The organism is Salipiger pallidus (assembly GCF_014643635.1).
Taxonomy (GTDB): domain Bacteria; phylum Pseudomonadota; class Alphaproteobacteria; order Rhodobacterales; family Rhodobacteraceae; genus Salipiger; species Salipiger pallidus.
Genome location: NZ_BMJV01000002.1, coordinates 333,495 through 388,465, shown reverse-complemented (window position 1 = coordinate 388,465; position 54,971 = coordinate 333,495). Strand labels below are relative to the sequence as shown.

Here is a 54,971-nt window from a genome sequence, read left to right as displayed (position 1 = left end):
GCGCGGGGAACGCGAGCTGCCCCAGGCTGCGCGGCTGGCTATCATTCAGGTATTCAAGATCGACCCTCTTGCCAGCGACCAACTGGCCGCCGCGATTGGGCTGGACGGCGCTGCGCTGTTTCCAGGCGCAACGGCAGTGACTGCGGCTGAGGAAAGTTTCTGGGTGAAGCTTAGGCGAGAGGGTCTGGAATCCAGGGAGCGGAACTACTCTCCCCTTGGCCAGCATCTTCTGAAGGCCCGCGACTACGCCTTTCTCAGCGCAACGCTGTACTTCGCCGCGAAGCATGTCGCGCTGGGGCTGGGGCTCCCCTTTGGCTTCGGGGTCAACGGCACGGACTGGGCATTCATCGGAGCCTTCTGTGTGATCGTGCTCTTCCTGTTTTCAGTCGTTGCCGAGCTGCCCGTACTCAAGGCCGCCAGACATATTCTAACGGGCAATAGGGGGAGAAGGGCCCTCTAAGGCGCGTCGGCGGTCAATAGGGCGGAAAGCGCTCCTTCTCTGCACGCGCGAACACACTCATGCGAGGACATGAAAGCGGACTTTCCGCCAGGATCCACCTTGGGAACCGGCGTAAGCTACACAAGGATGAAGAAACAGTCATTCGCAGCCCCGTAGGGCGGGAGCAGGGGTTTGCGCCGGAGGCCGATGAGGAGCAAGACGTATCACGCTCCCTGCCGGTTGAACGAGCTCATGCTATGGCGCTACGCTGCTATCGCAGCGCAGCAAGGGCCATAGGATCTGTTCCAGAGCGCCTTCGCCGAACGGTCACGTAAGGCTATGGGTGAGGTCTTGCACAAATCTGGGTTGCGCTCCCCCTAAATCCTGCCCAAAAAGGTCGTAAAACCAACCAATTGAGATATGTGATGAGCGGCTACGAAAGATGTGTTGTTACCTTTTTAGACATTCTCGGATTCCGCTCCCTTCTGGGGCGCAAGAGCGCAGAGGAGATTGCCTCTGATTTGGTAAAGTTCCGTAAATTTACGGAAGGCGATGAGCCTCACCAACCACGGAGAATGAAGGATTACCGGTTGCAGAGTGAGGTGCGCGCCGAAATCATTTCGGATGCCATCGTTCGCGTTAGAACTACCGAGACACAGTATCAGGATGGCCCGTTCGTTTGGGAGTTGCTGGACCTGCTTCACATCCAAATCGACTGTATCGCAAACGGAATACTCATTAGAGGAGCGATGCAAATAGGGGATATGCACCTCGGCATGAGCCTAGAGGGGCCTGTGTTTGGCCAAGCCCTTGTTGATGCCTATCTCATGGAAGAAAACGACGTTGTGTTTCCGATGATCGCCGTAGACCAAGAGGTTGTTAGACAACACCTAAAAGATGAACGACTTTGGCTAGAAGGGCACAGCGCACGGGACGAGCAGGATTATGCGGACAGGCTCCTTGCTCAAGATGAACGAGGCATTTGGTTTATCGACTACCTGCGCGCGTCGCTAAATGAGATGGATGCCTACTACCATGGTTGGATAGAATTTTTGCGTATGCACCGCGATCTAATCTCACGTGAACTGAATGCAGGGCACCCGGAAAGGGTGAGGGAAAAGTTCGACTGGCTTCGAGACTACCATAATCGAACCGTTAACAAGGCTCGGCGCAGTTTCGATGTGGATGAAGGCATCGAAGAATTTGGTGATCGACTAGAGAACATTTTTGCTGACCTCATCGTGCCGGAATAGCCCAAACCAGATCATAGGCTTCTCGCGTCAACCGCTCTAGCAGACCGTGACGTGCTACCCAAGGCGCGAGCGATCATACCCAAAGTGGGCCGGTTGCCCGGTATCGACGGCAAGGCCAAGATGTCGAAATCCGGTGGCAATGCCATTGCCCTGCCCGCCTCGCCCGAAGAGGTCCGAAGTGCCGTCAAGGCGATGTTCACCGATCCGAACCACCTGCGTGCCGAAGACTCGGGTTGTGTCGAGGGCAACGTTGTCTTCACGTATCTCGACGCCTTCGATCCCGTTCACGATGAGCTTGCCGAGCTTAAGGCACAATACCAGCGTGGCGGGCTTGGTGACGGCAGGATCAAGGCGCTCCTGGAAGCGATTTTCCTAGAGCTTATCGCCCCAATTCGAATGCGCAGAGCTCAACTCTCCGAAGAAATGGGATACGTTCCTGAGGTCATCAGAGGGGGCACAGAACGCACCGAGGCGACTACGCGCGACGTGGTGAACGCCTCGGGTCCGTTCCAGTTGTGGGGAAGCAGAGGCGGGCAAAACTTATGAATGTACGTTTCGTACGCACAGCAGATCTACGCCGGCTGGCAGATGCCGCGTGGGCGTGGCCACGGCGGCTTCCGGGAAGCTGCACTGCGGCGTCGGTTAGGCATGTGAAGGTCCGCAATGGGCCGGAAGCGCCATGGGCCTGGCAAGGGACCGGACGTCCGGTTTGGGCCGTCAAATCTTTCGGATGAACTCTTCCCATCCCCCGACCAAGGCTTCGTCAACCGCTGCAGTAATTTCTTCTCTCCCGTTTTTACGCAATGAGTTCCTCGAAAATCCGTCATACCCAATGCGCTCGTTGGCACGATCCGCAAGCAGTTCGCACCAAGCTCTCATGGACGAGATACACTTCTCTAATTCAGTTCGAGTCAAAGAATGTCCTGTTTGTTGGCCGTGCAGTATCTTCTTCCTGTATTGATAGGCAGTATCCGTGTCCCGTTTAAGCGCTTTGTACTCGTCCTGCATCAAATCTTTCACCGAGCGATTTGAAAGGCGGTAGATCGCTCCTATGAATTTGTCGTGATTGGCCGTAGTCTTTCGCAGGATAGCTGCTCGCACGGCCGTCTTGTGTTCTCTCTCTCCATCTTCGAAAGCCGAGTGCTGAAAGATCAAGTTCGAGGTCAGTCTTCTGAGCTGTTTCTCCAGCTTCACCCATGAAAGCGTGAACGCATCCACCGCTCGTGTTTCCGCATCCGACTTGAGCAACAGATCTACCGTAGAAAATTCAGCTGAGGTTGCGTTCTTCATGTTCGAGACCAATTTTCGATGAGTTTCACGCTCCCAGTTTACAACTGCTTCCCAAGGTGTCGACATCCGAGTGTCTGTTTTAAGGGAGCCGCGCTGCGGCAACCAACGACAAATACAAAGTCGGCTTTGGGTCGATATGTTACCGCTCGCTATTTACGCGCACACATCTTCGCGCCAGTATATCCTGCTTAGGTCGTGCGGCATCGCCAAGAGCGCCACGTCAGCATTTCTAAGTCTCATAGACAATGCGCCCTGAGGGCGCTGAGCTGCGTCGGCAAGCTCGCCTAAAGATATGAAGATTTCGCGGAACTGCATCAGACTACCAGCGGTAACTACGGTCGCACCTCGACGGTAGAGTTCCGCCGCATCTACTCCGTGCAGCAACCCGTTCTCTACCAGATACCTCACGGTCTTTGCGGTGACTCGTAGCTCCTGTGCGACGGCGCTAATGGAGAGTAGGGGCTCGCATGCTTCTTCAGCAGCGTCGGCACCATGTGCCTCGACGACCACTCTTGCCCCAGAGCCCTTGCGCGCTGAGAAAAACCTCCTCTCGCGCTCGTATGCCACAAGCATTCTCTGTGTCACGAAGCCCATCGGGACAATGCTGCCATCAGCCTGACGCCTTACGAGGCCGCGGCGCACCAAATCCTCTGCATTACGCTTGGCGAAGCCCTTGAGCGGAAATGGCTTCTGCACGTTCAACCCAGCCTTTCCCTCCGACGGCACCCCAAGGACCAGCACTCCCCTTCTGACGGAGAAATGGTCGAAGACGTGCCGCCGTACGACGTCGCGCAGGGGCTCGAATTCATCACCGAGGCTCCGGCTTTTCAGCCATGTGGTCCAGGGACCGAAAAGCCGGCCGAAGAAACGCCGATCCACGCCCTTCTCACGCGCCATCGCAGTGAGGCAGTCTGAGAGGGCCGCAGGGCCGTCTTTCAGCACGTCGTAGCCAGAGGCGCCGAAACTCATCCAGTCGGCCTCCCTGTGCCCCGTCAGCGAGGCGTCTGGTCCCTTGGTGATCCGCAGCCCAAGCACCTCGCATGCGCGCGACACCACATTTAGCTCGAGACAGTCGATCCATCGATCGCCCCGCCCTTTCAGGGTGCGGTCGGTGAGGGACTGCTCGAAGGGCTGTGGCCTGCGGGGATCATCGGCTGATCCACAACCCAGCCGTAGTGCTTCCGAAGCTGCGCCGAGAAATCCCTGGCATCTTTGCTAAATCTCTCTGGTGGAAGGTTCACCAGCATGCAGCCGTGCTCGGGGCAGCTTCTGATCGACGAGAATTTCCACTGCAGGCGGCGCGGTACACGCCACGATTCAGCTGCAGACGGCGACTCCGCCCTTACACACTCGGGACAGACACGGACCCGCAAGCGTTGAAAGCTCTGGCGGGAGGCAAACTCGTCTCGCAGTCGGAGATGCGCTTTTCCAAGGTGGCGGACGGACACCCATGCCAACGCAGCCGCATCGCACCCGGCCAACTGCACCAATTGCCTATCGCGAACTTCTCACCGCGGAACAAGGGATCGATCGGAAAGGCGATGTCGCCGAAGAAGCGCTGCATGCAGCTTGCGCCTCCCCTCGCCGCGGGTCGGGGCAACAAGGACGATGCCGGCTCGAACGCCGCATGCCGCACAGTCAGCGGCAACTGAGGAAAGGTATTTCAGGGGTGGCAGGGAGGCTTTTGCCCAAACGAGACCTCCAAGATCAGACAATGGCAGGATTGTCCTGACCCTACGATGGCGAGCTCAACGGGCAACGCCACTCCGTGTTCTGGACGTTCCGTCTGCGGGGTCAGGCATCTGACATGAAAGTCGGTCTTTCCAGGAACCCCACATCGCGAAATGAAAAGGCCCCGACGCTTTCGCGTCGAGGCCTTTTGAATTTATGGCGGACCGAGGAGGATTCGAACCCCCGACCCCTTGATTCGTAGTCAAGTACTCTATCCAGCTGAGCTATCGGTCCGTTGAGGCGGGGTTTAGAGTTAGTGGCCGGGAGGCGCAAGCGACTTTTTCAAGAAACTGACAAAAAACACCTAACATACTGGAAAATAATAATTATTTATAAAATTGAAACACTTGGAGATGCCCTGACAGCCAATTGCCACGCCGCGCCCTGCCCCCGTTCAGGCCATATCCAGATTCGAAACACCCGGCATGGCCGCAAGACAGACCTCAAGGAACCGCTTCAGGCGAATTGCCCCATGGGCAGACGAATCTCGAAGCAGCTGCCGTCTTCGCCGGTGCGGGCAAGACGCAGCACACCGCCATGATTGCGTACCAGTTCCTGCACAATGGCAAGGCCAAGGCCCGTGCCTCCCTTGCGTGCGCCCCCCTGGAACGGCTGGAAAAGGTGTTCGCGGGCGCGCTTGGGCAGGCCGGGGCCTGTGTCGATCACTTCGATCACCCAGGCATCGTCTTCCTCGCGGGCGGCAACGTTGATTTCACCGGGCTGACCGGTGCCGATGATCGCCTGCCGCGCATTGCGCACGAGGTTGCCGATCATGCGGTAAATCTGCTCCACGTCGCCCCGGACCTGCATGGAGCCGGGGATGTCCTCCGACAGGCTCAGGTCATGGTCGCCGATGGCAAGACGCTCGGCCTCGAGCACCTCGGAGACAAGCTCGGCAAGGTTGAACTGGCTGAGCACCGGCGCAGGCTCTTCGGCGCGACCAAAGGCAAGGGTGTTCTCACACAAGGATACCGCGCGGGCGATGGAGCCGACCAGCTTGGGCGCCATGCGCTTGACCGACGGGTCCTCGGACATCTCGATCCGGTCGGTGAACAGCTGCGCCGAGGTGAGGATGTTGCGAAGATCGTGACTTACCCGCGCCACCGCGCCGCCCAGCTGGGCCAGACGCTCTTTCTGGCGCAGGGCCGCCGACAGCTGGGTCTGCATGGATTGCAGCGCCTCTTCAGCCTCTCGCAGTTCACGCACCCCGGCGGAGGGGCGGATGATGCGACGTACGTCCTCGGGGGCCTCGGCGTAGCTTTGCATGTGGGCCACCACGCCCTTGATGGGCTTCACCAGCAGGCGGCGCACCGCAAGGAACAGCAGCAAGGCGGTGATGATCGAGATCACCGCCGACAGGGTCAGGATCCGCAGCCCGTATTCCACCATCGCGTGGCGCATGGGGCCACTGTCCATGGTGACCTCGATCAGCTGGCCCGCGTCGCGGGACGGATAGCCCAGAACCCGGATCACCGTCGGTTCGCTGTCGATCAGCCGTTCCATGGCATCGCGCATGAGCGTCACCGGCCCCGCCTCGCGCAGGTCAAAGGATTCCGACACCGGGCCCGGCACCTCGGAAGACAGAACCAGTTCGCGCGTTGCATTGCGCTGGAGGGCCACGTTGTAGACCTCGGCGTTGGCAAGCAGCTCCTCTTCGAGATCCATGTCCACGATCCCGTCCGCCAGGAGCGCCAGCGACGCGATCTGCGCGCGCTGCAGTCGGTCCGTGAGGTAATCCTCGCGGAACCGCGCCACGGAGGGCAGGAAGATCAGGATTTCGGCCAGCATCACGAAGATGATCGTGAGGATCAGGAAGCGGCCGGAGAGAGAGTTGAACATGTGCTAGGGTCTTGCCTCGTCAGGGCAGCCAGCGCTGAACAGCCCTTGTAACTTTTTTCACGGTTTCGTTTTCAAACAGACGAGGAGAGAAATAGGTTCCCGCAAGTCGTTTGTTAAGCTCCCCGATGGTGGGGTACGGCACAACCATCCCTGCAATATCGCTCATCTTCAGCCGTGCCGAAAGGGCCAGCGCCCAGAGCCCGATGAGCTCGCCCGCCTGCTGCCCCACGATTGACGCGCCCACCGGGCGGCCCTTGACCACCATGACCTTGAGCAGCCCGGCGCTCTGCCTCTGGGCAATAGCGCGGTCGTTGTGCTGGTAGGGCAACCGCACGATCTCGACCTTATCGCCATACTGGTGGCGCGCTTCGGCCTCGGTCAGTCCGACCTGCGCGATCTCGGGCGAGGTATAGGTGGCGCGCGGCAGGATCTGTGGCTTGACCTTCACCGGCAGCCCGAAAAGCGCGTTCCGCACCACGAGGCCCGCGTGATAGCCGGCCACATGGGTGAACTGAGGCCCGCCCGCCACGTCTCCGATGGCATAGACCCGGCGGTTCGACGTGCGCAGCCCCTCGTCCACGGTGATCCCGGCGGCGGTAGTGTCCACCTTGCCCTTCCCGAGGCCCAGCGCGTCCAGCACCGGTGCCCGCCCTACGGCCACCAGCAGGTGTGAGCCGGAGTGGCGCAAGCCCCCGGCGGTCACCTCGATACTGTCGGCGGTCTGGGTCACCTTCTCGACGGCGTGTTCCTCATGCAGGGCGACACCTTCTGTCCGTAGCTCTTCGAGCACCACTGCCGCCATCTCGGGGTCCTCGCGGGACAGGGCACGCCCGGCCTCGATTACCGTCACGTCACAGCCCAGCCGCCGATGCGCCTGCGCCATCTCGAGCCCGATGGGCCCTCCCCCGATCACCAGCAGGTGGCGCGGCCGCTCGCGCAGCTGCCAGAGCGTCTCGTTGGTAAGATAGGGCACATCCGAAAGCCCTGGAATCGGCGGAATGCGCGGGCGTGAGCCGGTGGCGATGACGATGCGCCGCGCGGTTATGACATGGGCGCCCGCCTGCACCTCGGTCGGTGACAGGAAGCGCCCGGCCTCACGGATGACCTCGACCCCGAACCCCTCGAACCGCTCTTGGCTGTCCATGGGGGCGATCCGGGCGATGGATTCGGCCACGTGGTCCTGCACGGCGGCATAATCCACCTGAGGCTCGACTGACGCGACCCCAAAGGCCGACGCGTGCGACATGCGGAACGCCCTCTGCGCCGACGCGATGAGCGCCTTTGATGGCACGCAGCCGTGGTTGAGGCAATCGCCTCCCATCTCTCCGGGTTCCAGTAGGATCACTCGGACGCCCATCTGTGCCGCCCCCGCCGCGACAGAAAGGCCGCCAGATCCCGCGCCGATGACCAGCAGGTCCGTCTTGCGCCTTTGCATATATATGCCTCCTGGGGCTTCGAGGGTCAGATCTCGCGGCGTCCGCGCAACGTGCGGATCGCCATGGGGAGGGCTGCGAGCGCCGCAAGCCCCAACAGTGGCCCCAGCACCTGCGGTGACCAGATGATGCCGAGGTCCGGGGTCTCGCCGCGGTCGAACACCTCGCCGAGGCCGACACCGATCGAGGTAAAGACCAGCGCTCCTGGAATGATACCCAACGCCGTGGTCCAGAGGAAGTTGACAAACCGTACCCCGACCATGGCAGGCAGCAGGTTTGCCACGAAGAATGGAACCGCGGGAAGCAGGCGAAGCAGCAGCAGAACGCTGACCTCGTTTTCTCGCAGGCGGGTCCGCAGCCGGCCCAGCGTCCCCTCGGACGCATCAAGCCGCGCAGCAAGCGCCTGCCCCAGCCCTGCCCGCGCCGCGAGGAAGATCAGCAGTGCCCCCAGCGTCGCCGCGAGGACATTGAAGGCCGTGCCCGGCCCGAGACCGAACAGGAAGCCCCCGGTGACCGACGCCACCGCCGCCCCCGGCAGCGACAGGGCCACGATGGCGACATAGGCGAGCAAGAACAGCGCAGCGAGCGCGGCGTAATGTGATTCCCTGAAGGCCATCAGCGCGGCGCGATTCTCGGACAGGGTCTCGAAACTGATATGCTCGCGCAGGGTGACGGCCCCGACGACGGCAGCGATCACCACCAGCGCCAGCGGCAGGTGACGCCAGGGGCTGTGGGAAGGGGCGGGCTTGGAAGCGGGTTCGGTCATGTAGAGAACAATGGGCCAAGCAGGCATGGCGCAACAGCCCCATCACGGCTCCTTGATGCGCAGTGACGATCCTTCGCAGTATTTGTGGGAGCGGGCTTTCCAAGATATGTCCTGTTGTAACACCACCCCCATGCTGGGAGGCGAAATGTTGCAGCTTTCGCGTGATACATGTTTGACATGCGGTCGGCCCCTCCCTATAGCACGGGCTTCGAAATGACCCGCCCGGCGAATCCGTCCCGGGTAGCCCGAGTAACGGAGTAGAGCGCGATGAAACGCACCTTCCAGCCTTCGAACCTTGTTCGCAAGCGCCGTCACGGCTTCCGCGCCCGCATGGCGACCAAAGCAGGCCGTGCCATCCTGAACGCGCGCCGCGCACGCGGCCGCAAAAACCTCAGCGCCTGAGCAGAGGTGCTCTGCCCATGGCGGAGCAGGACAGGAAAGCCACAGAAAATGCCGCTTCGGACCTTTCCGAAGCGGCATTTCCTCATGTTGGATCGTCTGGCAGGCCCGGTGAAATCGGTAAGATCGGCGTGACTGACCAGGTCGCCGAAACCGGCGCAAGAATTGCGTCGCAGCCCTTTGGCGCCATGCGCAAGCGGTCCGATTTCCTTGCCGCAGCCCGGGCATCCCGCCAACCGGTGGGCTCGATGCTCGTGCAGGCACGGTTCCGCGATGACGGCGATCCGTCAGTGCGCATCGGTTTTACCTGTTCGAAAAAGGTCGGCAATGCCGTCGCCCGCAACCGTGCCAAACGCCGGATGCGCGAAATCGCACGTCTGACATTACCCGAGATTGCGCGGCCCGGCTGGGATTACGTGCTGATCGGCCGTCGTGACGCCACTGCCGAACGCCCGTTCGGCGCGCTCTGCGACGATCTGCGCTATGCCCTGCGCAAAATCCATGCTCCTAGGGACAAGAAACCGAAGGTCCCGCGATCGTGAACATTGCGGCGCGCATCTTCGCCCTGCCCGTCAAGGCCTACCGACTGCTCTGGTCGCCATGGGTCGGCCATAGCTGTCGCTTCCAGCCCACTTGTTCTGTCTACGCTCTGGAAGCGCTGGAAAAACACGGAGCGCTCAGGGGTGGCTGGCTCGCCACCCGTCGCATTCTGCGCTGTCACCCGTGGGGTGGTAGCGGGATAGACAATGTGCCGGACCCCAAGGGCCCGGCACGACGGTCTTAGGTCTTAGGACGCGACTTCGACCACGCCGCAAGCGACGCGCGAGCCGGCACCGGCCTCTTCACCATAGCTGTCAGGGCCTTCATGGATGATGAAGGCCGAGCCGTCTTCGTCCATTATCGGAGCCATGTCGCCATTGATTGTCAGCGCGGTGCTGGTCACGTCCGCCTCGATGTTGCCATCCGCATCGGCGTAGATGTTCGGCAGATCGCCGGCATGCGCTGGCCCATCCGAGAGAAGGCCATGGGAATTGCCGTCGGGGGCATAGTGATCGCCGGCGGAGCTGAAGTCGTCGGCCGAACAATCACCGATTTCGTGCAGGTGGAAACCGTGCCAGCCTTCCTCGATGTTCTCGGCAGTGACCCGGGCAAGGATGCCCTCCGCCGTTTCGAACAGCTGCACTTCGCCGACGGTCTCGCCATCGGTGTTCGACAGGGTGGCCGTGGCATCCGGCATGTCCATCTCGGACTGCGCGAGGGCCGGGCCTGCGATGGACGCGGCACAAAGAGCGGCGACGAGTGCGGTGGTCTGTTTCATGAAAGGCTCCTTTCGTTGCTGAAAGGTGAACGCCTGCCGGCGCCGTGTGTTCCTGACACCTCTTGCCGATGACGTGATCCGCGCGTATGGCCTGCCCATGCTCGATGACAGTGACGATATCCACCCGCTCTTCCACGGTGCCCCCAAAAGCACCGAGTTCAAGAAGCTGCGCAAACGCATTGTCCAGTACACGCGTGAGGCGGTCGAGCAATACGGCATGATCGAACCCCGCAAAGACGGCTCCACGCCAAAATGGCTGGTGTGCCTGTCGGGCGGCAAGGACAGCTACACCCTGCTTGCCGTGCTGCACGAGTTGAAATGGCGCGGCCTTCTGCCGGTGGACCTGCTGGCCTGCAACCTCGACCAGGGACAACCGGGCTTTCCCGCGACCGTCTTGCCCGAGTTTCTCGAAAAGATGGGCGTTCCGCACCGCATCGAATATCAGGACACCTATTCCATCGTCATGGACAAGGTGCCCCAGGGCCGTACCTTCTGCGCCCTTTGCTCGCGGCTGCGGCGCGGCAACCTCTACCGCATCGCGCGCGAAGAGGGCTGCTCGGCCGTGGTGCTTGGCCATCACCGGGACGATATCCTCGAGACCTTCTTCATGAACCTCTTCCACGGCGGGCGCCTGGCCACCATGCCGCCGAAGCTGGTCAACGAAGAAGGTGATCTTTTCGTCTACCGCCCCCTCGCCCACGTGGCCGAGGTGGATTGCGAGAAGTTCGCCCGTGCGCTCAATTACCCGATCATCCCATGCGATCTGTGCGGCAGCCAGGATGGGCTGCAGCGCCAGCAGGTGAAGCAGATTCTTGACGGCTGGGAAAAGAACTCCCCCGGTCGGCGCCAGGTGATGTTCCGGTCCCTGATGAACATCCGCCCTTCGCACATGCTCGACCCCAAGCTGTTCGATTTCGCCGGGCTGATGTTGGATCCTGAACGAAAAAGTTCGGATATCCCCTCCCTACGTTAAACATCCGGTTACCTCGCCGTTCTACTCCTGTTCGCAAGGATGCGCATCAGAAGGAGGACGGCCCGTGATACCGGAACTCAAAGCGGATCTCCTCAGGCGACGCGTTGCCGTGGCGCGCGTTGTACATGGGCCGCATATGCTTGCGTTCCTGCCCGCGCTGACCCTTGCGGGGTACTGGCTGGGCGGGGAAATCGCACTTCTCGTCGTGGCTCTCGGCTTGCCGGCGCTCTATGCCATATCGGCGGACAGCGATGTCGAACCACTCGACCCCACGCGCCCGTTGCCGGATCTCATCGACATCACCATGGCGAACGATCTTGCCGAACAGATACTCGCTCGGGCCACGGGCTTTGATCTGTCCACGGCCTGTTTCGTGATCGAAGCCGAGGGGCTCGAGGATATCCGCCGCCGTTCCGGTGACGATCCGATCCACAGCCTGCACGGCTCGATCCTGCGCCGTCTCCGCCGAGAAGTGCGTCGCGGTGACCGTGTGGTCCGCATTGGCGATACGCGGTTCCTCGTGCTGCTGGCGCCATCCTTGCGGCTCGATCTGGAGGCGCTGCTCACCATGGCAGATCGCATCCAGCGAAGCTTGGAAGAACCTTGCGACACCGAGACGGGCACCCACTACCTGTCCTTCGCGGTGGGCTTTTGCGGATCGCACCGGCTGGGCGACGACGTCACAGGACCACAGTTGGTCGAAGCGGCGCAGACGGCACTGGCAGAAGCGGTCAGCAATGGTCCCTCCGCCATCCGGGCCTGGTCTGACAGCATGTCTGCTGAGCGCAAGGCCCGGAAGACCCTGCTTCATGAGATCGAACGAGCTCTTGCGCTCGGGCAGATACAGCCCTGGTTCCAGCCGCAGATCTGCACTTCGACCGGAAGCATAAGTGGGGTCGAGGCCCTGGCCCGCTGGCTGCATCCCACGCGCGGGATCGTGTCACCGAAGGAATTTCTTACAGTCCTCGCAGAGGCAGGGCAGCTTGATCGTCTCAGCGAAGTCATCCTCGAACAGAGCCTCACGGCCATGCGTGCTTGGGATGCCGAGGGAATCATCATCCCCCAGGTCAGCGTGAATTTTACCGATGTAGAGCTGCGCAACCCGCATCTGGTCGAACGCATCAAGTGGGAGCTTGATCGTCACGGCATGGCCCCCTCCCGGCTCGGCATCGAGGTGCTCGAGACGGTGATCGCGGAGTCCCCCGAAGGGATCGTGGCGCGCAACATCGTTGGCCTTTCCAAGCTTGGCTGCCAAGTCGACCTCGACGATTTCGGGACCGGCCACGCCTCCATCACCGCACTGCGCCGCTTCACCGTGCATCGCCTCAAGATTGATCGCAGCTTCGTCACTCGCGTTGATCGGGACGAGGAACAGCGTCGCATGCTTGCCGCAGTGCTCGGGCTTGCAGACCGACTGGGGCTCAAGACGGTGGCAGAGGGTGTCGAAAGCGTGTCGGAACATGCATTGCTGTCCCAGCTCGGCTGCGATCACGTACAGGGCTTCGGCATCGCCCGGCCCATGCCGGCCGACCAGATGGCTGACTGGGCCAAGCGTCACGGCGCCAAGATCGCAAAAGCCCGGAACCTCGGCCGAAGCACCGGTTGAAATGGGTCGAATCCCATGCCCGACAAGCTCACAAAAGCTCCGTGCTCCCCGGAATCGGCTTGACCTTTGCAGGCCACGCCTGTTGAACCCGGCGGTGACTTTCCAAGGACAGGGCGGCAGTCTCGCATGGACGATCAGAACAAGAACCTGCTCATCGCAACCGGGCTGAGCTTCGTGGTGATCCTCATTTGGTTCCTGCTTTTCCCGCCACCGGAAGAGCAGCTCGAAGATCAGGCGGCGCCCAATGCCGTGCAGGCCGTGGATGATACCGCCTCGACACCGTCCGTTGCGCCCGGCACCACCAGCGACGCTACGCCCGCGCCGCAGACCGAGGCCGCTGACGCCCCGCGCCTGAAGATCGACACCCCGCGCCTCGCGGGCTCGATCTCGCTGAGCGGCGGTCGCATCGACGAACTCATCCTCAAGGACTACACCGTCACTCTCGACGAGGACTCCGCCAATGTGCAGATCCTCGAGCCAGTGGGCGACGGTCATGCCTATTACGCGCTTTACGGCTGGGCGCCCGGCGCTGGCCTCTCGGGCAGCGATGTTCCCGGCCCGAACACCGAATGGTCCATCGAATCCGGCGAGACCCTTACCGCTGACTCCCCTGTTACCCTGCGCTGGGACAGCCCCGCGGGCCTCGTGTTCCGTCGCACGCTGGCGGTGGACGAGAACTTCATGTTCTCCGTCACCCAGTCGGTCGAGAACATCGGTGAAGGTGAAGTGTCTGCAGCGCCCTACGGCGTCATCGCCCGCCACGGCGAGCCCGCGGACCGCAAGAAGTTCTTCGTCCTGCACGAAGGCGTTGTCTCCATGGCCGACGGCGAGCTGTCCGAGATCGACTACTCGGACATGCCCGATCTCGACATGAACCAGAACGAAGGCGCCCGCGCCGAGGTATCCCAGGTCACCGAAAGCGGCTGGATCGGCTTCACCGACCACTACTGGATGTCGACCCTGATCCCCGAGCAGGGCACCGCCTTCAAGCAGGTGTCGAAATACGACGAACGCCGCGACATCTTCCAGACCGAAGCCGTGCTGCCCACCATGGCGCTGGCCGCCGGGGCCACTCAGCAGGTGACGACGCAGCTTTACGTCGGTGCCAAGGAATACGAGACCATCCGCGACTATCAGGCCGCCGGTGTCGACCGCTTCATCGACAGCATCGACTGGGGCTGGTTCTTCTTCCTGACCAAGCCGATTTTCTGGCTGCTGCACCAGCTGCACATGCTGATCGGCAACATGGGCTGGTCGATCATCGCGCTGACCCTCATCATCAAAGCGATCCTGTTCCCGCTGGCGTACAAGTCCTACGTCTCCATGGCGAAGATGAAGGAACTCCAGCCCGAAATGGAGAAGCTCAAGGAGCGTGCAGGCGACGACCGTCAGAAGCTCCAGCAGGAGATGATGGCGCTCTACAAGAAGGAAAAGGTGAACCCCGCGTCGGGCTGCCTGCCGATCCTTCTGCAGATCCCGATCTTCTTCTCGCTCTACAAGGTGATCTTCGTGGCGTTCGAGTTGCGCCAGGCACCGTGGTTCGGTCCGTTCCAGGATCTCTCCACGCCTGATCCCACCTCGATCATGAACCTCTTCGGCTTGCTGCCCTGGGCCGCGCCTGAGCCGGCCTCGACCCTCGCGCTGGTGTTCATCGGTATCCTGCCGATCCTGCTGGGCGTGTCGATGTTCCTGCAGCAAAAGCTGAACCCCGCGCCTGCTGATCCCACCCAGAAGATGATCTTCGCCTGGATGCCATGGGTGTTCATGTTCATGCTGGGCGGCTTTGCAAGCGGGCTGGTGCTGTACTGGATCACCAACAACACAATCACCTTCACGCAGCAGTACCTCATCATGCGCAGCCAGGGCTACAAGCCCGACGTGTTCGGCAACATCAAGTCCGGGTTCAAGAAGACGCCCAAGGACAAGGACGCCGACAGCGGCAAGAAAGCCACGGACAAGGCGGGCAAATGACGGCAACGCTTGCCGCCATAGCGCGCTACCCGGTCAAGGGGGTCGGTATCGAACCTCTTGACCGGGTCCAGCTTCAAGCGGAAGCGCCCATGCCCGGGGACCGGGCATGGGCGCTTCTGCACGAGGGGGCAGCGCAAACCGACGACTGGCAACCCCGTCGCAACTTCCTCGTGGTCGCGAACGGCCCGCGGCTGGCGCAGGTGCGCGCGCAGACGTTGGAGGGCGGGCGGCTCCGCCTCACGCACCCAAGTCTCGACCCGCTCGAGTTTGCGCCTGCCACCGATGGCGACGCGCTGGCACGCTGGGTCCGCCCGATCTGGCCAGAGACCTCCCCTGCCCCCACGCGCCTCGTACAGGCACCGCCGCAGGGCATGGCCGACAATGGCCGCGCCGAGCTGTCCGTGCTGAACCTTGCCAGCCTGCAGGCGCTGTCGGACGCGCTAGGTCAGCCGTTGCAGATCGAACGCTTTCGCGGCAACCTTGTGCTCGAAGGGCTCTCCCCTTGGGAAGAGTTCGACTGGATTGGCAAGAGCCTGACACTTGGCGAGGTCACGCTAGAGGTGTCGCAGCGCATCGAACGATGTCGCGCCACCGAGGCCAGCCCGCTCACCGGTGACCGCGACGCCCTGACCGTTGCGGCCCTATACAAGACATGGAAGCACCGGGATTTCGGCGTCTACGCCCGCGTCACCTCGCCCGGCACGCTCACCCCAGGCGACAAGGTTCAAACCCCATGACCACCCTACCCTTCCCCCTTGCCGAAGAACCGGACGACGCCTCCCGCGAGGCCGCGCGCAAGCTCTTCACCAGCGAGATCGACTTCCTCAAGGGCGTCGTCGCCATGGACGGCCTGCCGCCCGATGACCGCCCCGAGGTCTGCTTTGCCGGTCGATCCAATGTCGGCAAGTCGAGTCTCATCAACGCGCTTACCGGGCGCAAGGGGCTGGCGCGGGCGTCCAACACGCCGGGCCGCACGCAGGAGATCAACTTCTTCACCCTCACCGACGGGCGCTACCTCGTCGATCTTCCGGGCTATGGTTTTGCCAACGCGCCGGTCGCGGTGGTGCAGAAATGGCAGAACCTGCTGAAACAGTACCTGTCAGGACGCGCCTCGCTGCGCCGCGCCTTCGTGCTGATCGACGCTCGCCACGGGGTGAAGTCGGTGGACGAGGAAATCATGAGCCTGCTCGACCGCTCGGCGGTGACCTTTCAGGCGGTGCTGACCAAGGCTGACAAGATGAAGGCCAAGGACCTCGAGCGCATTCAGGCACAGGTCCGCGAGAAGCTGTCCAAGCACCCCGCCGCCTACCCCGAGATCGTCATGACCAGTTCGGAAAAGGGCGATGGCATCGCCACCCTGCGTGCGATCATCGCAGGGCTCGACTAGGCGAAGCCTCGCCTCTTCGCAGGGACGCCAGCCCCCACGCCCAAGATTTTTACTCGAAAAATCTTGCGTCCCGGCGTCTCTTCCAAGACATAAAAGGGCAAGCCCGACTGCACCCTGAAGGATGCCCACAGAGATGAAGCAGCAGAAAATGAACCAGGACTGGATCGCCACCGCCCGTACCCTCAGTGAAGCCCTGCCCTATCTCCAGCGATATACCGGGTCGGTCGTCGTGGTGAAGTTCGGCGGCAATGCCATGGGCGACGACGAGGCGATGGCCGAGTTCGCCCGCGACATCGTGCTCATGCGTCAGGTGGGTGTGAACCCGGTCGTTGTGCATGGCGGTGGCCCGATGATCAACGACCTGCTGGGGCGCCTCAACATCGAGAGCCGCTTCGTGCGCGGAAAGCGCGTCACCGACAAGGCCACCATCGAGGTGGTCGAGATGGTGCTGACCGGCCTCGTCAACAAGCGTATCGTGCAGGCCATCATGGATGAGGGCGGCCGCGCCGTGGGGCTGTCGGGCAAGGACGACGATCTCATGGTCTGCGAGCCCGACGATCCGGAACTCGGCTTCGTCGGTCGGCCCATCGAGATGAACGTGCAGGTCCTGCGCGATCTCTTCTCGGCCGGGATCATCCCAGTGGTCGCCCCCGTCGCCACCGGCACCGAGGTGACCGAAACCTACAACGTCAACGGCGACACCGCCGCCGGCGCCATCGCAGGCGCGCTTCAGGCCGACCGGCTGCTGCTGCTCACCGACGTGTCCGGGGTCAAGAACAAGGACGGTGAGGTGGTGACCGCGCTCACCCCCGAGGAAGTGCGCGAGATGATCGCAGACGGCTCCATCGCGGGCGGCATGATCCCCAAGACCGAAACCGCCCTCAAGGCCATCGACGAAGGCGTGCGCGCCGTGGTGATCCTTGACGGACGCGTGCCCAATGCCTGCCTGCTCGAGCTGTTCACCGAGCATGGTGCAGGCTCGCTCATCCGTTCGGCGGCACTGCCGCCTGTGCGCGAGCGGGACTGACCCCGCCCAAGGCCATGGCGCGGGGCCACGAGGCCCCCGCCACGTCATCGAAGACCCGTGAGGAGGCCCGAATGACCATGTCCACGATTGCGCCCGCAGGGTTCACCCCATGAAGCGCCTCATCCTCATGCGTCACGCGAAATCCGACTGGTCGCTTGGCCAGCCCGATCACGAGCGTACCCTCAACAAGCGTGGTCGGCAGAGCGCCAAGGCCCTCGGCCGCTGGCTTGCCGCGGAGGGGCTGACCCCGGACCAGGTGCTCTGCTCCACCGCCACCCGCACCCGCGAGACGCTCAAGCGCCTTGCGCTCGATCCCGAGCCTCAGACGGTCTTTGAGGATCGGCTGTATCACGCGGGGCCGGAATCCATGTTCCGCCAGCTGAGCGCCGCCACCGGCACCACCGTGCTGATGGTGGGCCACAATCCAGGCATCGCCGCCTTCGCGGACGAGATCAGCGCGACCGCACCGCCTCACCCGCGCTTCCACGACTATCCCACCGGCGCGACGCTGGTGGTGGAGTTCGATATCGACGTCTGGGCGGACCTTGCCTGGCAAAGCGGCGTCCCGCGCGGTTTTGTCATCCCGCGCGAGTTGCTTGACAGCGGCGAAGCCTAGCGTTCCTCCGGCAGTTCCGGATCACGGGGGGTGCCGGGCATGGGCGGATCGTCATAGACCGCCCAGCCGTAGTCGCGGCCCGTGTCCGGCAGTTCGTCCTTGTGGATCTTGTCCTGCATGTAGGTCTTGGCGATGAAGTTGGCGGTGATCGGCGCGGTCATGAACAGGAACAGCGTGATCAGCAGCTCGTGGAACGACAGCGCCTCACGGATCAGCAGCGAATAGAGCATCGAGCCGATCAGCACGCCCCCGACCCCCAGTGTCGTCGACTTGGTAGGCGCATGCAGCCTCTGCATGAGCGTGCGCAGGCGCATCATCCCGATCGAGCTCACGAGGCTGAACACCCCGCCGATCACGAGGAAGGCCGCGACAAGGATTTCCGAAATCAGGGTAAGGTCCTGGTCCATGTCGTTTCCCTTATTCGATGATGTCGCCGCGCAGGATGAAGCGGCAGAAGGCAACGGTGGACACGAAGCCCACCATGGCGATCAGCATCGCCGCCTCGAAGTAGATCTGCGTCCCCTGCCAGATGCCGTACAGCACCATCAGCGCGATGAAGTTGATGACCATGGTATCCAGTGCAAGGATGCGGTCTGCCTGGCTTGGCCCGGTGACCAGCCTCCAGAGGGTCACGAGCAGCCCGAGGCCGAAGCAGGCCGATGCGAAGGTGAGCGCGTAGAGGATCATCCGAAAATCTCCTTGAGACGGCGCTCGTAGCGCTTCTTGATGTGCGCGCAGACCTCATCCGGCGCATCGGTGTCGAGGACATGCACCAGCAGGCTACCTCCATCCGCAGCCAGCGATGCGGCCACGGTGCCCGGCGTCATGGTGATGGTGGCAGCCAGCACGGTGATCGCCTCTGGCGAGCGCAGGTCCAGCGGCACCACGAGCCACTGCGAGCGGATGTTCTTGCTCCGGCGGAACAGGACAAGATAGGCCACCTCGATGTTCGCCGCGACGATGTCGACCAGCACGATGAGGAAATACTCGATGGCCAACAGCGGTCGCCCCAGCTTGGGGCGGTTCGGCCAGTAGGGCGCGGTCATCACGGGGATCACGATGCCCAGCACAACCCCGAGGAAGATGTTCCCCGACGTGATCTTGTTCACCAGCATCAGCCAGACTATGGCCAGCGTCAGGGTCAGGATCGGGTGCGGAAAGAGACGTCTCAGCATGGCTTAGTGATCCCCCTCGGTCGCGGCGCCGTCTTCGGTGCCGTCATCTTCACCATGCTCGCCATAATCGTCGCCATGGCTCGACAGGTCCTTGGTGTCGTCCTGGTTCAGCAGTACGGCCTCGATGTAATCCACCGGGTCGAACAGCTGGGCCGATGTCGCCTGCATGTAGCGCGACAGCGGACCGGCAAACACCGTCACCGCCACCAGCGCCGCCATGAGCATCATGCTGGGCGCGATGGCGAGCGCACTTGCGCTGCGATCCGGCAGGGGCTCGGCGGGGCCGTTCGCCTCGGCCTCGGCGCGGGCGCGGGCCTCTGCGGCAACCACATCGGCGTCGTTGGCCTTCCAGAACACCGTGGACCCGGCGCGGCCAAGGCCGACGATGGTGATCAGAGAGCTGACCAGCACCACGGTCCACACCAGCCACGAATAGCCCGTGTCCCGCAGCGCATCGAGGACGTAGAGCTTGCCGAGGAAGCCGCTCAGCGGCGGCATCCCCGCGATGGCGATGGCCGCGCCGAAGAACAGCGCCGCCAGCAAGCCGTTCTGTGCCATGACCGGCGACGCGGCCAGCGCCCCGCCGTTGCGGCGCTGCGACAGAACGAGGTCCGCCACGAGGAACATCAGCGCCGCCGAGAAGGTCGAGTGCACGAGGTAATACAGCGCCGCCTCGATGGCATAGGGCGTGAAGGCCGAGATCGCGAGCATCAGCGTCGCCGTCGACATCAGCACCGCGAAGGACACCATCTGCATGAGGTTGCGCGCGCCCATGACGCCAATCCCTCCGATGGCGATGGTGATGAGTGCGGCGGGCATCAGCCAGTCTTGCGACAGCGATCCGATTGCGTCGGTGTCGGGGCCGAAGACGATGGTGTGCATGCGCAAAATGGCATAGGCGCCGACCTTGGTCATGATGGCGAACAGCGCCGCCACCGGTGCGGGGGCGTTGGCGTAGGTGCCCGGCAGCCAGAATTGCACCGGGAATAGCGCTGCCTTCACCGCGAAGACGATCATCAGCAGCATCGCGGCAACGCGTACCAGCGCGGCCTCGCCTACCGGGATCTCACGCACCTTCACCGCGAGGTCGGCGATGTTGAGCGTGCCCGTGGTGGCGTAAAGCGTGCCGAGCGCGATCAGAAACAGCGACGAGCCGACGAGGTTCATGATCACGTACTGAAGGCCGCCCTTCAGCCGCTCGCGCCCACCGGCGTGGATCGTCAGGCCGTAGGAGGCGATCAGCAGGATCTCGAACAGCACGAAGAGGTTGAAGGCGTCACCAGTGAGGAACGCCCCCGAGATGCCCATCACCTGGAACAGCATGAGCGCGTGGAAATGCCGCCCCCTGCGATCCCAGCCGGTGGCCGATGCGTGCAGCAGCACCACCGCGCCCAGCAGCGTGGTCAGCAGGATCAGCAGCGCGGCCAGCCGGTCCAGCACCAGCACGATGCCGAAGGGTGCCGGCCAGTCGCCCAGCCGGTAGACGTGCACCGTCCCGTCGGCGGTGGCGACCATCAGCCCGATGGCGATGGCGATCATCACCACCGACGCGGCCATGGAGGCGGCGCGCTGCATGACGATGTCGAAGCGCATGACATAGGCGACCATCGGCGCGACAAGCGCCGGAACGACGACCGGGGCGATCAGCCAGTGAGCCATCATGCCGCGCCCTCCGTCTTCTCGTCCTGTTCGGCCTTGGCCATCATGTCGTCATCGTCCGTGGTGTATTCGACCTTGTCGCTGCCCGCCTCGAGATAGGCCCCGAGCGAGATCAGCACCAATACGGCGGTCATCCCGAACGAGATCACGATGGCGGTCAGCACCAGCGCCTGCGGCAGCGGGTCGGAATAGCCTGCCGCCTCGTCGTTCAGTACCGGCGGCAGGCCGACGGCCAGCCGCCCCGTCGCGAAGACGAAAAGGTTGGTGGCATAGGTGAACAGGGTCAGCCCGAGGATGACCGGGAAGGCGCGCAGCCGCAGGATCAGGTAGATCCCGGCCGCGGTCAGCACGCCGATGGTGATTGCGACGATAAGTTCCATCTCAGCGCTCGTCCTTCCGGGCCTCGATCGCGGCGTCTATGCGCTGCGAGGGGTCGTAATCCATGGGCTCCTCGTTGACGGTTTCGCCGGCGTAGCGCGCCAGCCGCGACAGGGAGTAGAGCATCAGCATCACCGCCCCCAGCACCGTCAGGAAGACCCCGAAGTCGAAGAGCGCCGCTGTGGCCAGCTCGAATTCCTCGAAGGGCGGCACTTGGAAGTAGCCGAAGGCCGATGTCATGAACGGCTCACCCGCAAGCCAGGCGCCCATGCCCGTGAGGGCCGCCACGACGACGCCCATGCCGATCATCGAATGATACTCGATCCGCTTGCGTTCTTGCGCCCAGCCAAAGCCCGAGGCCATGTACTGCATCAGCACCGCGATCGAGATCACCAGCCCCGCGACAAAGCCGCCGCCCGGCAGGTTATGGCCGCGCAGGAAGATGTAGATCCCCACAAGGCAGGCGATGGGCATCATCACCCGCGTCGCGATCACCATCATCAGCGGGTGACGGTCGCGCGACCGGTCCTCGGGCAGTGCCATGTTGCGGATGCGTTTCGACACAGGCCCGCCCAGCAGCGCCTCCATCAGCGCGAACAGCACGAGGCCCGCGATGCCCAGCACCATGATCTCGCCGAAGGTATCGTAGCCACGGAAGTCCACGAGGATCACGTTCACGACGTTGTCGCCGCCACCGCCCTTGTAGGAGTTGGCAAGGTGGTAGTCCGAGATCGTGTCCACGTCGCGCATCAGGAAGGCGAAGGCCAGCGCCCCGGTGCCGATCCCCGCCACGATGCCGATCAGAGCATCACGGGTGCGGCGCGCGGTCGTGCTGTCGCGCGGGGTGTCCTTGGGCAGGAAGTGCAGCGCCACAAGCAGCAGCAGCACCGTGACCGTGTCCACGGTGATCTGCGTCATGGCCAGATCAGGCGCTGACAGGTAGATGAATCCCGCCGCGACCATCAGGCCCACGACGCTGGTGATGATGAGCCCGCGGAAGCGATGGCGGTGCATGATGACCACCGCGCCGGTGGCCACGATCAGCAGCACGAAGCCCACGGCCACAAGCGGCGGCACCGGCAGCATCTCCCGCGTCGGCGCAGGCATGCCGCCGCCGGTGTAGGCCGCGTAGCCCAGCAGCACCGTCGCGATGGTGAAGATGGCAAGGTAGCGGCTGATCGCGCCATCGTGGGTCTTTTCCGTGATCCAAGTGGTGAGGCTTGCGACGCCCGCGATGGTGCGGTCGAACATCGCTTTGGCATGGGGCCGCGGGGTCGCGATCCACGCCTTGTCGAGCGGGCGGTGCAGCACCAGCAGCACGATGCCCCCCGCCACGGCGGCCATGGACATGAACAGCGCCGGGGTCACGCCGTGCCAGAGAGACAGGTAGAAGTCAGGCAGCTCGCCCCCGGTGACGGCACCTGCGGTCACGCGCACCAGCGGCTCGGCGATCGCCGCCGGGAACAGGCCGATGAGGATCACCAAAAGCGCCAGCAGCGCCGGCGATGCCAGCATTCCGATAGGCGGATCATGCGGGTGGTGCGGGTAGTCGTTGCGTACCGGACCGAAGAATGTGTGCGAGATGAAGCGGAAGCTGTAGGCGACCGAGAACAGCGCGCCCATGGTGGCGACGATGATGATCGGCCATTCGCCGCCCCACCAGTAGGTGTGCGCGACCTCTTCGAGCATCATCTCCTTGGAGATGAACCCATTGAGCGGCGGGATGCCGGCCATGGACAGCGCCGTAACGATGGCGATGGTCGCGGTCAGCGGCATCAGACGGGCAAGGCCACCAAGGCGCTTGATATCGCGGGTGTGGGCCTCGTGGTCGACGATGCCCGCGCTCATGAACAGTGCTGCCTTGAAGGTCAGGTGGTTGATGATGTGAAACACCGCCACGGTGGCGGCCATGGGCGTGCCGAAGCCCAGCAGCATCGTCAGAAGGCCAAGGTGGCTGATCGTGGAATAGGCCAGCAGCGCCTTGAGGTCATCTTTGAAGAGCGCAATCAGCGCGCCCAGAACCATGGTGACAAGGCCCACCGAGGACACGATCCAGAACCATTCCGGAGTGCCTGCAAGCACGGGCCACATGCGTGCCATGAGGAAGATCCCCGCCTTCACCATGGTGGCCGAGTGCAGGTAGGCCGACACCGGGGTCGGTGCGGCCATGGCATGGGGCAACCAGAAGTGGAACGGGAACTGCGCCGACTTTGTGAAGGCGCCCAGCAGGATCAGGATCAGAGCCGTCAGGTAGAGGTCCGAAGACTGGATCGCCTCGCGGTTCTGCAGGATCACCGACAGATCGTAGCTGCCCGCAATATTGCCGAGGATCAGCATCCCCGCGATCATTGCAAGGCCCCCCGCTCCGGTCACGGTCAGCGCCATGCGCGCGCCCTGACGGCCTTCGGGCAGGTGCTTCCAGTAGCCGATGAGCAGGAAGGACGACAGCGACGTCATCTCCCAGAATACCAGCAGAAGCAGGATGTTGTCGGACACCACGATGCCCAGCATCGCGCCCTGGAACAGCAGCAGGTAGGTGTAGAATTGCCCCATCGGGTCATCGCCCGACAGGTAGAACCGTGCATAGAAGATCACCAGCAGGCCGACCCCGAGGATCATCCCCGCAAACAGCAGCCCGAGCCCGTCGAGCATGAAGTTCGCGTTGAGTCCCAGCGCCGGAAGCCAGTTGATCTGAGCGGTGATCGTGCCTCCGCCCATGACCTCAGGAGTCATGACGCCCAGCAGAACCAGCGCCGCGGCAGTGGCGGCTGCGGTGAAGCTCGAGCAGACATTGCGGCCTGCACGGATCATCAATCCCGGAAGCAAGGCTCCGAGAAACGGCAACATCACCATCACGGGCAGAAGTACGCTGCCTGACACCATCCCTGTTCCTTCGTCCAGCCTCCCCGAGCCGCGCGGATGCGGTGCGAAGAGGGATTAGTTTTTTTGCTTAGGAATTTAGTATGTCTTCTGTACGAATTTTCAATCTTTCGGGAGCGCATTCAATGCACCATTTACATTCACTGTTTTGTTGCTGGTGCGACGCGCAGCTTCGTCCTATTCGCGCGGGCGCATGCGCGCACACGTACGCGCAACTAACCGGTGTCGAGGCCCTGTCTGTAACGGGTAATGACCGATGATCGCCAAGCTGGAGATGCTAATCGCCCTCGCCCGTGAAAAACATTTCGGACGTGCGGCAGAAAGTCTCGGTCTGACGCAGCCTACACTTTCAGCGGGAATCCGGCATCTCGAAGAACAGCTTGGGGTAAAACTAGTGATTCGCGGGTCGCGATTCGGCGGATTGACGCCGGAAGGTCAAAGGGCCCTCGTGCGCGCCCGGCAGATCGTCGGTGATACCCGCCGCCTGCGCGACGAGATGCGGTCGAGCCGCGAGGGGCTTTCAGGCCATCTGCGGCTTGCGGTCATTCCCACCGCGCTGACCTGGGCGTCGCGGCTGGTCACCAGCTTTACCGCCCGGCATCCCAACGTCAGCTTCACGGTCCTGTCGCGCGCCTCGGCCGAGATCCTGTCGATGCTCGACGACCTCGAGATCGACGCAGGCATCTCGTATCTCGACAACGAACCACTGGGGCGGGTGACCACCAGGCCACTCTACCGGGAATCCTACACGGTGGTGTGCCGTCCCGATCATCCCTTTGCCTCCGGCGGACCTGTGGGGTGGGATGCGCTTGGCTCTGCCCGGCTGTGCCTGCTGACCCCCGACATGCAGAACCGCCGCATCATCAACCGCCACTTCATGGAGGCTGGCGTCGGCCCCGCAGCGCTGATCGAATCGAATTCCACCGTGGCGCTGGTTGCCAATGTGCTGCACGGCGACTGGGCCACCATCCTGCCCGACGACCTCGCCCGCTTTCTGTGCGAGGGCAAGCCGCTGGCGGTGGTCCCCCTGCGCGAGCTTGCCCCCGCCCCCGGCGTCGGACTCATCGCGCCACACCAGGAGCCCTACACCCCTGTTCTAACGGCCCTTCTGGCCGAGGCCGAGGGGCTGACGGCGCCCGCCTCTTGATAGGTTTTTCCTATCAATTGACGGAACAGCGATATTGATTTGCCAATCATCTCTCTGCGACAAAGGAAGAAGCACGAGGGAGGAGCCGCAAGCATGCGCCAGCACCAGCCGACCCATCAGCCGACAGCCGACGACATCGCCGGCCTGATCGCGCGTCATGCAGGGACCGAAGGCCCACTGCTGCCGATCCTTCACGACATCCAGGATGCCTTCGATCACGTCCCGCAGATGGCGCTGCCGCTGATCGCCGAGGCGCTGAACCTCACCGTGGCCGAGGTGCACGGGGTGATGTCCTTCTACCACGATTTCCGCAAGGCCCCCGCCGGGCGGCTGGTGGTCAAGATCTGCCGGGCCGAAGCCTGCCAGTCCATGGGCGCGAACGCCCTGTCCGAGGCGGTGCTGGGCAAGCTTGGCCTCGACTGGGGCGGCACCACCCGTGATGGCGGCGTGACGGTCGAGCCGGTCTATTGCCTTGGCCTGTGCGCCTGCGCCCCCGCCGCCATGGTGGGCGAGAAGCTGATCGGACGGGCGTCAGCCGACCGGCTTGAAGCGGCCATGGAGGGTGCGGCATGAAGATCTGGGTTCCCATGGACAGCGCCGCCAAGGCGCTTGGTGCTGACGAGGTGGTCGCCGCGATCCATGCCGAGGCAAGGGCCCGCGGCCTCGATGTGGAGATCGCCCGCAATGGTACCCGTGGCATGATCTGGCTGGAGCCGCTGGTGGAGGTCGAGACCGACGCAGGCCGCGTGGGGTACGGCCCGATGACGCCCGGTGAGGTTTCGGCGATCTTCGACGGCGGCTCGTCTCTGGGGCTGGTCGAGGAGCTGGACTGGATGATGCGCCAGACCCGCCTGACCTTCCAGCGCTGCGGCGTGATCGACCCGCTGTCGCTGGTGCAGTACGAGGCCCATGGCGGGCTTGCGGGCCTGCGGCGCGCCATCGACATGTCCCAAGACGACCTCATCGACGAGGTGAAGCTGTCGGGCCTGCGCGGTCGCGGCGGCGCCGGTTTCCCCACGGGGATCAAGTGGGACACGGTGCGGCTGGCCCATGCGGACCGCAAGTACATCGTGTGCAACGCTGACGAGGGCGACAGCGGCACCTTTGCCGACCGGATGATCATGGAGGGTGATCCCTTCTGCCTGATCGAGGGCATGTCCATCGCTGGAATCGGCTGCGGTGCGGTCCAGGGCTATGTCTACCTGCGCTCGGAATACCCCGATGCCATCGCGGTGATGCGCCGTGCCATCGAGCTGGCACGCGAGGCGGGGATTCTCGGGGAGAATGTGCTTGGGTCCGGGCATGCCTTCGACATGGAGGTGCGCGTGGGCGCCGGGGCCTATGTCTGCGGCGAGGAGACATCGCTGCTGAACTCGCTCGAGGGCAAGCGCGGCGTGGTGCGGGCGAAGCCTCCGCTTCCGGCGCTCGAGGGCGCCTTCGGCAAGCCCACGGTGGTGAACAACGTCATTTCGCTGGCGACCGTGCCGGTGATCTTCGAGAAGGGCGCCGAGCATTACGCCGACTTTGGGCTGGGCCGGTCCAAGGGCACGATCCCCTTGCAGATCGCCGGAAACGTCGCGCGCGGCGGGCTCTTCGAGACCGCCTTCGGCATGCCACTGGGCGAGATCGTGAACGATCTGGGCGGCGGAACGGCCTCCGGGCGGCCGGTGAAGGCGGTGCAGGTGGGCGGACCGCTTGGAGCCTACCTTGGCACGTCCCAGTTCGACCTGCCGTTCGGCTATGAGGAATTTTCCGGGCAGGATGCGCTGATCGGGCACGCGGGGCTGGTGGTCTTCGACGACAGCGCGGACATGCTGGGCATGGCGCGGTTCGCCATGGAATTCTGCGCCGTGGAAAGCTGCGGCAAATGCACCCCCTGTCGCATTGGCGCGGTACGCGGGGTCGAGACGCTGGACCGGATCCGCGCCGGGGACGGCGCGGCGGTCGAGCTGCTGACGGACCTGTGCGACACGATGGAGAGCGGTTCGCTTTGCGCGCTTGGGGGCTTCACCCCCTACCCGGTGATGTCGGCGCTGAAGCTGTTCCCCGAGGAATTCGGAGCCGTGCGCGAGGCGGCGGAGTGATTGGTCCCGCAGGGGTGTCGCCTCGCTGGCGCGAGGCGATCCGCCGGGGGCTCTGCCCCCGGACCCCCGGGATATTTTTGGTCAAAGGAAGACTGGGTCTTCGGCAAAGTCGGGAGTATGCGCGATGAAAGATTTCATCATTCCCTGGGATGAGAAGGACATGGGCACGCCTGCGAAATCAGGTAAGCCGGTGTCGCTGAGCATCGACGGTATCGCGGTCAGCGTGCCCGCCGGAACGTCAGTCATGCGGGCTGCGGCGGAGGCGGGGATCACCGTGCCGAAGCTGTGCGCCACCGACAGCGTCGAGGCCTTCGGATCCTGCAGGCTGTGCGTGGTCGAGATCGAAGGCCGTCGGGGCACGCCGGCCTCCTGCACCACGCCGGTGCATGACGGCATGGTGGTGCACACGCAGTCGTCCAAGGTGAAAAAGATCCGCAAGGGGGTGATGGAGCTTTACGTGTCCGACCACCCGCTGGATTGCCTCACCTGCGCGGCCAACGGCGATTGCGAGCTGCAGGACATGGCCGGGATGGTCGGGCTGCGGGACGTGCGCTACACGCCTGGCGAAAACCATTACGACCCGTCGGGCACCGGGGCGCGGTCCCAGGCCGAGGCGCGGCTGCGGATGCCCGAGGGGGAAGCGAACCCGCGCTACATCGCCAAAGACACCAGCAACCCCTATTTCACCTACGATCCCGCCAAGTGCATCGTCTGCTCGCGCTGCGTGCGCGCCTGCGAGGAGGTTCAGGGCACCTTTGCGCTGACCATCGAGGGGCGCGGATTTGAGAGCCGCGTGTCCGCGGGCGGGCCGCAGGATGATTTCCTGACCTCGGATTGCGTCAGCTGCGGCGCCTGCGTGCAGGCCTGCCCCACGGCGACACTGCAGGAAAAGAGCGTGGCCGAGCTGGGTACGCCGGACCGGTCCGTCGTGACCACCTGCGCCTATTGCGGCGTGGGCTGTTCGTTCAAGGCCGAGCTCAACGGCGACGAGCTGGTGCGCATGGTGCCGTGGAAGCATGGCAAGGCGAACCGCGGCCACTCCTGCGTGAAGGGGCGGTTTGCCTACGGCTATGCCAGCCACCCGGACCGCATCATGAAGCCGATGATCCGCGACAGCATCGACGAGCCGTGGAGGCAGGTCGAGTGGGCCGAGGCGCTGGCCTTTGCCGCCACCCGGCTCAAGGGCATCCGCGAGCAATACGGTCGGCGCAGCATGGGGGTCATCACCTCGAGCCGCTGCACCAACGAGGAAACCTACCTCGTGCAGAAGCTGACGCGCGCGGTGTTCCTCAACAACAACACCGACACTTGTGCGCGGGTGTGCCATTCGCCCACCGGCTACGGCCTTGGGCAGACCTTCGGCACTTCTGCCGGGACTCAGGATTTCGACAGCGTCGAAAAGGTCGACGTCGCGCTGGTGATCGGCGCCAACCCCACCGACGGCCACCCGGTCTTTGCCTCGCGCCTCAAGAAGCGGCTGCGGCAGGGTGCCAAGCTTATCGTTATCGACCCGCGTCGCATCGACATGGTGAAATCGGCCCATATCGAGGCGGCCCACCACCTGCCCCTGACCCCCGGCACCAACGTTGCCGTGGTCACGGCGCTCGGGCATGTGATCGTGACCGAGGGGCTTTACGACGAGGCCTTCATCCGCGAGCGCTGCGACTGGGACGAATTCCAGGCCTTTGCCGAGTTCGTCTCGGACAAGCGCCATGCGCCGGAATCCACCGCCTTGCTCACTGGCGTCAACGCGCAGGAACTGCGGGCGGCGGCGCGCCTGTTCGCCAAAGGCGGCAACGGAGCGATCTACTATGGCCTCGGCGTGACCGAGCATTCCCAAGGCTCGACCACCGTGATGGCTCTGGCGAACCTTGCGATGATGACTGGCAACATCGGGCGTGACGGTGTGGGCGTGAACCCGCTGCGCGGCCAGAACAACGTGCAGGGCTCGTGCGACATGGGCAGCTTCCCCCACGAGCTGCCGGGATATCGCCATGTGAAGGGCCCCGAGGTCCGCAAGATCTTCGAGGACGCATGGGGTGTCAGCATCGACCCCGAGCCGGGGCTGCGCATCCCCAACATGCTCGATGCCGCGGTCGAGGGCACGTTCAAGGCGCTTTACTGCCAGGGCGAGGATATCCTCCAGTCCGACCCTGACACACACCACGTCGCGGCGGGGCTGAAGGCGATGGAGTGCGTCATCGTGCATGACCTTTTCCTCAACGAGACGGCCAATTACGCGCATGTTTTCCTGCCCGGCTCGTCCTTCCTCGAGAAGAACGGAACCTTCACCAACGCCGAGCGTCGGATCAACAAGGTCCGCAAGGTCATGGCCCCGAAGAACGGCTACGAGGATTGGGAAGTGACGCAAATGCTCGCGAACGCGATGGGCGCGGGCTGGGCCTACACCCACCCCGAACAGATCATGGCCGAGATCGCGGCCACCACCCCCAGCTTTGCCGGTGTCACCTACGACCGGCTCGACGAGCTTGGCTCGATCCAGTGGCCCTGCAACGAGGAGCATCCCGAGGGCACGCCGCTCATGCACGTGGACGGGTTCGTGCGCGGCAAGGGGCGGTTCATCGTGACCGAATATGTCGCGACCGACGAGAAGACCGGTCCGCGCTTCCCGCTGCTGCTCACCACAGGGCGCATCCTGTCGCAGTACAACGTGGGCGCCCAGACCCGGCGGACCGAGAACAGCGTCTGGCACGATCAGGACGAGCTGGAGCTGCACCCCCATGACGCCGAGAACCGGGGCCTCAAGGATGGTGACTGGGTGCGCCTTGCCTCGCGCACCGGCGAGACGACGCTGCGCGCCAAGGTGACGGATCGGGTGTCGCCCGGCGTGGTCTATACCACCTTCCACCACCCGGACACGCAGGCCAATGTGGTGACCACCGATTTCTCGGACTGGGCGACCAACTGCCCCGAGTACAAGGTGACCGCCGTGCAGGTGACGCCCTCCAACGGGCCGACCGACTGGCAGGAAGATTACAACGCCCAGGCCGCGCAGGCCCGGCGCATCCTTTCGGCGGCGGAATGACTCTGCGATCCGTCAGCAGGCCCGGCACCGCCGTGACGTCCGAAGGAGCGCGGGACATTACCCGCTCGCTCCCCGAGGAGGTTCCGGTGGCGCTGGTCTTTGACGGATCGACGCAAGCGGTGATGATGGCCACGCCTTCGGACGTGGCGGATTTCGCGCTTGGCTTCGCGCTGAGCGAGGAGATCGTCACCGACCTTGCGCAGGTGGCGGATTTCGAGACCGTCGAACACGACCGCGGCATAGAGGCACGTCTGTGGCTGCGAGGCGGCGCTTCGGCACAACTGCTCGAGCGGCAACGGCGTAGCATGGGGCCTACGGGCTGCGGGCTGTGCGGCATCGACAGCCTTGACGCAGCGCTAAGGCCCCTGCCCCGGCTGCCACTTGGCCCTGTGCGCCTGACCCGGGCCGAGGTAGCCTCTGCCACCGAGGCCCTGCGCGCCCACCAACCGCTGCACGATCAGACCCGCGCGGTGCACGCCGCGGGCTTCCTGCTCCCCGGAAATGGCATCGTGCTCGCCCGCGAGGACGTGGGGCGACACAACGCGCTCGACAAGCTCATCGGTGCCATGGCCCGAGGGGGGGTCGACGCTTCGAAAGGGGCCATCGTGCTCACCAGCCGCGTGTCGGTGGACATGGTGCAGAAGGCGGTGCTGGCGAAGTGCCCGATTCTCATCGCCGTGTCGGCGCCCACCGAGCTTGCCATGCGCACCGCCGATGAGGCACGGCTGACCGTGGCCGCATTTGCCCGCGCCGGCGGGTTCGATCTTTATTCCGCGCCCGAGCGCATCACCGACGGAGCCAGCGATGTCGCCTGATAAGATGGTCATGATGGCCAACCAGATCGCCACCTTCTTCGACTCGCAGCCCTCCGGGCAGGCCGAGGGCGTGGCAGGCCATATTAACGACTTCTGGGAACCCCGGATGCGCGCGCAGTACCTTGCCCATGTGGAGGCTGGCGGTGCGGGCCTGAAACCACTGGCCATCGAGGCGGCCGCACTGGTGAACGCGCCTTCCGAAGACGCCTGACCGGGGGACTGCCGTCCGGCGAGCAGCTCTCAGCTTGCCAGCATCCGCAGGCCCTGTGTCACGTCGGACCGTACCGCAAGCCGCAAGCCCGGCTCGTCCCCCGCCTTGAGCGCGGCAATGATAAGCCGGTGATACTGCGGCGCCTCCGTGCGCTTCAGCCTCCCGTAAAGCGCCCGCATGGTGGGCCCCAGCTGCAGCCAGACGGTTTCGCACATGGCCAGCATCGCGGGCGCCTGCGCCCTCAGGTAGAGTGTGCGGTGGAACTCGAGGTTCGAGCGGATGTAGCCCACCGAGTCGCGGTTGCTGATGACCGCCGAGATATTGGCGTCGATGGCCTGAAGCCGGTCGATCAGCGCCATGTGGGCACGGGGCAGCGCGCGTGAGGCCAGCTCTACCTCGATGAGGGCGCGCAGGGCGGCCAGCTCCTCGATCCGCTCATTTGACAGTTCGGGCGTGGCGACCCGACCCGAGGTGGACATGGACAGCGCTCCCTCGGCCACCAGCCGCCGCACCGCTTCGCGGGCGGGGGTCATCGAGACCTCGAATTGCCTGCCGATGCCGCGCAGGGTCAGCGCCTCTCCGGGCGGGATCTGGCCCAGCATGATGCGGCTGCGCAAGCCGCGATAGACGCGGTCATGCGCGGAGGAGGAAATGTCGGACGGTTTCGGAGCAAGGTTCATGGTGCCGCCATAAGTGATCACAAAAGCCCTGCCGTCAATCTCCGAATCGATAGCGGTGCAGGCTTCCCCCCTCGTCGCGCAGCCAGGCCCGCGCCGGTCGCCAGTCTCCGTAGAGCCGCTCAACCACCGCCCAGAAGGCGCTCGAATGGTTCATCTCCGCGAGATGCGCCACCTCGTGGGCGGCCACGTAGTCAAGGATCTGCGGCGGGGCGAGCACCAGCCTCCACGAGTACATCAGTGCCCCGTCCGCCGTACACGACCCCCAGCGAGAACGCGCATCGCGCAGCGTGAGCCGCGTGTAGGGCAGCCCCAGTGCTGCCGAGTGCCGATCCGACGCCTCGGCCAGCCGGTCCCGTGCGAGGGTGCGCAACCAGCCCTGCAGCCTTGCCGCAATGCGATCCTCAGGGCCGGGCACCGCGATGGTGCCGTTCCCAAGCGTGACCGCCCTGCCCTGCCCCGGCACCACCTGCCGCAAGATGCCCTCCACGGGGAGCGTTGCGCCAATGGCAATATGCTCGTCATCGCCCCGCGCCTCGAGATGGCCGCGCAGCCAAGCCTCCTTGTCGCGCAGAAAGCCGATGGCCTCGCGTTCCGGCAGCCGGCGCGGCACGGTAAGGGTCACCCGCCCGTCGATCTGGCTCAGACGCAAGGACAGCCGCCGCGCCTGCGCCGAGCGCCGCAGCTTCACCGCGATAGGAGGGTTGCCCGGAAGCGTTATGTCGCTCATATCCATGCCTCACAGCCCAAGCGGGCAAAGCCTTTGACACCGCTCCCCCTTTATGGCAGGGGAGCCGGATTGTCGACATGACCGGACACGCCCGAAAGGGCCAAGCTGAAGGGGAAAACCCATGCCCAAAGAAGAATGGGGTACGAAGCGCGTCTGCCCGACCACGGGCAAACGCTTCTACGACCTGAACAAGGACCCAATCGTCAGCCCGTACACGGGTGAGGTTCTGCAACTCGACACCGGCAAGCGCACCATGCTCGTCGCCGACGCGGCCGACGGCGCCAAGCGCAAAGCCACCGAGGAAGATTCCGAAGAAGTCGATCTGCTCGATGACGATGATGTCGATGTGGATCTCGATGACGACGACGTCCTCGAAGACGAGGACGACGACAACGTTTCGCTGGACGAGATCACCGACGTCGCCAGCGAAGACGACGACAACTGAGGTCGTTTCGAATTTTTTCCGCGGGCGGTGATTTTCCCCTTGAACCCGCCCGCGGCTTTCCGTAAATCCGCCGCACGACGCCGGAAACGGCAACGGTTTGGGGCCTTAGCTCAGCTGGGAGAGCGCTTGCATGGCATGCAAGAGGTCAGGGGTTCGATCCCCCTAGGCTCCACCAAACTTTCCTGAAAAGCACCAGATAGTTCTGCCTTTTTCGTCAGAGGATTTGCCTCTGCCGCGCAGACGGGTGCTGTTTTCCCTGCGAAAATCCATGCTGCCTTGATCCGCGCATTTCGGCGTGTCGATCGCTGCTCAGCCCTCCCCTCTGTCAAAACCGAGGATGGCCCATGAACGACCATTTCTTCGTCGTGACGGGCGGCCCCGGTGCGGGCAAGACCAGCCTGATCACCGAGCTCGCCCGCCGCGGCTATCATACGATCCCCGAATCCGGCCGCGCGATCATTCGCGAGGAGATGCAGAGCGGCGGAGACGCCCTCCCCTGGGCGGACCGCATGGCCTATGCCGAACGGATGCTTGAACGCGACCTCCGCGCCTACGAGGACGCTCAGGCCCTCTCAGGCCCCGTGATCTTCGACCGAGGCATTCCCGACATTCTGGGCTACCTGACCCTCTGCGGCCTCCCCGTGCCGCCCCACGTCGCCGCTACGGCCAAGGCAGCCCGTTACAACGCCCGCGTCTTCCTGACACCCTACTGGGACGAGATCTTTGCGCAGGACACCGAACGCACGCAGACCCGCACCGAGGCCGAAGCGACCTGCGCCGTCATGCGCGAGACCTACACCGCGCTCGGTTACGAGATCACGGAGCTGCCGCGCACCGACATCGTAACACGCGCCGACTTTGTTTGTGCGCAGCGGGTCAACTGACCGTAATCGCGAGATGCCCTGGCAAAACTGCTGAACCGGACAAACCGCATGGTCCCTCCCGCCTCCCGCTGCCTGACACTCACGGCCCAAACCTGCCGTTCGCCTGGGCCACCAACGCCGCGGCGCGACTTCCCCAAACCGGCCATCAGTGACACCGCGCAGCATAGTCCAAGGCCCCAAGGTCCGCGGTGCGGACAGAGCTGTCGTTGCCCCTTCAGCCTGAACAGGACTAGAATGGAGTCGTGCAGCCGACGGTGAAGATTGACTAGCGTCGCATTGGTGTAGGCGCACCTGTGCAATTGGCTCGACGTTCGACTTAACGCAAACTACCAAAAGCGAAACTACCGGCTTGCAGGCAGCGAGGATCAGCGTTGGGGACCTACTCAGACTTCCGCATCGGAAATTTCCATCTTGAGTCCAGTGGGAACTTTACGACTACGAGGCACCATTCGATTTACTTGCCGTCTGACAGTGTTTTTGTCGAAAGGGACTTCGACCTAAAGCCAGTAGAAGTTTTTCAGGCGACCTTACGCTCGATCTTTCCACGCCTAGAGCTCCTCGGATCGACGCTCCCAGCTATCGAACGGCGGTTCAACAACCCATACGTAACATACGACGAACCGCATGACGTGCCCTTCAAAGAAGCTCTGGAGCTTGTCCGCAACGTCGATCTGGCCTCCCTCAAAGAAGGCACCCGAGATAATCACGGGGGCCTTCTTCCTGCTGAGTATCAGAAGCGACTGGAGGAACCGCTGACCGATCATTATGGTCGAGCACCGGGATGGGATCTCAGCACGCTTCTTGATCGACTGATGCCCTACGACATTCTGCGGATGCTCGCAGAACGCCCCGCAAATCTTGATCTCATTGTCCAGTGGGACTTTATGGACGTCGTTGAAAGCGGCTACTTCGAACGTGAGGACTTCTCGGTCGGAGTAGATGATGAAGGCTTGCTTCTAGTGACCGAAGGCACCAGCGACACTAAGGTGATCCAGCACGCCTTCGCTATCCTGCGCCCTGAGATCGCCGATTTCTTCCGGTTCATTGACATGGAGGACAACTATCCGTTCGGCGGCCACGGCCAACTGATGAACTTCATGAGGGGGCTGAGAAGCATTGGGAAAGCCGATGGTGTGTTGGCCATCTTCGACAACGACACGGTTGGCGTCGCATCGCTCGCGCAGCTTGAAGAGCTTTCAGGCATCAACGCGATCAAACTGCCCGACCTGGAAGAGTTTAGGAGCTTCCCGACAATTGGACCCAATGGCGAGCATCTTGCTGACATCAACGGCAAAGCCGCCGCTATCGAGTGCTACCTGAAGCTCCCGCAGCGATGTCGTATCAGGTGGAGTAACTACGAAAAGCGCGCGGGAGCGTATCAGGGCTCGATAGACCAAACCTCTGGCGAGAAGAGCGCGCAGCAAGACGAGTTCCTCCGAACAACCCGTGTTGATGACTACCCCTTCGAGAAGATGGAGAAAGTGTTGGATGTAATCGTCGAGGCCTGCACTTCCCTCTCTTAACGGCGGCACGAATGACTGCAATTTGGGCTTCAAGCGGCCAAGCGGCAACGCGGCAGGCTCCTCGTCCAGGTGAGCCTGCCGCGGGGCATGGACGGCCCATGCGGCCATTCGAACCAGGCGCAGCAGATGGTCGGTTTATCCCATTACCTGCCGATCAGCTTGCGATGTGATTGCTCCATTTGCAGTCCACAAAGCTGACATACGCCACGTGTACAGCACTCTAGCTGGTAGAATAGCTGCGGCACCAAGCCGTCGTCATCTACCGATCATAAAAGCATTCAAGATCTTTTCGATTTCTCAGTTGCTTCGGTCGATATGGTTTGACCTCTCCGCATTGTGCGACCGCCGTTGCATGCATACGTTCTTTGACGGAGGGATGGAGAGGGAAATCATCGCCAACTGCGCGAACTCCCTTCTTCCAGCGGATCCGGAGGGGTCCAAATGCTACCATCGCGTCTTCGCGGTGCTGCAAACCAAGAGGGTCAGGGGCGCGGTTCAAGACGTTCTCGTTGATCTGTATCGACGGCACGCAGTCTTTCAATTCGTCGACCATCCAATCGAGGGCGATATCGCTCAGGCGGGACTCCGCCTCGGGATAGCTTCCGCCAATGTCGCTATGGCAGCCCGGGAACCAGACCTGCTTCAGCCACTTCGGCTCTCGATCCTTGGTCTCAATCGCAGCCGCCTTGGATGCCCATCCGACCCTTGGAAAGTCAGCACGGTCCTCGTCGATCGCCATGGCGTGACGGGCGTGTTGGACATCGGGATCCAACCACTTGTCGTAGTTGCGCTTGTTCCACGCCGCAAAGTGACCCGTTTTGAGCATATGCGGCCAATCTGTTGGGCGCCAGAGCTTCAGTTTGCGGTTGGGATCGTCCGAGAAATACTTGAAGTTGTCGAGCAAAAGGGAACCAAGCTGCCAAAGAAGCGCAGCTAGTAGTACGCCGAGTGGAACAACCAAAAGCCAAGACCAACCGAATGCGACGCCTGCGGCAAAAGCCGACCCAACCCCTAACGTGACGCCCCAGACCAAGGTGCGGACAACAGCCGTTCGCAGTGATGCCACGGTATCAAAGACCCCAATGAATGTTGGCTGAACGTTTCCCTGATTGTCTTCGCCTACGAGAGGAAGGCTTGAATACTTCTTGCGAAACCGCTTGCCGAGCTCTTCACGGTTCTTGAAGTATGGATTTTGTCCGCGGGGTTTTCCAGCGCCGTGATTATAGACAAATTTCACAGCATCTTTGGCGATCTTGCGCAGGCCGGGACCATGACGCGGCACCGGAGAACCATCCGGCATCTGCGTCGGGACACCGCAGAGGTTCATAACGTTTGCCAGTGCTCTGACCGTATAGGCTCCGCGAGAGAACCCAAACAGCAGCACGCGATCACCGGGCTCGTAATGGGCAATGATCTGCTCGTAGCAATCGATGATGTTGTGGTCGATGCCAGTTCCGACGGCGCTTTCAAGAATCGGCTTGATCCGACCGAAAAATCCGCCCCGTTCTCCCGTTCCCAGGCCGGGGTCGTAAAAGGCTACCTGGTCCTTCGGGCTAATTGGTGAATCTGGACCCGACCGCATGGCACGATACATTTTGTAAACATTCGAAAGCCGTTGGTCCGGCCTAGCGCCACCCATCTGGCCGGTTCCGTCCGAGAATATGCAGATGTTCTTCGCCATGACTTAGCTTTTGCCTTCGCCCGGACGAATTTCGATTGGCTTGGGACGTCCGCCTGACCGTTTTAGGGAGAAAGGAAGAAAGCAGTCGATTTCATCGTCGGAAAAGGTCATATCTTCCAGCTTTTTCAGTCGGTGTTGCGCTTCCCGGTATGCCTTACCGTCAGTCTGTGGTGCGCTTGCATAAAGGGCTGCGAGAGCCGCCTGAAGTTCATCACGGCGCTCGACTGCCGCTTCATGCTCAAGTCTAACGAGGTCCGTTAGAAGCGAAAGATAGCACTCGCGGACGTTCCAGAGCTTTGCAGCTGCGTCGCGGTGCTTTTGGGCGATGGCGCCTGGGTCGAAGTTTTTTAGGTAAGCGGCTACGAACAGCGTCAGGAAAGAGACCACGACGGTCGCGATCTCTACCCATTTCTGGTCAATTGCTATGACCCCGACTGCGCCGGCGCTGGTAAGCGCTGAGAGCGCGATTTGGGCCATCTTGTATCTGCGCAAAGTAGCCGCGCAACGATCGGCCATACGTTCATGGGTCTTGTGGGTATAGACCACACGTCCGAAGCATTCCCTGACTTGGTCTTCAAATGCGATATCGTAGTTAGGCTGCATAGTCTTCGTCCTCGGCGTCTCGCACACGGATCGGTACACGAATCATGTCCCTTGCTATGACAACGCCACGGCTGACGGCGTAGCACTCGACGAGGTGATCGCCCCGGAAATTTGTCGTTTCGCGACGCTCGCCGCGTCCGTCGTCGCGTACGATCTGACCCCGGATCATATCGCGGCGCTCGGCTTCGTCACCTCGGTTCAGGACTTTCCAGTACAGCTCAATATCATCTGGCAGGTCCGATGTGTCGGAAAGAAAGAACCGAAGTTCTTTCTGCGGTCGGAGTATGCCGTACCCTTCTAGTAGCTCACGGAGCATCGTAGGGCGGAACCCATCCTGCGTAACTTCGCAGTTGATGCGAAGATGATGGCGAATATCGACACGGAACCTGTCTTCAACAAACTGTTCAGTGTCTCGAAAGACATGGGAATACGCTGCGGACTCTCCCGCTGCGCTCTTCGTCACAGGTGCTGGATAGGCATTGCCGAACACGTCACGCCACTTTTGGCGCTCATTCTTTTGACCGCTGGCCTCGATTGCCTTGACGCACAAGTCGTAGGCCTTCTTGGCCTTCGTCTCGAAGCGCTTCTTGACCCGCACTCGTTGCCGACTACCCAATGCGGCATATTCGGATTGCTTCGATTGATCGGCCAGAAACTTGAAAAAATCCCGGCACATCCAGTCATAATAGTAATAGCTTCGATCGTCATATTCCTTTGTCGATTCTAGGAAATTATACGCCAAGGTATCGATCAACAGCCCGCCCATGGCGACACCGTGTTTGTTCTTCCACGCCCTCGCCATTTTACAAAGTCGACGAAGATTGCGGTTCTTGCGCTTGTTGGCCTCGCGCATTTCATCAATTTCGGCCTGCGGCTTAGTGATCTTCCACGATCCGCCATTCGCGGTATCCGGGTATTTGTAACTACCATCATCCTGTTTGAACGCTGGCATCACTTCTATGTGGAAGTCCTTGTAAAGGACGCGAACAACCAAACGGTCCACACGTACCGTCGTAGACGGATAGCGACGTTTGATAGCTTCTTTGGTGTCTTGGAGCAGCTTGGCCTGACCACAGCTCTTATAGTCGTCCCATTTTCCGGCGGGCATGATGTAAATCATGTCCAAATCAGACACGCCCTTGATGGCAGTCCACCGTCCGTAGGACCCAACTTGAAGGCTGTTTGCTGTCTTGGATTCGGTATCTCGGAACTGCTTGTTAAGGGCAGCTGTAACCTCGCCGTACCGTAGCGAAATAGTTTCTGCGTTATCGACTTTGATGTTTTCCAAAAACGCTTTGAAATCGTCGGAAATGCTCATTTGACCTCAACTTCTCTTCTGGAAACATACACCAACACCGCCCGATCGCAGGGCTTGGCCTCAGCTTATGCCCATGATTTTCTTTGCTTCTGCGATGGCTTTCGGCGAACCTTCGACATTCCAAGTCGCTTTGCCATTTCGAACCTGCTTGGTGACCTTAACTGGTTGCCCTGTTTCGGGATCACGAAGGGTTCGCAGGCGTCGCTCCACCTCGCCTTCGGCGTTGGCAAGCATATCCTTCTTGATGCCGTCAAAGAACTGTTGGCTCGACATTTTGCGCCCATTGCGTTTGAATTCTAGCATCTGCGTAATTCCCTACTTCACGCGTTTTTCTCTTTTATGCGCTTCTGCCCACGCACCCCTCGAGGAGGTTTGCAAGGCGAGATTGCTACCTCTCACGCACAGTAGTTTTCGGGTTGGCCTTCCCGTACTTTGCCGTCACAAAACGACCACTTGCAGCGCTTCGGTAGCTCCCGCCCGTGGACCCACTCTTTCCGGGCGCCTCTAGAACGGTCGTCCGTGGATGCGACTTCCCGTATGCTTTCGTGACGTAGCGACCCGACTTCGCGCTACGGTATCCGCCCCCACCTTCTCCCTGGTTTGCCATTAGCTGCCCCTTTCTTTGTCAGCGCCCGATTCTTGTTGGTCCTGCTTAGGATGGATGGCCAGCTTAGTGTTGTCAATACAAGCACAACTGTAGATTTGAGTGCTTGCAATACAAACACTATGTTTGAGATATTGACACACCAATGTCGAAAATGGTAACGGGAGCCATGTCAAGAGAACTGATACACAGGGCGTTCGGTCGCGCAGTGGCGACCCGAAGGAAGCAGCGAGACAACATGACCCAATTGGAGCTCGCTCAGAAAACGGGGCTCTCGCGTGCGTCGATTGCGAACATTGAGCGTGGTCAGCAGAATGTTGGCCTTCATCACCTTTATTCGATAGCCAACGCACTGGAAGTATCTTCGTTGTCTGACCTGCTACCTCCTCTGAGTATTAGTCAGGATAGGGAGGAAGAACCGCAGATGCGTACTAGCGAAAAACTGTCTGAAGCCAGCAAGGCAGGTGTAGAGCAACTCATCCGCAACGCTTTGAAACAGGGCGCGAAGCAGAGTACCGGACGATGATTGCGGACAAAGAGCGTGCTATCAAGGCGGCGCGCAGAATCCTTGAAGAGCACAATATTCAACGAGCGCCAGTTCCTGTAGAGCGCATTATCAAGAGCCGGAATATAGTGCTTGATTATGCGCCTCTCGATGAGGACTTATCGGGTATGGCCTACAGCCAAGACGGTGTTTCGATGATCGGGGTAAACGCATTACACCATCCCAATCGACAAAGGTTTTCGGCAGCGCATGAGCTGGCTCATCACGTACTGCATGAGGAAAGACTGCATGGCGAAGTTCACCTTTCCAAGGGATTGCGAGCATTGAGGCGCGATCGAGTATCCTCGCAAGGCACAGACCCTTTGGAGGTCGAAGCGAATACATTCGCTTCGGAACTTCTGATGCCTCACCAACTTCTGCTGGACGCTTGTGGTGAAGAGGGCTTGGATTTGGATGATGAGGCCAAGGTCGAGAAGCTCGCCAAGAAGTTTCGGGTCAGCGTGTCTGCAATGAAATACCGGCTGGCCAGCCTCATGTGATTTTGGTGGCTACTTGTCGTTCATATTTTTTGACACTGAAACTACTGGTTTGCACGCTGGTTTCGATCAGATCGTTCAATTTGCAGCCGTCAGAACAGACAGTGACCTCAACGAAACCGATCGGTTCGAATTGAGATCAAGAATCGATCCGAACGTTGTTCCGGACGTTCAGGCGATGCTTGCCAACGGTTTGTCAATTGAAGCACTGACAGACCAGCATCTTTCCACCCATTATCAAATGATGCGGGATTTGAATGAGCGTCTGGTGTCTTGGTCCCCAGCCATTTTTTTAGGATACAATTCCATAAGGTTTGACGAAGAGTTTCTTCGCCATGCGTTGTATCGAACATTGCACCCTCCCTACCTTACGAGCCTTCATGGGAACGGTCGGAATGACGTGATGTCACTTGCTTTGGCCTGCTCGGCGTCAGGTGACAACGCGCTACGCGTGCCACTCAAGGACTCAGGTGATCCAAGCTTCCGCTTGCATGATATTGCAGCGGCCAACGGCATTGCAGTGCTCAAGTCACACGATGCAATGTTCGACACGCAAACAGCGCTTGAGCTCTGCCGCCTTGTGAAGAAGCTGAGCCCGGATCTTTGGCGAAGGTTTGTGCGCTTCTCCAACAAAGCTTCGGTTGTCGATTTTGTCACGTCGGACGAACCCTTCGTACTTACAGAGTTTTATGGAAACAGAGCATATCACACCCCTGTAGTTTTCGTTGCAAATGAACCCGACCAACCAAATGGCATGCTTTGCTTGAGCTTGGTTAAGCCAATCGAAGAGCTCGCATCGATGTCAGATAAACAGTTGGCAAGCTGGTTGTTGAGCCCTCCACGCCCAATCCGGAGAGTTCGATCGAACGCAGGTCCGACAATGATGCCACTTTGGGAAGCAGCTGAGGAATTTTTCGTGGGCACCTCATGCGAAGTACTAGAGGATCGGGCCGTGCGAATTGTGGAAGACGAGGGGCTCAAAACTCGAATCGGGCGAGTCTTCTCAGAAAACCGTGCGCAGTATCCTGAGCCAGCACATGTTGAAGAGATGTTGTACACCAAGTTTTCAAGTCGGAACGACGCCACGCTGTGTGATCGGTTCCACTGCGCTCCTTGGAGCGAACGGCGCGAAATCGCACAGTCCCTCGAAGATGACCGACTGAAAGAACTAGCGCTGCGAATTTGCTACTTTGAATGCCGTTCTTCACTCGCACCCGATTTGGTCCAGGCGATGGATATCGATCTCGCGCATCGCCTTATGTCCATAGACGGTCGACCTCCGTCGGTTGAGCAGACCCTAAAGCAAGTCGGAGCGGGACGTGCGGATTTTGAAAATAACTCGAACGCTGCCGCGCTTCTGAAAGGTTACGTGTCGTTTCTTACTGAGCGACGGACGAAGATCTTAAAGTTTCTAGAGGCACAATGAAAGTCTGCTTTGATAACTTTGGAATAGCTTTTGGAACTGGCGCAGCGAACGGCAGCTCTCCGCCCATCTTGCCCACGGTAGACTTTGTGCCGTCGCTGGAAGGGTTGGCTGTAACGGGTTGGAATGGACCGTCGGCCATTAACGTTTCGGCCATTGCCGCGCCAACGTGCGATAGACGGTTGGCCGCGACACAGAGAAGAGCTCGGCCAAGTCCGACACCGAATACTCCCCAGTTGCGTGCATCCGTGTCAACTCCGCTGCCTGCCGGTCGGAAAGCTTTGGCTTCTTGCCCCTCAACTTCCCTTTGGCGCGGGCCACCGCCATGCCCTCGCGGGTGCGTAGCCGGATTACGTCGGCTTCGAACTCGGCGAAGGTCGCCAGTACGTTGAAGAACATCCGTCCCATCGGATCGGTGGGGTCGTAGACCGTGCTTCCTAGCGCGAGCCGTACCCCGCGCTCAGCTAACCCGTCGGTGATGTCGCGCGCGTCCGGCACCGAGCGGGCCAGCCGGTCAAGCTTGGGCACCACAAGTGTGTCGCCCGCCCGCACGGCTGCCAGCGCCTGGGCAAGACCGGGCCGGTCGCGGTTGCGGCCGGTCAGCCCATGGTCAGTGTAGATGCGCTCGGAGGCGACGCCAAGAATTTCCAGCGCCGCGCGCTGCGCGGCGAGATCCTGAGCGTCGGTGGAGCAGCGGGCATAGCCAATACGGAGGGTTGTCATGGGTCAAGCGTAACGCAAGCGGCCCCTTCAGCGATAAAAAAATCGTACCACCCTATCGAGACATAGTTTTCTCAACAGCAGAAGGAGCGCGAGGCGAAATCAAAAACGTCCGTTGAACGATCCCCTATCGGACAGAAGTAGATGGCTTCATCGTCACGTAGGATGTGGGTGTTATCCTGAGATCACGCTGGGCCAACGAGACAAAGTTCTTGATTTTGGGCTACTGCAGCAACACTTTCGAGATCACGCTCACGGCGTGTAAATTCAGTCGAATACGCCCGAGGGGCCCGTCGTCTGGTCTCTTTCTACCGACAAGTCGTTCCCTAGGTAGGCCCCATAGCGTTTGCGTATGCGAACGCCGAACCCGCCGTCGCTCGACGCGATGGCTGACTGAGTGAGGATCGAGCGCACCTCGTCTTCAAGGCTCCGCTTATTCGATCTAGCTTGAGCGCGGAGGCGGTCGTGAAGCTCGTCCGGCAGGTTATTTATCGTCAGTTTCGCCAAGATAAACTCTGTTCCACTGTGAGTTTCCTAAAAGATGGCATAGCGTCGGGTGCCTCAGGTTTGGCATAGTGGTAGCTTCTTGAGGAGGTCAAAATGCAGTTCAGGGCCCATCCCTGCTTGGAGCATGGGCCGGTGCCAAAGTCGTGCCTTCCGCCCATGCCCCCCAACGTTCCTCCAGAGCGGACTCTCGACGGCAGGCACTCGAAGGGCCACAGTGCGGACAAAGTGAGCTTTCGCTGCGGCCGTGCGAATGTCAGCTCTCGGAATTTTCTCACGCCATAGAAGCCCCATCGACAGCTTTGCGAACTATTTGAAAGACCTCCTCCAGCTCATTTTTCGGCACACCGCCAAAAGCAAGCCTAAGCGCCTGTGGCACTGCGACCGTCGTTGCAAAAGGTTCTGCACCGGATGCGGAAATACCTTGCTCTTTCAAACGTGTAACGATTGGTTCTGCCCGAACACCCTTTTCGAGCGGCAACCAGGCGAAACCTGCGTTGCGATGCGAAAGAACAGACCGTCCATCAAAAACTGTCCGGCAAAGTCGCTGGCGCTCTGCACCGTCTCGCCGCCGAGCCTCTTCGGAACTGGCAAGTGTGCCGTCCTCCACCCAATTCGTGACCAGACTGGAAATCAGCGCCGGGGCGTTCCAGGTTGTCGCTCGGATCGCTTCAAGCAATCTGTCTGTGTAGGTCGTCGGAGCGATCAAGTAGCCCAGCCGCAAGCCTGTTGCGAGGCTCTTGGAAAAGCTCCCTACATGAATCGTTCGTTCCGGCGCGAGGGCGATAAAGCTTGGCGGAGGGACCGGCTCAAGAAACGCGTAGGCCGCGTCCTCGATCAGCAACAAGTCATGCGCGCGCGCGACCTCGATCAGATGCAGGCGTGTTGCCTCATCCATGACTGAACCCAAGGGGTTGTGAACGGTTGGCATCAGATAGACCGCCCTCAACATACGTTCGCGACACTGTCGTTCCAGATCGTCCGGGTCCATTACGCCGCGCCGCTCCTCGACGGGAACAAGATCAAGGCCCTGCAACGCCGCGATGGACTTGAAGCCAGGGTAGGTCAGGGTGTCGGTTGCGATCCTCTCACCTCGTCGCAAGAGCCCAAGGACGATGGTCGCCAGCCCATGCTGGTCGCCTGACGTGACCAGAAGGCATTCGGGGTCGATAGGACCAAGGGTCGAGGCAAGACTTTCGGCAATGATCCGTCGTTCGTGCGTTCGCCCGCCGTGAGGCTGGTAGCGTAGCATCGCCTCAAGGTCGCCCGCCGCCGCAAGCCGCCGCAGGCCCGCCCGCAACATATCCGCATCGGCCGCGCCCCCCGGCATGTTGAAAACCAGGTCAATGAGGCCATCGCTGGCGGTCTGTCGGACCCCCAGCATAGGGGGTAATCCGAGGTCGCGAACAAAGGTGCCGCGCCCGGCTTCGCCGACAATCAAGCCCCTGCGCTCCAGCTCGCCGTAGGCACGAGTCGCCGTGGCAAGGGCTACGTTAAACTGTTCCGCAAACGCGCGGTGCGTTGGCAGCTTCGTGCCCGGAGCGAGCTTGCCCTGTTGAATCGCCGTCGAAAGCATATCGGCAAGGCGTAGGTAACGAGCCTACTTCATGGGTTCACTGTATCTAGTACAATAGAAAAATTGTCATGCTTATTGCCTCATGGCATTCCGATCTCAAGTCAATTTTTGAGGTCCGCGTCCCATGCCCAAACTGATCCCAGTTTCACTGCTCGCCCTTGGTCTCTTCATGGTGACGTTCGCGGTGAACCTTCAGGCTCCGCTCTACGATGCTTATGCGGCGCAAAGTGATGTCGGGGCGACGGCGGTGACGGTCGCGTTCGCGGCCTATGTCGGGGGTCTCATGCCGACACTGTTGCTGCTCGGTGGGCTTTCGGACCGGATCGGGCGGCGGGTTCCGATTGCGTTGGCGTTGATCCTAGGTGCCGTGGCTACGGCGCTTCTCGTGCAAGCGCCAAGCTGGACAAGTCTTGTCGTCGCGCGCTTCCTGCTCGGGATCGGAACCGGTCTGGCGACGACCGCGGGGACGGCTTACATGACGGAAATCCTCGGCTCGGATCGCGCCAAGAACGCCGCCCTGATCGTTACCTCTGCGACGTCGCTCGGCTTTGGCGGCGGCGCGCTGGCGACTGGTATCAGCCTCGGGGTGCAGGGCCCGACGCTCTTGCCTGCCAGCTACATCGGCCTGTTCGTGGCGGCTCCGGTCCTCGCCGCGATCGCCCTCGGACTGCCGCGGATCGACAAGCCTCGACCCGTGTCCCTTCTGCGCCTGCCGGTATTCCCTTCGGGCACATGGATGTTCGGTGCCGCAATGGCGCTTGCTTGGTCCACGACCGGGATGACCATCGCTGTCATTCCACTGGAGCTTGCCGCGAACGACCTCGGTGGGTGGACGGGCCTTGTCATCTTCCTAGCGATCTTCGTGGGGTTTCTCTGCCAACCGATTGCCCGGCGCATGACCAACGACCGCGCCCTCGCCCTCGGGTTCGTTTTGATCCCGCTCGGCTTTCTCGTCCTCCTGGCCGGTGCCTGGCTAAAAGTTCTGGCATTCGTTCTCGTCGGCACCTGCATCACCAGTGCGGCCAGCTACGGCTTCACCTATCTAGCTTCTTTGGCGGAAGTTTCATCGCGTGCGCCGGACGACCGGGCGCGGGCGACGGCGGGCCTTTTCGTCTATGCGTACTTCGGGTTCTCACTTCCTGTGATCGCCAGCGGTGCATTGGCCGATATGGTCGGCCTTCTCTCGGCGATGGTGGCGTTCGCAGCAGTCCAGATCATGGTCACGGCGACCATCGTGCTGACGTGGAAACGAGGAACGGTTCCGCCTCTCGCCGCCTTCGATGCCAGATAGTGCGATTATGAATGCAAAGAACGGAAAACGGTTGCGGATCCACGTATGTCGGCATGTATCGCGAAGGTGATGGCTGCAAGCGGGATCGACGCACGGGAGTTGTTCGACAGATTGATCGCTCACGGGTTGGCGCAGTTTCGGATTGAGGATCGTGACCGGTAAACTTGGCTTTCTTCGGCGGAAGACTATCGGAGCCGCCATTCACACGGGTCGCAGCATCAGTAAATCTGGGGCTCAAAGCAGCCGCTCGCTACGCGCTGTCCGAACAACCGCTGTCGGCTTAGCGTCGGACTTCATACTATCCCGCAAACGACCCGTGGAAAGGCGACCAGCCGCCGATCGACGGCTGATCGGCGAGGTGGCCTTCGGGCCGCCCGTCGCCCTGACGGGCGGCGTCGGCCGAGGCTGGCGACCAACTCTCCCCTCGTTTACGCGCTCAGCACGAGCATCTGCGTGAGAGCCACGAAGATCAGTATCATCGCGATCGCGAACACCACTCCATATGGGTCTTTCAACCCCTGTCGGCCGTGGAACCGGTCTTCGCCAATCCACCCTGCAAAAGCGAAGATGAAGACCGGGACCGAGATGGTGAACATGCCAATGGCGGCTGCACCGAGGATCACCCCAAGGAAAATCGTCCATCCGTTTCCCGATCCGAGCCCCAGAAAAGCCAATTCTCCCAGCTTGCCGGCTACGCCCAAGGCACCGGCCCCGAGAAGGACCCGGGAGATGATCTTGGTGTAGCCAGCGGCGTTCACTTCGACCAAGGGCTTCAGCTCGTACCGGCTAGGCGCTTCGCCGTTATTCTGTTCGTTGTCGTTCACAGTGTTCTGCCTCTTCCTAGCTTCGATTCCAGAAGTATCGACGCGAACGGTGAAAATTCAAAATCCCTCGCAATAGAGATTGTTGGCCCCTCCGCGCACGGTCTCCGCCGTGCGCATGGCGCCCTACTCGGCCCACGCTTCGCGCCGGCCTCCCCGAGCACTGGATCCCTGCCATACCTTCGGCCTAGTTCGGCGTCGGCCGTCTCCCCCGGAGCCAACCGCCGCTGCGGCCGAATGGTCGGGCAGCGGCCCAGGTCTCGGCACTGCGGATGACGGTTCCGGGTGCGTTTGGACGGTATCACATGGCTCTGCCCTATTCGTCAGAGGCGTTGCCTCTGACCGGGCGCTCTACGCCGAAGCGGTCACTCCCTGCGACTGGCGCGAGCGTCGGCAGTGCGGACGGAGCCGCCATTGAGACAAGCGAACCTATACGAAGCTACTGAGCGGCCTGCGCGCAATAACAGGAGGCACCAACCCTGCCGTCGGCCCGGGCTTCGGCAAGCGCCAGTTTCTGCGCGATGATCCGTGCCTCCACGCTCCCAGACGCTCCACGCGCCTTCATGCAGTCGTTGAGACCTCTCAGGCTCCAGACGTTGTCCGGATGGATCTGCGCGCGGGTCAAGGTGCCGCCGAGGCCCAGGTCCTCACGATAAGCCGCCTCGGCCTTCTCGACGTGACCCTGTTCCAGCAGAAGCGCCCCCAGCGCGTGCCGCGTCGGCTGCATCCAGCCCCAAGGCTCGTCGTAGGGAAGCGCGTCCTCCAGGGCCACCGCGTCGCGCAACCGACGATAGGCGACATCGTAGTTGCCCTTCCGATACTCGATCTCTCCGTCGAGCATCGCCTCGGCGACCGCCAGTTGTTCGAGGCAGAGGACATTGTGCAACCGGCGGTCCTCGGGCATGGCGTCGCGCGCGGCGAGGAACCTTTCCCGCTCGGCTTCCGCTTCTGGCACCTCACCCAGCGCAGCATGGGCCACGCCCTTTGCGTAATGCAGGGTCGCGGTAAGGTTGGCCCAGAGCGCCGGGTCCTCTGGCAAGGGCTCGGCGATCAGCTCGCGCCATTTTCCGAAGCGAACCATCACGTGTACCCAGAGGGCGAAATAGCTTTCGAAGAAGGTCGCAAAGGGCGGGGACTGGACCCGAAGGAGTTCTTCCGGCGTGACAGCCACCATTTCACGCGCCGCGCGCATCGCTGGTTCATACTGGCCGAGGAACATCGCCCCGTAGACGGCGAAGTGGTAATTGTGGATACGGTAGCCTGTATAGAGCGTGTAGACGCCCATGTTTTCGAGCGCCTTCCGGTCGACCTGGGTCGCCTTCCAGTTCCAGTGAAAGACATCGCGGTAGTGCCCGCACTGAACGTCGATATGGGTCGGCATGTGCATCAGGTGGCCGGCATCGGGCACGAGTTCGCGCAACGCATCGCCTGCTTTCAGTGCCTTCTCGGGTATCGGCGACATTTCCATAAGGTGGACGTAGAGGTGGAGGAGGCCGGGATGCGTCCACGCCTCCTCGTGCCGGTCGAACATCCGTTCCAGGACGTCCTGCGCTTCTATCGTCCCCGCTCCCTCGGCGACATCACCTGTGGCCTGGTCCCACATCTTCCACGGCGTCCGGTTCATGATGGCTTCGACGAAGATGCACGCAACGTCGAGATCGCCGGGAAACGCCTCGTAAACCGTCCGCATGGCGTTAGCGTAATCGTCGTTCCAACCGCGCATCACTTCGAGAGATTCCGGTGTGTCCTGCGGAAACCGCGAGGGCAGTGCCTCGATCATCGCGCGCTCGAATGGTGTCACGTTCTTGACCAGAGCCAGGGCGGATCGCGTTGCGGAATGGCACGTATCGGCGGTCGCGGCGCGCATCTTCTCGTCTCGACGCTCCCAGGGCATGTTGTAGTTCGGCCCGGCGGCATAGGCGACGCCCCAATGCGCCATCGCGCATGTCGGATCGGCCTCGAGCGCGCGGCGGAAACAGGCGACCGCCTCGTCGTGGAAATATGCGTTGGTCCAGACAAGCCCGCGATTGAACCAGGTCTGCGCCTCGGGCGACGACGTCGTCACCCGCCGCTCGTAAACGTCGATGTCGTAGTATTCCATACGCCTTACCCCCGCCCCCAGCCCGCAAAGAGTACCTCAACCGACAATTTTTACAAAGTTGGTGATCGGCACGCTGTTTCCGAGATCGCTCTAATCGATCTTGCCGCACAAAAGTCGGGAAAGGGCTCTTTCCCGACCTTCGCCGCACGCGGCTTGAACGGCAGCACTTGCGAGCCGAGGCACCTCAAGCCGAGATCTTCTGATGCCATTACGTTTTGTTGGAAGGAAGGCTGCTTTTCATGCGATCGGTTTCGACAGGGCCATTAGATCTCAGCTTACTAAGGTACAGCTTACTGAAGGTCTTCCGGTCGATACCGAGTTGCTCTGCGGCGCCCACGATGCTTTCGGCGGTACCGCGGGCCCGCAAAATCTCATCTCGCGTAAAATCAATAGGCGGGCGACCCTGCTCACGAGAGAAGCCGAGCGAACGTCTCTTTTCAGCTATCCACTTCGTGTCGACGCGGTGAAGTTTCGCGAGAGTGGTATCGCGATGACCCTCCCGAAACTGCTCGCGCAGCAGAATGTCGAAGTCAAAGCCGAAATGCTCAAGCGTCTCGATCGGGTTGGAACGGCTAGCGCGGAATTTCGTCTTAACCTCCGCCAAAGACCGGCTTTCAGCCATCAGGCTCAGCAATTCTGAATGATGCACTCCTGTTCCGTGGCCATTCTCGAAAATGAAAACGTTCTCTCCAGCTATGGCCAGATAGTTTCTAGCGTTCGCCATGCGCCCTCCTTTGGCTAAAAACTCCGGTGAAATTCTCGAAGTGGCAGTGCCGCGAATTTCGCCCCACTTTTTAACCATCTGATTTCAAACAGTTCTTCTTGACTGATTCGTTAATCACTGATTCTCTCCGGATCACGAAGTCCCAGCAACCATGGTTACAGCATCGATGTCCCACACGGTGAATCCTGCTCACGAGCGCCTGAAGATGGAGCTGCGATTGCGCGGTAGGTCCATCGCCTCGGTCGCCCGTGAGCTTGAAGTTCTGCGTTCGACGGTCACGCTTGTTAGCCAGGGTCTGCGTCGGTCCTCGAAAATCGAGAAAGCCCTCGCCGACGCGGTCGGCACGACACCGGCTGAGCTTTTCCCGGACCGATACCCAGCGGAGGAGGAACGTCCAACCGAGCAAACATGACACCGGGAAAAGAAAAGACCTTCCCGCGCTAAGCAAGAAGGCCTTTTGAATAAGCGTCGTTTGGACCCGACCTCTTATTCATCCCCTGAGTCTCAAGAAAAGTCAACCTGCCGGGGCGTCTCTCGGCAGGACGGTCAAACTCATCTCAAACATAGGGGGAAGTCGCCCCGCACCTGCTCCGATCCACATGGGTCGGCGCCCAGGTGAGGTGCGCTCCAATCATCATGAAGAAAAAACTGATCTACCGCGGGCCGGAACCGAGCCACGCGACCCGAGTTCCTGCGCGCCGTTCCAAGGGAAGCCTTCGCGGCTCCATGGTCGCGCTGCTGCCCGGCTTCGAGCGCCCGCGCATCATCCACTTCGAGAGCGCCCTCGAATACGCCTTTCTCTGCCTGATGCTGGTGCGCGAGGACGTGCATCACATCCGGGAGCAGCCCCCGGCGATATCCTATGTCGGCGCTGACGGCCGCCCGCGCGACATGTCTTCGACTTCCTCGTCACCAAGGCGGATGGCGAGCGCATCGCAGTCGCGATCAAACCCATGGAGCGCGTGCTGAAACTGAACTTTGCCTCCGAGCTCGAAGCTGTCTCGGCGGCAGTATCCAAATCCTTCGCCGACCGGGTTGTGCTCGTCACCGACCAACACATTGACCGAGCCGCCGCTGCTGAAGCGGCGCGGACACTCGCCTGGTCGCGTCCCTCACTGGTGGAGGTTGCAGCATGGCCCCGCGTTTCCGCTTCTCGAACTCCGACATGATCACCACTGCGGGCGTCGCCATGCGCCCGCTTGAGATCGACGACAAAGGCGGCACCTTCGAGCGCGTCGGCCAGCCCGGCATCATCGAGGCATTTTCCCATCATCAGCTCGCCGCGATGATGCGTCGGCCGCATACGACCTACTTTGCCGGGTATTTTGATCGGGCCACGCAAGAGGCGCGTCACGACAAACCTGTGGAGGTCATCAGCGAGCTATCGGAAAAGAACGCACGCTTGGTGATTTGGCGGAAAGCCGTCTGTGACGCCTTCCTGGCTCTCGAAGCTGCGGGCCTCATCAAACGTACGCAGCAGGCATATGAGCAGGCCAAAGCGCAGCTCGCATCAGTGACGGCTAAGCTCGTTGGCGAAGGCGCAGCGGCCTTTGCCAAGATACGACCGGGCAAGGAAATAAAAATTCGGAAGCTGCCGGGAAGCCGGACGGTCTTGCAGTGGGTGCGCTCCTACCAGGCTGCAGGCTACTCCGCACTTTCGCTCATTCCGGCCACACATCTATCCGGCAATAGAACCCGGCGCTGGTGCCCAAAGGCCGAAGCTTTGATGAACCAAGTCATCGATATCTACGCCGACACGCAGCGACCGAGCAAAGTCCAGTCTATTCAGGAGACCCGGGCGCTATTCGCAGAAGAGAACGCGCGCAGAACCAGCGCGGGCGCAACGCTGCTCATGGTCCCCTCGGCCTCCAGCGTTAAACGCCGACTGGACTCAGCTGACCCATTCTACGTCTACGCCAAACGGCATGGCACGTCTGCGGCTGCCCGAAAGTTCGCCATGAGCAGCAACGGTCCTGATGTCGTACGCCCCATGGAGCGGGTCGAAATGGATGAAAACAAGCTCGACGTCATGTCGTTGCTGACGCTGACAGGTATCTGGGAGCACCTGCCGCCGGATCGGCAGAAGAAATTCGAGGCCGGACGACGCTGGCTCTACATTGCGATCGACTGCGCCACGAAATGCGTCGTGTCGATGCGACTGGCCGACAATCCGAACTCGGATGATGCGATCCGCGCGCTTCGGCAGATTTTCGAGGACAAGACCCCGCTGGCCCAGGCGGCCGAATGCGAGAGTCCATGGCATCATCATGGCGGGATCGGAACCCTCGTGACCGACATGGGGCCTGCCTTCGTCTCGGATGCCTTCCAGACAACGGTAGCGTCGCTTGGGATCACGTCGCACCTGCCACCCGCCGGAATTCCCTGGATGCGGGGGCACATCGAGTCCTTCTTCCGCACACTCGGGCATCAGCTCATGCCGCTCTTGGCAGGCCGTACCTTCTTCGACACCGTGGATCGTGGTGACTACCCCTCCGAGATGCTCGCCTGCCTATGCGACGACGATCTGATAAAGGTTCTTCTGACCTATATTGTTGATATCTACCACAACCAACCGCATGGCTCTCTGAACGGGGAAACCCCGAATGCAGCCTGGAAGCGGCTGGTGGCTAAACACGGGACACCTCCGGTTCCGGATGGCCTGACCCTTCGAAAAGCATTTGGTCGACCTAAATCCCGGAAATTTAATAAAGAGGGCGTCCTGTTCTCGGGCCTAAGCTATAGCTGCGAGGCGCTGCGAGAAGCGCACCTACACTCGCCCGTACGGGAGGTGGAAATCAGGGTAGATTTGCAGGACATCGGGTGGATAGCCGTCAAGGTCGGTGCGTCCTGGTATCCTGCGCTCGCCAATCAGCCTGGCTTCGAGGGCGTGAGCTTCGAAGAGCTGCGAGAAGGCATGCGTGCCGTTCGCCACGTGCACGCCAGTAACGCGCAGTTGGACGCGCCCAAGGTCCAGCGGGCAATCGCGCGGATCTCCGAGGCGAACCGCCGCGCATTCGCTCTGCGCGCCCTGACCCCTTTCCATGTGACCGACGTGGACGTCGCCCGCGCAGATGCTGCACTGCACTATCCGCTCCGCTCTGATCAGCAGCGGCTGGGACACATGCCGCCGAGCAACGACCTGCTCAATGACGCAATCTCCATTACTCCGCCAACGGACACATCTCGGAAGCCGGACAGCGACGATAACGGGCCGATCTCAGAGCGTCGAACGAGACGCAAGACCCGCAAACGCTGGGGGTTCAATTATGGGAAATGATCTGATCACCCGAGCAGCACAACGGGTCGCTGAACTGAAGGCGTATTTCGTCGATCACGAGCGCTTCGTTCCATTGGCAGAAGGGTTCTCCATCCTCGCCGAGAAAAGGCTCGTAGACATCCAGACCGGCCGCATCAGCGAGGCGCAAGGGCTTGCTCTGTCCGGACAATCCGGGGCCGGAAAAAGCGCGGCAATCACCCATCTTCTTGCCCAAGAAGGGCAGAGGCTGGCCGATCAGGGATACGGAGATTCAACCATTATCAGCTTGCGGGTGCCATCACCTGCAACGCTGAAATTCGTTGGACAGATGCTCCTTCGCGCGCTTGGCTATCCCATCGGTGCCGATCGCCATGCTTGGTACATCTGGGACCTGGTTCAACATCACCTCAAGGAGCGGCGTGTCCTTTTCGTGCATCTCGACGAGGCGCAGGACCTAGCGTCGCGGGGTACCAAGCACGAGCTGGCTTCAGTGACGTCCATGCTGAAGACCCTGATGACGGACCCGGAATGGCCGGTCGGGATCATTCTTTCAGGCACAAACGAGCTGGAAGACATCCTCAACCATGACCACCAGCTCGCTCGGCGCATGAGGACCGTTCGGTTCGAAAGTCTATCACCTGCTGCATATGGCGAAGATATCCTCGACCTACTCGAGAACTACTGCGAACTGGCGAAGCTCGAACCAGAGGATGACGTTCTGGAAGTATCCCACGGCGAACGCGTGGTCCATGCTGCGGCAAACCAGTTCGGCATCGCCATTGTCCTGATCCTCGACGCCATCGAGGATGCCTATCTGCATGGCCAGAAGACACTGAACCGGCACAATTTCATCAGGGCCTACCATCGGCGGACCTCCTGCGATGATGAGTTCAACCCGTTTGTCGTTCCGGATTTCATGCGCATCGACGCCCGCCAGGTGTTTTCTCGGGAGAACCGCACATGATGTTGTCACCCCTCAAGCCGCTTCCCCTCACAGTCACCCCGGTACCCGGTGAAAGCGCGACGTCGCTTGCGTCCCGCATCGCGCGGAAGAACGGGACTGCCAGCCTTCAGTCTTTCTGCGCCGACATGAGCATTTCCTATCGCGCCCTGAAGGTCGGCGACCCGGTGGAGATTGAGCGGGTAGCCGCACTCGCAGGGTGTGCTCCCACCAAACTCCGCACTTGGACACCCCACGCCCCGTCGAAGACGAATTATCAGCTAGGGGCAGAGGCGCCGAGGTTCACGGCCTACAGCCGAAGCACGATCAGAGGATGCCCGAGATGTGCCGCTGAAGCTCTTTCAGAGCAGGGTGCCCATGGCCCGTTTCATCTCGGGGCATGGCAGCTCACTTCAATCCGGACCTGCGCCCGGCATTCTTGCATGTTGATCGAGGTCCCGCCTCCCTCGCATCACAAGCACAGCTATGATTTCGCGCGGATGGTCGACAACATGGACATAGACGACATCCAGATCGTTGCCGAAGAGGCGCGATCTCTGGAACGCTACCTCCTTGGCCGATTAGATGGCACGCCCGCAGGCTGTTGGCTCGACACGCTGGAGTTCCATGTCGCAGCACAGCTTTGCGAGAATTTTGGCCTTTTGC

At 61.5% G+C, this 54,971-nt stretch carries 57 protein-coding genes, 2 tRNA genes and 2 pseudogenes (2 of these 61 cut by a window edge); 34 read left to right on the top strand and 27 right to left on the bottom strand.

The genetic code is table 11. The annotated features are described in order from the left end of the window. From IEX41_RS07610 to IEX41_RS07600, 3 genes are all read left to right on the top strand, one after another. Positions 1 to 460 carry the 3' portion of a helix-turn-helix domain-containing protein gene (locus tag IEX41_RS07610; RefSeq protein ID WP_188789622.1) on the top strand. The gene continues 146 nt to the left of window position 1, outside the view, so the window shows 460 of its 606 coding nt (coding positions 147–606); its start codon lies beyond the left edge, outside the window; its stop codon occupies positions 458 to 460. A gap of 404 nt (positions 461 to 864) precedes the next feature. Beyond that, positions 865 to 1,692 carry a hypothetical protein gene (locus tag IEX41_RS07605; protein WP_188789621.1) on the top strand — a complete coding sequence of 276 codons (828 nt, stop codon included), beginning with the start codon at positions 865 to 867 and terminating at the stop codon, positions 1,690 to 1,692. A gap of 51 nt (positions 1,693 to 1,743) precedes the next feature. Next, positions 1,744 to 2,238, top strand: coding sequence for a hypothetical protein (locus tag IEX41_RS07600; RefSeq protein ID WP_188789620.1), 495 nt, complete (start codon positions 1,744 to 1,746; stop codon positions 2,236 to 2,238). A 171-nt stretch (positions 2,239 to 2,409) separates the two neighbouring features. Here IEX41_RS07600 and IEX41_RS07595 read toward each other — a convergent pair whose 3' ends face one another. The 3 genes from IEX41_RS07595 to IEX41_RS21470 all read right to left on the bottom strand — a co-directional run bounded on the left by IEX41_RS07595 (position 2,410) and on the right by IEX41_RS21470 (position 4,430). Further along, positions 2,410 to 2,982 carry a hypothetical protein gene (locus IEX41_RS07595; RefSeq protein WP_188789619.1) on the bottom strand — a complete coding sequence of 191 codons (573 nt, stop codon included), beginning with the start codon at positions 2,980 to 2,982 and terminating at the stop codon, positions 2,410 to 2,412. 153 nt (positions 2,983 to 3,135) lie between these two features. Then, on the bottom strand, positions 3,136 to 3,951 hold the full coding sequence (locus IEX41_RS21475; RefSeq protein ID WP_229672998.1) for a hypothetical protein: 816 nt from the start codon (positions 3,949 to 3,951) through the stop codon (positions 3,136 to 3,138). A gap of 128 nt (positions 3,952 to 4,079) precedes the next feature. Further along, positions 4,080 to 4,430, bottom strand: a complete 351-nt coding sequence (locus IEX41_RS21470) for a TniQ family protein (protein ID WP_229673037.1) — start codon at positions 4,428 to 4,430, stop codon at positions 4,080 to 4,082. On the opposite strand from IEX41_RS21470, the gene IEX41_RS07585 reads away from it, so the two are divergent. Then, complete coding sequence (locus IEX41_RS07585; RefSeq protein WP_188789722.1) at positions 4,401 to 4,634, top strand: hypothetical protein; 234 nt, start codon at positions 4,401 to 4,403, stop codon at positions 4,632 to 4,634. The two genes, IEX41_RS21470 and IEX41_RS07585, sit on opposite strands and share 30 nt — an antisense overlap. A gap of 236 nt (positions 4,635 to 4,870) precedes the next feature. Here the strand turns inward: IEX41_RS07585 and IEX41_RS07580 are convergent. From IEX41_RS07580 to IEX41_RS07565, 4 genes are all read right to left on the bottom strand, one after another. Next, a tRNA-Arg gene (locus IEX41_RS07580) sits at positions 4,871 to 4,947 on the bottom strand. 222 nt (positions 4,948 to 5,169) lie between these two features. Next, positions 5,170 to 6,552, bottom strand: coding sequence for a sensor histidine kinase (locus tag IEX41_RS07575; protein ID WP_188789618.1), 1,383 nt, complete (start codon positions 6,550 to 6,552; stop codon positions 5,170 to 5,172). A 19-nt stretch (positions 6,553 to 6,571) separates the two neighbouring features. Beyond that, positions 6,572 to 7,987 (bottom strand): dihydrolipoyl dehydrogenase family protein, encoded by a 1,416-nt coding sequence (locus IEX41_RS07570; RefSeq protein ID WP_188789617.1) that lies wholly within the window; start codon positions 7,985 to 7,987, stop codon positions 6,572 to 6,574. Between the two features lie 26 nt (positions 7,988 to 8,013). Continuing rightward, on the bottom strand, positions 8,014 to 8,751 hold the full coding sequence (locus IEX41_RS07565) for a TVP38/TMEM64 family protein (RefSeq protein WP_188789616.1): 738 nt from the start codon (positions 8,749 to 8,751) through the stop codon (positions 8,014 to 8,016). A gap of 267 nt (positions 8,752 to 9,018) precedes the next feature. Here IEX41_RS07565 and rpmH point away from each other — a divergent pair, with 267 nt between their 5' ends. The 3 genes from rpmH to yidD all read left to right on the top strand — a co-directional run bounded on the left by rpmH (position 9,019) and on the right by yidD (position 9,934). Continuing rightward, complete coding sequence (rpmH, locus tag IEX41_RS07560) at positions 9,019 to 9,153, top strand: 50S ribosomal protein L34 (protein ID WP_188789615.1); 135 nt, start codon at positions 9,019 to 9,021, stop codon at positions 9,151 to 9,153. Between the two features lie 185 nt (positions 9,154 to 9,338). Continuing rightward, positions 9,339 to 9,692, top strand: a complete 354-nt coding sequence (rnpA, locus tag IEX41_RS07555) for a ribonuclease P protein component (RefSeq protein WP_188789715.1) — start codon at positions 9,339 to 9,341, stop codon at positions 9,690 to 9,692. Next, entirely contained in the window at positions 9,689 to 9,934 is a 246-nt protein-coding gene (yidD, locus tag IEX41_RS07550; RefSeq protein WP_188789614.1) for a membrane protein insertion efficiency factor YidD, read from the top strand. The genes rnpA and yidD overlap by 4 nt, the downstream gene beginning before the upstream one ends. A 3-nt stretch (positions 9,935 to 9,937) precedes the next feature. On the opposite strand, the gene IEX41_RS07545 is transcribed toward yidD, so the two are convergent. Continuing rightward, the gene (locus IEX41_RS07545; RefSeq protein WP_188789613.1) at positions 9,938 to 10,468 is read right to left on the bottom strand and encodes a superoxide dismutase family protein; all 531 of its coding nucleotides are present in this window, start codon (positions 10,466 to 10,468) and stop codon (positions 9,938 to 9,940) included. Positions 10,469 to 10,565: 97 nt separating this feature from the next. Between IEX41_RS07545 and ttcA the strand changes: the two genes are divergently transcribed. The 7 genes from ttcA to IEX41_RS07510 all read left to right on the top strand — a co-directional run bounded on the left by ttcA (position 10,566) and on the right by IEX41_RS07510 (position 18,048). Further along, positions 10,566 to 11,441 carry a tRNA 2-thiocytidine(32) synthetase TtcA gene (ttcA, locus tag IEX41_RS07540; protein WP_188789714.1) on the top strand — a complete coding sequence of 292 codons (876 nt, stop codon included), beginning with the start codon at positions 10,566 to 10,568 and terminating at the stop codon, positions 11,439 to 11,441. 136 nt (positions 11,442 to 11,577) lie between these two features. Further along, positions 11,578 to 13,047: a putative bifunctional diguanylate cyclase/phosphodiesterase gene (locus tag IEX41_RS07535; RefSeq protein WP_188789612.1), complete on the top strand. Its 1,470-nt coding sequence runs from the start codon at positions 11,578 to 11,580 to the stop codon at positions 13,045 to 13,047. A gap of 126 nt (positions 13,048 to 13,173) precedes the next feature. Beyond that, on the top strand, positions 13,174 to 15,018 hold the full coding sequence (yidC, locus tag IEX41_RS07530) for a membrane protein insertase YidC (RefSeq protein ID WP_188789611.1): 1,845 nt from the start codon (positions 13,174 to 13,176) through the stop codon (positions 15,016 to 15,018). Further along, entirely contained in the window at positions 15,015 to 15,755 is a 741-nt protein-coding gene (locus IEX41_RS07525; protein WP_188789610.1) for an MOSC domain-containing protein, read from the top strand. The genes yidC and IEX41_RS07525 overlap by 4 nt, the downstream gene beginning before the upstream one ends. Next, entirely contained in the window at positions 15,752 to 16,405 is a 654-nt protein-coding gene (yihA, locus tag IEX41_RS07520; RefSeq protein ID WP_188789609.1) for a ribosome biogenesis GTP-binding protein YihA/YsxC, read from the top strand. Before IEX41_RS07525 ends, yihA begins: the two co-directional genes overlap by 4 nt. Positions 16,406 to 16,538: 133 nt before the next feature. Further along, the gene (gene argB, locus IEX41_RS07515) at positions 16,539 to 17,432 is read left to right on the top strand and encodes an acetylglutamate kinase (protein WP_188789608.1); all 894 of its coding nucleotides are present in this window, start codon (positions 16,539 to 16,541) and stop codon (positions 17,430 to 17,432) included. 109 nt (positions 17,433 to 17,541) lie between these two features. After that, positions 17,542 to 18,048 (top strand): SixA phosphatase family protein, encoded by a 507-nt coding sequence (locus IEX41_RS07510; RefSeq protein WP_188789607.1) that lies wholly within the window; start codon positions 17,542 to 17,544, stop codon positions 18,046 to 18,048. Here the strand turns inward: IEX41_RS07510 and IEX41_RS07505 are convergent. Genes IEX41_RS07505 through IEX41_RS07480 form a run of 6 tightly spaced genes read right to left on the bottom strand, consistent with a single transcriptional unit; the run spans position 18,045 to position 24,143 of the window. After that, entirely contained in the window at positions 18,045 to 18,455 is a 411-nt protein-coding gene (locus tag IEX41_RS07505) for a Na+/H+ antiporter subunit G (protein WP_188789606.1), read from the bottom strand. The two genes, IEX41_RS07510 and IEX41_RS07505, sit on opposite strands and share 4 nt — an antisense overlap. A gap of 10 nt (positions 18,456 to 18,465) precedes the next feature. Next, the gene (locus IEX41_RS07500) at positions 18,466 to 18,735 is read right to left on the bottom strand and encodes a K+/H+ antiporter subunit F (RefSeq protein ID WP_188789605.1); all 270 of its coding nucleotides are present in this window, start codon (positions 18,733 to 18,735) and stop codon (positions 18,466 to 18,468) included. Next, positions 18,732 to 19,223: a Na+/H+ antiporter subunit E gene (locus IEX41_RS07495; protein WP_188789604.1), complete on the bottom strand. Its 492-nt coding sequence runs from the start codon at positions 19,221 to 19,223 to the stop codon at positions 18,732 to 18,734. The genes IEX41_RS07500 and IEX41_RS07495 overlap by 4 nt, the downstream gene beginning before the upstream one ends. 3 nt (positions 19,224 to 19,226) lie before the next feature. Then, positions 19,227 to 20,882 (bottom strand): monovalent cation/H+ antiporter subunit D, encoded by a 1,656-nt coding sequence (locus IEX41_RS07490; protein ID WP_188789713.1) that lies wholly within the window; start codon positions 20,880 to 20,882, stop codon positions 19,227 to 19,229. Further along, the gene (locus tag IEX41_RS07485) at positions 20,882 to 21,262 is read right to left on the bottom strand and encodes a Na+/H+ antiporter subunit C (protein ID WP_188789603.1); all 381 of its coding nucleotides are present in this window, start codon (positions 21,260 to 21,262) and stop codon (positions 20,882 to 20,884) included. Before IEX41_RS07485 ends, IEX41_RS07490 begins: the two co-directional genes overlap by 1 nt. A gap of 1 nt (position 21,263) precedes the next feature. Next, positions 21,264 to 24,143, bottom strand: coding sequence for a monovalent cation/H+ antiporter subunit A (locus tag IEX41_RS07480; RefSeq protein WP_188789602.1), 2,880 nt, complete (start codon positions 24,141 to 24,143; stop codon positions 21,264 to 21,266). 253 nt (positions 24,144 to 24,396) lie between these two features. Between IEX41_RS07480 and IEX41_RS07475 the strand changes: the two genes are divergently transcribed. The 6 genes from IEX41_RS07475 (at position 24,397) to IEX41_RS07450 (ending at position 31,443) form a co-directional block, all read left to right on the top strand. Then, a complete protein-coding gene (locus IEX41_RS07475) occupies positions 24,397 to 25,287 on the top strand; it encodes a LysR family transcriptional regulator (protein ID WP_188789601.1) in 891 nt (296 codons plus the stop codon). A gap of 93 nt (positions 25,288 to 25,380) precedes the next feature. After that, the gene (locus IEX41_RS07470) at positions 25,381 to 25,860 is read left to right on the top strand and encodes a formate dehydrogenase subunit gamma (RefSeq protein ID WP_188789600.1); all 480 of its coding nucleotides are present in this window, start codon (positions 25,381 to 25,383) and stop codon (positions 25,858 to 25,860) included. After that, positions 25,857 to 27,371 carry a formate dehydrogenase beta subunit gene (locus IEX41_RS07465; RefSeq protein WP_188789599.1) on the top strand — a complete coding sequence of 505 codons (1,515 nt, stop codon included), beginning with the start codon at positions 25,857 to 25,859 and terminating at the stop codon, positions 27,369 to 27,371. The genes IEX41_RS07470 and IEX41_RS07465 overlap by 4 nt, the downstream gene beginning before the upstream one ends. A gap of 124 nt (positions 27,372 to 27,495) precedes the next feature. Continuing rightward, entirely contained in the window at positions 27,496 to 30,417 is a 2,922-nt protein-coding gene (gene fdhF, locus IEX41_RS07460) for a formate dehydrogenase subunit alpha (protein WP_188789598.1), read from the top strand. Continuing rightward, positions 30,414 to 31,232 (top strand): formate dehydrogenase accessory sulfurtransferase FdhD, encoded by an 819-nt coding sequence (fdhD, locus tag IEX41_RS07455; protein ID WP_188789597.1) that lies wholly within the window; start codon positions 30,414 to 30,416, stop codon positions 31,230 to 31,232. Before fdhF ends, fdhD begins: the two co-directional genes overlap by 4 nt. Continuing rightward, on the top strand, positions 31,222 to 31,443 hold the full coding sequence (locus IEX41_RS07450; protein WP_188789596.1) for a formate dehydrogenase subunit delta: 222 nt from the start codon (positions 31,222 to 31,224) through the stop codon (positions 31,441 to 31,443). Before fdhD ends, IEX41_RS07450 begins: the two co-directional genes overlap by 11 nt. Before the next feature lie 29 nt (positions 31,444 to 31,472). On the opposite strand, the gene IEX41_RS07445 is transcribed toward IEX41_RS07450, so the two are convergent. Both IEX41_RS07445 and IEX41_RS07440 read right to left on the bottom strand, forming a co-directional pair. Beyond that, complete coding sequence (locus IEX41_RS07445; protein ID WP_188789712.1) at positions 31,473 to 32,123, bottom strand: GntR family transcriptional regulator; 651 nt, start codon at positions 32,121 to 32,123, stop codon at positions 31,473 to 31,475. A gap of 34 nt (positions 32,124 to 32,157) precedes the next feature. Then, positions 32,158 to 32,850: a M48 family metallopeptidase gene (locus tag IEX41_RS07440; RefSeq protein ID WP_188789595.1), complete on the bottom strand. Its 693-nt coding sequence runs from the start codon at positions 32,848 to 32,850 to the stop codon at positions 32,158 to 32,160. A gap of 121 nt (positions 32,851 to 32,971) precedes the next feature. Between IEX41_RS07440 and IEX41_RS07435 the strand changes: the two genes are divergently transcribed. The 4 genes from IEX41_RS07435 to IEX41_RS07420 all read left to right on the top strand — a co-directional run bounded on the left by IEX41_RS07435 (position 32,972) and on the right by IEX41_RS07420 (position 35,702). Next, positions 32,972 to 33,295 (top strand): TIGR02300 family protein, encoded by a 324-nt coding sequence (locus tag IEX41_RS07435; RefSeq protein WP_188789594.1) that lies wholly within the window; start codon positions 32,972 to 32,974, stop codon positions 33,293 to 33,295. A gap of 99 nt (positions 33,296 to 33,394) precedes the next feature. Next, positions 33,395 to 33,470 (top strand) — tRNA-Ala (locus IEX41_RS07430). 169 nt (positions 33,471 to 33,639) lie between these two features. Continuing rightward, complete coding sequence (locus IEX41_RS07425) at positions 33,640 to 34,179, top strand: AAA family ATPase (protein ID WP_188789593.1); 540 nt, start codon at positions 33,640 to 33,642, stop codon at positions 34,177 to 34,179. Between the two features lie 371 nt (positions 34,180 to 34,550). Next, positions 34,551 to 35,702, top strand: a complete 1,152-nt coding sequence (locus IEX41_RS07420; protein WP_188789592.1) for a HEPN/Toprim-associated domain-containing protein — start codon at positions 34,551 to 34,553, stop codon at positions 35,700 to 35,702. Between the two features lie 259 nt (positions 35,703 to 35,961). Here IEX41_RS07420 and IEX41_RS07415 read toward each other — a convergent pair whose 3' ends face one another. Genes IEX41_RS07415 through IEX41_RS07400 form a run of 4 tightly spaced genes read right to left on the bottom strand, consistent with a single transcriptional unit; the run spans position 35,962 to position 39,607 of the window. Further along, entirely contained in the window at positions 35,962 to 37,383 is a 1,422-nt protein-coding gene (locus IEX41_RS07415; RefSeq protein ID WP_188789591.1) for a phospholipase effector Tle1 domain-containing protein, read from the bottom strand. Between the two features lie 3 nt (positions 37,384 to 37,386). Beyond that, a complete protein-coding gene (locus tag IEX41_RS07410) occupies positions 37,387 to 37,986 on the bottom strand; it encodes an SLATT domain-containing protein (protein ID WP_188789590.1) in 600 nt (199 codons plus the stop codon). Beyond that, entirely contained in the window at positions 37,976 to 39,304 is a 1,329-nt protein-coding gene (locus IEX41_RS07405) for an SMODS domain-containing nucleotidyltransferase (protein WP_188789589.1), read from the bottom strand. Before IEX41_RS07405 ends, IEX41_RS07410 begins: the two co-directional genes overlap by 11 nt. Positions 39,305 to 39,364: 60 nt before the next feature. After that, positions 39,365 to 39,607 (bottom strand): iron-sulfur cluster assembly protein, encoded by a 243-nt coding sequence (locus tag IEX41_RS07400; RefSeq protein WP_188789588.1) that lies wholly within the window; start codon positions 39,605 to 39,607, stop codon positions 39,365 to 39,367. 446 nt (positions 39,608 to 40,053) lie between these two features. Here IEX41_RS07400 and IEX41_RS07395 point away from each other — a divergent pair, with 446 nt between their 5' ends. From IEX41_RS07395 to IEX41_RS07385, 3 genes are read left to right on the top strand one after another with little or no spacing between them, the layout of a single operon-like run. Further along, complete coding sequence (locus IEX41_RS07395) at positions 40,054 to 40,434, top strand: helix-turn-helix domain-containing protein (RefSeq protein WP_308421497.1); 381 nt, start codon at positions 40,054 to 40,056, stop codon at positions 40,432 to 40,434. Beyond that, complete coding sequence (locus tag IEX41_RS07390; RefSeq protein ID WP_188789586.1) at positions 40,431 to 40,952, top strand: ImmA/IrrE family metallo-endopeptidase; 522 nt, start codon at positions 40,431 to 40,433, stop codon at positions 40,950 to 40,952. The genes IEX41_RS07395 and IEX41_RS07390 overlap by 4 nt, the downstream gene beginning before the upstream one ends. 13 nt (positions 40,953 to 40,965) lie before the next feature. Beyond that, entirely contained in the window at positions 40,966 to 42,375 is a 1,410-nt protein-coding gene (locus tag IEX41_RS07385) for an exonuclease domain-containing protein (RefSeq protein ID WP_188789585.1), read from the top strand. Positions 42,376 to 42,513: 138 nt separating this feature from the next. Here the strand turns inward: IEX41_RS07385 and IEX41_RS07380 are convergent, their stop codons facing one another. From IEX41_RS07380 to IEX41_RS21685, 4 genes and pseudogenes are all read right to left on the bottom strand, one after another. Continuing rightward, positions 42,514 to 43,095, bottom strand: coding sequence for a recombinase family protein (locus IEX41_RS07380; protein ID WP_188789584.1), 582 nt, complete (start codon positions 43,093 to 43,095; stop codon positions 42,514 to 42,516). A gap of 264 nt (positions 43,096 to 43,359) precedes the next feature. Next, positions 43,360 to 43,599, bottom strand: a complete 240-nt coding sequence (locus tag IEX41_RS21860) for a FitA-like ribbon-helix-helix domain-containing protein (RefSeq protein ID WP_188789583.1) — start codon at positions 43,597 to 43,599, stop codon at positions 43,360 to 43,362. A gap of 271 nt (positions 43,600 to 43,870) precedes the next feature. Further along, entirely contained in the window at positions 43,871 to 44,899 is a 1,029-nt protein-coding gene (locus tag IEX41_RS07370; RefSeq protein ID WP_277874167.1) for an aminotransferase-like domain-containing protein, read from the bottom strand. A 114-nt stretch (positions 44,900 to 45,013) separates the two neighbouring features. After that, a pseudogene (locus tag IEX41_RS21685) lies at positions 45,014 to 45,178 on the bottom strand (GntR family transcriptional regulator); the annotation flags it as partial. 118 nt (positions 45,179 to 45,296) lie between these two features. Between IEX41_RS21685 and IEX41_RS07365 the strand changes: the two are divergent. After that, positions 45,297 to 46,463 carry an MFS transporter gene (locus IEX41_RS07365; RefSeq protein WP_188789582.1) on the top strand — a complete coding sequence of 389 codons (1,167 nt, stop codon included), beginning with the start codon at positions 45,297 to 45,299 and terminating at the stop codon, positions 46,461 to 46,463. A 428-nt stretch (positions 46,464 to 46,891) separates the two neighbouring features. On the opposite strand, the gene IEX41_RS07360 is transcribed toward IEX41_RS07365, so the two are convergent. The 3 genes from IEX41_RS07360 to IEX41_RS07350 all read right to left on the bottom strand — a co-directional run bounded on the left by IEX41_RS07360 (position 46,892) and on the right by IEX41_RS07350 (position 50,109). Then, complete coding sequence (locus tag IEX41_RS07360) at positions 46,892 to 47,287, bottom strand: hypothetical protein (RefSeq protein ID WP_188789581.1); 396 nt, start codon at positions 47,285 to 47,287, stop codon at positions 46,892 to 46,894. Positions 47,288 to 47,723: 436 nt separating this feature from the next. Next, complete coding sequence (locus IEX41_RS07355; protein ID WP_188789580.1) at positions 47,724 to 49,385, bottom strand: tetratricopeptide repeat protein; 1,662 nt, start codon at positions 49,383 to 49,385, stop codon at positions 47,724 to 47,726. 208 nt (positions 49,386 to 49,593) lie between these two features. Next, positions 49,594 to 50,109, bottom strand: a complete 516-nt coding sequence (locus IEX41_RS07350; RefSeq protein ID WP_188789579.1) for a hypothetical protein — start codon at positions 50,107 to 50,109, stop codon at positions 49,594 to 49,596. A 151-nt stretch (positions 50,110 to 50,260) separates the two neighbouring features. Between IEX41_RS07350 and IEX41_RS07345 the strand changes: the two genes are divergently transcribed. From IEX41_RS07345 to IEX41_RS07325, 6 genes and pseudogenes are all read left to right on the top strand, one after another. Continuing rightward, positions 50,261 to 50,521, top strand: a complete 261-nt coding sequence (locus IEX41_RS07345; protein ID WP_108027654.1) for a helix-turn-helix domain-containing protein — start codon at positions 50,261 to 50,263, stop codon at positions 50,519 to 50,521. A 224-nt stretch (positions 50,522 to 50,745) separates the two neighbouring features. After that, positions 50,746 to 51,078: a PDDEXK family nuclease gene (locus IEX41_RS21465; protein WP_229672993.1), complete on the top strand. Its 333-nt coding sequence runs from the start codon at positions 50,746 to 50,748 to the stop codon at positions 51,076 to 51,078. Positions 51,079 to 51,241: 163 nt separating this feature from the next. Continuing rightward, a complete protein-coding gene (locus IEX41_RS07335; RefSeq protein ID WP_188789578.1) occupies positions 51,242 to 53,386 on the top strand; it encodes a TnsB C-terminal domain-containing protein in 2,145 nt (714 codons plus the stop codon). Next, a complete protein-coding gene (locus IEX41_RS07330; RefSeq protein WP_188789577.1) occupies positions 53,376 to 54,329 on the top strand; it encodes an ATP-binding protein in 954 nt (317 codons plus the stop codon). The genes IEX41_RS07335 and IEX41_RS07330 overlap by 11 nt, the downstream gene beginning before the upstream one ends. Beyond that, positions 54,326 to 54,742, top strand: a pseudogene (locus IEX41_RS21855) (TniQ family protein); the annotation flags it as partial. The gene IEX41_RS07330 and the pseudogene IEX41_RS21855, both read left to right, overlap by 4 nt. A gap of 6 nt (positions 54,743 to 54,748) precedes the next feature. Next, a protein-coding gene (locus IEX41_RS07325; RefSeq protein ID WP_229672991.1) for a hypothetical protein crosses the window boundary here: on the top strand, positions 54,749 to 54,971 show its 5' portion. Its footprint extends 1,166 nt past the window's final position; the window shows 223 of its 1,389 coding nt (coding positions 1–223); it begins with the start codon at positions 54,749 to 54,751; its stop codon lies beyond the right edge, outside the window.

Excerpts from the sequence above, each read along its gene's own strand:
- IEX41_RS07605 (WP_188789621.1), top strand. The coding sequence starts at position 865 with ATGAGCGGCTACGAAAGATGTGTTGTTACCTTTTTAGACATTCTCGGA.
- IEX41_RS07595 (WP_188789619.1), bottom strand. The coding sequence starts at position 2,982 with ATGAAGAACGCAACCTCAGCTGAATTTTCTACGGTAGATCTGTTGCTC.
- IEX41_RS21475 (WP_229672998.1), bottom strand. The coding sequence starts at position 3,951 with ATGAGTTTCGGCGCCTCTGGCTACGACGTGCTGAAAGACGGCCCTGCG.
- IEX41_RS07585 (WP_188789722.1), top strand. The coding sequence starts at position 4,401 with ATGCGCTTTTCCAAGGTGGCGGACGGACACCCATGCCAACGCAGCCGC.
- IEX41_RS07575 (WP_188789618.1), bottom strand. The coding sequence starts at position 6,552 with ATGTTCAACTCTCTCTCCGGCCGCTTCCTGATCCTCACGATCATCTTC.
- IEX41_RS07570 (WP_188789617.1), bottom strand. The coding sequence starts at position 7,987 with ATGCAAAGGCGCAAGACGGACCTGCTGGTCATCGGCGCGGGATCTGGC.
- IEX41_RS07565 (WP_188789616.1), bottom strand. The coding sequence starts at position 8,751 with ATGACCGAACCCGCTTCCAAGCCCGCCCCTTCCCACAGCCCCTGGCGT.
- rpmH (WP_188789615.1), top strand. The coding sequence starts at position 9,019 with ATGAAACGCACCTTCCAGCCTTCGAACCTTGTTCGCAAGCGCCGTCAC.
- rnpA (WP_188789715.1), top strand. The coding sequence starts at position 9,339 with ATGCGCAAGCGGTCCGATTTCCTTGCCGCAGCCCGGGCATCCCGCCAA.
- IEX41_RS07545 (WP_188789613.1), bottom strand. The coding sequence starts at position 10,468 with ATGAAACAGACCACCGCACTCGTCGCCGCTCTTTGTGCCGCGTCCATC.
- ttcA (WP_188789714.1), top strand. The coding sequence starts at position 10,566 with ATGCTCGATGACAGTGACGATATCCACCCGCTCTTCCACGGTGCCCCC.
- IEX41_RS07535 (WP_188789612.1), top strand. The coding sequence starts at position 11,578 with ATGCTTGCGTTCCTGCCCGCGCTGACCCTTGCGGGGTACTGGCTGGGC.
- yidC (WP_188789611.1), top strand. The coding sequence starts at position 13,174 with ATGGACGATCAGAACAAGAACCTGCTCATCGCAACCGGGCTGAGCTTC.
- IEX41_RS07525 (WP_188789610.1), top strand. The coding sequence starts at position 15,015 with ATGACGGCAACGCTTGCCGCCATAGCGCGCTACCCGGTCAAGGGGGTC.
- yihA (WP_188789609.1), top strand. The coding sequence starts at position 15,752 with ATGACCACCCTACCCTTCCCCCTTGCCGAAGAACCGGACGACGCCTCC.
- argB (WP_188789608.1), top strand. The coding sequence starts at position 16,539 with ATGAAGCAGCAGAAAATGAACCAGGACTGGATCGCCACCGCCCGTACC.
- IEX41_RS07510 (WP_188789607.1), top strand. The coding sequence starts at position 17,542 with ATGAAGCGCCTCATCCTCATGCGTCACGCGAAATCCGACTGGTCGCTT.
- IEX41_RS07505 (WP_188789606.1), bottom strand. The coding sequence starts at position 18,455 with ATGGACCAGGACCTTACCCTGATTTCGGAAATCCTTGTCGCGGCCTTC.
- IEX41_RS07500 (WP_188789605.1), bottom strand. The coding sequence starts at position 18,735 with ATGATCCTCTACGCGCTCACCTTCGCATCGGCCTGCTTCGGCCTCGGG.
- IEX41_RS07495 (WP_188789604.1), bottom strand. The coding sequence starts at position 19,223 with ATGCTGAGACGTCTCTTTCCGCACCCGATCCTGACCCTGACGCTGGCC.
- IEX41_RS07490 (WP_188789713.1), bottom strand. The coding sequence starts at position 20,882 with ATGGCTCACTGGCTGATCGCCCCGGTCGTCGTTCCGGCGCTTGTCGCG.
- IEX41_RS07485 (WP_188789603.1), bottom strand. The coding sequence starts at position 21,262 with ATGGAACTTATCGTCGCAATCACCATCGGCGTGCTGACCGCGGCCGGG.
- IEX41_RS07480 (WP_188789602.1), bottom strand. The coding sequence starts at position 24,143 with ATGGTGTCAGGCAGCGTACTTCTGCCCGTGATGGTGATGTTGCCGTTT.
- IEX41_RS07475 (WP_188789601.1), top strand. The coding sequence starts at position 24,397 with ATGATCGCCAAGCTGGAGATGCTAATCGCCCTCGCCCGTGAAAAACAT.
- IEX41_RS07470 (WP_188789600.1), top strand. The coding sequence starts at position 25,381 with ATGCGCCAGCACCAGCCGACCCATCAGCCGACAGCCGACGACATCGCC.
- IEX41_RS07465 (WP_188789599.1), top strand. The coding sequence starts at position 25,857 with ATGAAGATCTGGGTTCCCATGGACAGCGCCGCCAAGGCGCTTGGTGCT.
- fdhF (WP_188789598.1), top strand. The coding sequence starts at position 27,496 with ATGAAAGATTTCATCATTCCCTGGGATGAGAAGGACATGGGCACGCCT.
- fdhD (WP_188789597.1), top strand. The coding sequence starts at position 30,414 with ATGACTCTGCGATCCGTCAGCAGGCCCGGCACCGCCGTGACGTCCGAA.
- IEX41_RS07450 (WP_188789596.1), top strand. The coding sequence starts at position 31,222 with ATGTCGCCTGATAAGATGGTCATGATGGCCAACCAGATCGCCACCTTC.
- IEX41_RS07445 (WP_188789712.1), bottom strand. The coding sequence starts at position 32,123 with ATGAACCTTGCTCCGAAACCGTCCGACATTTCCTCCTCCGCGCATGAC.
- IEX41_RS07440 (WP_188789595.1), bottom strand. The coding sequence starts at position 32,850 with ATGAGCGACATAACGCTTCCGGGCAACCCTCCTATCGCGGTGAAGCTG.
- IEX41_RS07435 (WP_188789594.1), top strand. The coding sequence starts at position 32,972 with ATGCCCAAAGAAGAATGGGGTACGAAGCGCGTCTGCCCGACCACGGGC.
- IEX41_RS07425 (WP_188789593.1), top strand. The coding sequence starts at position 33,640 with ATGAACGACCATTTCTTCGTCGTGACGGGCGGCCCCGGTGCGGGCAAG.
- IEX41_RS07415 (WP_188789591.1), bottom strand. The coding sequence starts at position 37,383 with ATGGCGAAGAACATCTGCATATTCTCGGACGGAACCGGCCAGATGGGT.
- IEX41_RS07410 (WP_188789590.1), bottom strand. The coding sequence starts at position 37,986 with ATGCAGCCTAACTACGATATCGCATTTGAAGACCAAGTCAGGGAATGC.
- IEX41_RS07405 (WP_188789589.1), bottom strand. The coding sequence starts at position 39,304 with ATGAGCATTTCCGACGATTTCAAAGCGTTTTTGGAAAACATCAAAGTC.
- IEX41_RS07400 (WP_188789588.1), bottom strand. The coding sequence starts at position 39,607 with ATGCTAGAATTCAAACGCAATGGGCGCAAAATGTCGAGCCAACAGTTC.
- IEX41_RS07395 (WP_308421497.1), top strand. The coding sequence starts at position 40,054 with ATGTCGAAAATGGTAACGGGAGCCATGTCAAGAGAACTGATACACAGG.
- IEX41_RS07390 (WP_188789586.1), top strand. The coding sequence starts at position 40,431 with ATGATTGCGGACAAAGAGCGTGCTATCAAGGCGGCGCGCAGAATCCTT.
- IEX41_RS07380 (WP_188789584.1), bottom strand. The coding sequence starts at position 43,095 with ATGACAACCCTCCGTATTGGCTATGCCCGCTGCTCCACCGACGCTCAG.
- IEX41_RS07370 (WP_277874167.1), bottom strand. The coding sequence starts at position 44,899 with ATGTTGCGGGCGGGCCTGCGGCGGCTTGCGGCGGCGGGCGACCTTGAG.
- IEX41_RS07365 (WP_188789582.1), top strand. The coding sequence starts at position 45,297 with ATGCCCAAACTGATCCCAGTTTCACTGCTCGCCCTTGGTCTCTTCATG.
- IEX41_RS07355 (WP_188789580.1), bottom strand. The coding sequence starts at position 49,385 with ATGGAATACTACGACATCGACGTTTACGAGCGGCGGGTGACGACGTCG.
- IEX41_RS07350 (WP_188789579.1), bottom strand. The coding sequence starts at position 50,109 with ATGGCGAACGCTAGAAACTATCTGGCCATAGCTGGAGAGAACGTTTTC.
- IEX41_RS07345 (WP_108027654.1), top strand. The coding sequence starts at position 50,261 with ATGGTTACAGCATCGATGTCCCACACGGTGAATCCTGCTCACGAGCGC.
- IEX41_RS21465 (WP_229672993.1), top strand. The coding sequence starts at position 50,746 with ATGAAGAAAAAACTGATCTACCGCGGGCCGGAACCGAGCCACGCGACC.
- IEX41_RS07335 (WP_188789578.1), top strand. The coding sequence starts at position 51,242 with ATGGCCCCGCGTTTCCGCTTCTCGAACTCCGACATGATCACCACTGCG.
- IEX41_RS07330 (WP_188789577.1), top strand. The coding sequence starts at position 53,376 with ATGGGAAATGATCTGATCACCCGAGCAGCACAACGGGTCGCTGAACTG.